Consider the following 57,115-nt stretch of genomic DNA (forward strand, 5'->3'; position numbering starts at 1 on the left):
ATTTTTTCAGATCTTACGGTCATTTTTTTGCTGATCTTAATCCGTTATCACCCAATGTGAATAAGGAAGTAGATTATCAGAAATATTCGAATCTCTCTCCAACGCATGACGCTGAAATCTACAGAGATATTTACTGCAAGAATATCGGTTTTGAATTTATGCATATCTCCTCTTATGAGGAGAGAATATGGCTGCAGGAAAAGATCGAAAATCAAACCTATACGCTGAGTTCACAAGATAAAAAGGAAATCCTGAGGCACTTGATCGAATCTGAGATGTTCGAGCAATTTCTCCATATGAAATTTCCTGGATATAAACGTTTTTCTATCGAAGGTGGGGAATCAGCTATCGTTGCAATTGAGAAAATCATTAGTGATTCTGCAGCTTTTAGTATTGAAGAAATAGTCCTTGGCATGGCTCATCGTGGACGACTCAATGTTCTAACCAAAGTTATGGGCAAAGAATATGCAGCAATGCTATCTGAATTTCAAGGCAATCTCGCACACCCAAGTGGTCTTGAGGTGTCTGGCGATGTTAAATATCACCTTGGTTATTCTTCTGATCGAGCACTTTCAGGTGGTAAAAAAATACATTTAAGTTTATGCCCTAATCCATCTCACCTTGAAGCGGTTAATCCGGTTTTGGCTGGAAGAATAAGAGCAAAACAGAATATAAGATCTGTGCTTGGCATATCAATTCATGGTGATGCGGCTTTTATCGGCCAAGGAGTGGTTGCTGAAACTCTAACCTTAAGCAATATTGAAGGCTATAAGGTAGATGGTACCGTGCATATTGTCATTAATAACCAAGTTGGTTTTACTGCGAGCCCAAGCTGCGCACGATCCTCTTTTTATTGCACTGACATAGCAAAATCAATAGAAGCTCCGGTTTTCCATGTGAATGGAGATAACCCGGAAGCTGTGAGTTTTGCTGCAAGTCTGGCAATGAAATATAGACAGAAATTTAAAAAGGACGTAGTGATTGATATAATATGCTACCGCAAATACGGCCATAATGAAGGCGATGAACCGAATTTCACTCAGCCACTTATGTATAAGGCGATATCAAAGCATAAAACTCCAGGAACGCTGTATGAAGAAAAATTGACTGCAGAGAAAGTATTAGATGGCGATGAAGTAAATAAATTGCGCAGTGAGTTCAGGGCAAAATTAGATAAAAGTCTTGCTGAATCAGTGACTTACACTCCAAAAAAAGCTGACTGGTTCGGTGGAGTGTGGTCAAAATTAAGAAGAGCAAAGCTGAACGATTTGAGCGAATACTACACGGATTCTGGTGTTCCGCCAGATGAGTTGAAAAAATTGGGTGTGCATATAAATAGCAATATTCCAAGTAGCTTTAACATTAACAATAAGGTTAGAAAAATACTCGATGGAAGAATAGACAGCATAAATTCTGGTAGCAATATAGACTGGGCAACTGCCGAAAGTCTTGCATTTGCGTCACTGCTTACAGAAGGAATAGGAGTGCGTTTATCAGGACAAGATTCTGGTCGTGGGACTTTCTCGCACCGTCATTCAAGGCTTATTGATCAGGCAACAGAAGAAGCGTTTATTCCGCTAAACAATATAAATGAAAAGCAAGCTCACTTTGAGGTCATAGATAGCGCTTTATCAGAGTATGCTGTAATGGGATTTGAATATGGATATAGCCTTGATTCCCCGTATTCACTGGTGCTCTGGGAAGGACAATTTGGTGATTTCGCAAACGGTGCACAAATTATGATCGACCAGTTTATCGCATCTGCAGAAACAAAGTGGTTGCGATCAAGCGGTCTAGTTCTATTGTTGCCCCACGGTTATGAAGGGCAAGGACCTGAGCATAGCTCCGCACGTATAGAGAGATTTTTGCAACTCTGCGCAGAGGATAATATGCAGGTAGTTAATTGTTCCACTCCGGCGAATTACTTCCATGTCTTACGCAGACAAATGCATAGAGACTTTCGTAAGCCTTTAGTAGTGTTTACACCTAAATCACTATTGCGTCATAAAAGAGCAGTTTCTAACCTATCTGACTTTGAAGGAAAATTCCTCACGGTAATTCCAGAATGTAGAACAGGTTTAGTTTCAAATAATGAAATACGTAAAGTTGTAATATGCAGTGGTAAAGTTTATTACGATATAATTGAAATGCTTGAAGTACAAAAAATAAACGATATAGCAGTAATACGTTTAGAACAATTCTATCCATTTCCTGCCGATAAACTAAGTAATGAACTTGAAAAGTATAAGAACGCTGAAATTATATGGTGTCAAGAAGAACCAAAAAATATGGGAGGATGGTTTTTTGTCAACCCATTGATAGACGAGGTGTTATCTGACCTCAATATTCAAGCAAAAAGACCTAAGTGTATCGCAAGACCTGCTGCTGCATCTCCTGCATGTGGTTATGCTCGTGTTCACACTCAGCAACAGGAGGAAATTTTAAAGCAGCTTAATTAAACTTCACCTCTACTAGTGGAATGTTATTCCAGCTATTGCTTCCATAGTCATCAATAGAAGCGTTTAAGTAATCTGTATCAAAGCGCACGGGTACATCAAATTCGAAGCTCGCAGTGATTATTACATCTTTCATTGGCAGTTTTGTAAATGCTATTTCTCCCGTTGAATAATTTACTGAATATTCACTCTCTTCTTTACCATTTAAATAAATCTTTACTGTCCCATGTACTGGCTTTTTGATCATGCGTATATGCTTATCTTCCCCACTTACATAAGTTTTGATTAGCTGAAAAGTCGTTTTTTTGTTATCTCCTATACCAATCTTTTGATTAATGGCTATAAAATCTGACCAATCCTTAAAACGAAACCCTATTGCTTTACCTTTTCGTGCATGAAAAAATGTTATGAGTTCTGTTAGCTGCTCGTTTGATCTGACCCCGTAAGCTATGTTGTATCTAGTACGTGCATGAGACCAATTGATGTTGCGCTGTTCACAACCATTATGAGTTGTTACAACGTCAGTGGAAAATTCCGGTCCTCCAGTGGAACCATAAGATATATTTTCTGGAAATCTAATTTCTGTGAATGACATATGTCCTCCTGAAAAATGAAGTTGAAGTAGTTTGGATAAAGAAAGTGTACGAACGTTGTAATTTAAGAGAGCCCTCCAGTGCCCAGACACATAATTGTACGAACATTGTGATTTGAGTCACCAGGAAGGTGTCATCCCAGTGCCCTGACACTGGGATCCAGGTTTCCATGCAACCTCATTAAGAACATTTATTTAGCATAAGATCAGCTACTTTCTATGCTCATCAAATCAGTTTGCTTACTTGTAAGTAAAATTTCCTGGATGCCAGTGTCAAGCACTGGCATGACACCATGTTGTGTGTGGACTACTTAACAAAAACAAATGTTCATACAATCATGTGCCAGCTACTTGCATGACACCTCTGTGCTTGAAGTAAAAGCTGCTAATTATTGAGTGTAATAAACCATACCTATGGTTACTATACTTAGGTCCACTTGTACTGTCAAGCAAAAAAATAAAATTTTATGGCAATTAGCCTTTTAATTCATCCACCTTTTTGCGTAGCACATTCAAATCAGTTGCTCCTACAAACAGACTATCTCCAATTATCAAAAAAGGTGTACCACCTACTCCCAAATCTCTTACTAGGAGCTTACTGCTATTTATCATTTGCTCAATTTTGTCCGCGTTATTTTTCATGGAATTATTAAAGTCGTCTTCATTAATCCCTATGCTTTTCACTATATCCAATATGCTTTTGTCTGAAAATCCTCCTTTGTGACTTAAAGCAGAATAGTGAAAGTCGAAATATTTTTCTTTATCAATAAAGTAAACAGCTAAAGCGCTTTTTGCTGCCCTTAAAGAGTCATTACCAAGTATTGGAGCATCCCTAAAGATATACTTAATTTTACCGTCGTTAATTAACTGCTTTATATCATTCTTCATAGCTTTGCAATATCCACAAGAATAGTCAAAGAAGCCTGCAGCTACAACGCTACTATTTTCATTTCCGGAGTAAGGATAAGTAAGGTCAAATATTTGATCCTTGTATTGTGAAATTTTACTTTTGGTCACATTATCTCGAGCAGCGTAACTACTTTTAATTGACTCCTCTTTGAGAGTTTTTATGATCTTATCAAAATTTCTACTTATATAATTATCTAATTTCTCACCTATATAATCATCGCTTAGCGTTTGGCTGCGATTTGAAAGCCAATTGTTTATTACTGGTAAACTTGCTACTGCCAGTATAAGGATCAATAAAAACGATATTCTAGACATACAATTTATTTAAAAACCTACAACATAAAACTTTAGTACACATTTATCTGTATATTAAAAGAAGCATCTAGTATTAATATATGAAAACATTTATATCAAGTGTATTTTATAACCAGTTTTGCCTCAAATGCAAACTTTACACAATAAAACTCAAGCACATTACCACAAAGTTCATCAGAAGACTTGGTAGCAGAGGCGCGCGGAGCATAGATTTAAGTTGTTTGTTTTATTCCGCTGTGTATAATTTTTCGCGGAATAAACATATGAGTGAACCGATAATTGGTAGAGAAAAAGAAATAGCTATTCTACAAGACAAACTTCTTTCTCAATCAGCCGAATTTATTGCTGTTTATGGTCGGCGTTGTGTAAATGTTGTATTATCTGCATTTTATCAGCATAATATAGAAGTAATGTAATGCAGATATTATGCCGATGCCAAATTATACGATTACCTCCAAAATCGCTAATTGCCTTATGAGAATTGAAGCAGCAAAAGAAAAAGTGTTACATTTGCCGCTCACTGTATCAATGCTCTCGTCCCTTCGTGAAACTGCACGGCTTTATACCACACACTATTCTACTATGATTGAAGGAAATCGACTTGAGCCTAAACAGATTGAAGAGGTTTTAAGTGGTAAAAGCCACTTTCCAAAATATAGGAGAGATGAAAATGAGGTTAAAGGATATTATGCAGCTTTAACCCAAGTTGAACAATGGGCAGCAAGGAGAATACCCATTACTGAGAAAGCTGTTCAAACACTACATGCCCTAGTAATGGCGAGTGGAAAATCTAAAGTGAAGCCAACCTCTTATCGTGATGGTCAAAACGTTATTCGTGATAGCCGTACACGTGCAATAATTTATATGCCACCTGAAGCAAAGGATGTACCAAAGCTCATGAGCAGTATGATTGATTGGATTCGTGACAGTGAACAAGTGCCTTACCCAATTATTGCAGGTATTGCTCATTATCAATTTGTAACAATTCATCCGTACTATGACGGTAATGGTCGTACTGCAAGATTGCTAACTACATTAATTTTACACCTTGGTGGATATGACCTAAAAGGGCTTTACTCATTGGAAGAATATTATGCTAAAAATCTAGGGGCTTATTATGAAGCAATAAGTGTAGGTCCATCGCACAACTATTACATGGGACGAGCTGAAGCAGATATCACTAAGTGGGTGGAGTATTTCGTAGAAGGTATGGCAAATTCATTTGAGAACGTTTTACAACGTATAAATGAAGAAGAATACCACACTAATCAGACTGATCTTATACGCAAGCTTGATCCTAAACAACGCAAAGCTCTTGAGCTCTTCCAGGAGTTTTCCGCTATTACAGCTAGTCAGGTTGGCGAACTATTTAATTTTAAGCCTCGTACTAGTGCGCAACTTTGTAAAAAGTGGGTAGAAATGGGGTTTATTGAGATTGTAGACTTTTCCAACAGAGGAAGAAAATACAAGCTTAGCAAGCAATATGAGGATTTGATCTCAAATTAACTGAAAGCTCGCTAGACAGGAAAGCAGTGCATAGGTCAAATTTCAATAAAGTGCTTGAAAACTAAATGTAGACTTAAAGTTTTAAAAACTGGAATATGTACAACGACTTACGCGACTTCATCAAAGCCTTAGAGGGAAAAAAGGATCTGATTAGGATTAAGGAGGAAGTTTCAACAGTTCTTGAAATGACAGAAATTCATCGCAGGGTTTTGTCAAATAAAGGACCAGCTATCATCTTTGAAAATGTTGTCACGGAAAACGGTAAAAATTCGATTCCAGTTTTGGTGAATTTATTCGGTACTATTGAAAGAATTGCGTTGGGACTGAACATAAACCCTGATGAACTGAGAGATTTGGGTAAACTTCTCGCATTTTTGCGATCACCTGAGCCGCCAAAAAACTTTAAGGATGCTATAAAAATGTTTCCTTTGTTGAAAGTCGTGTTATCGATGCGAAGTAAAGTCGTGAACAAAGCTCCATGTCAAGAGGTAGTGCTAACCGGAGATGAAGTGGACCTAAGTCTACTGCCCATTCAAACATGCTGGCCAAATGAACCTGCACCACTTATCACCTGGCCGATTGTGGTAACAAAAGGACCCACGAGAGACAAACAAGATAATTTCAATCTTGGAATATATCGTATGCAAGTTGTGGATAAAAAAACTACTCTAATGCGCTGGCTTGCACATCGTGGTGGTGCAGGTCACCACAAACGATGGAAAGAGAAGGAACAAAATATGAAATTTCCTGCTGCTGCTGTGATCGGTAGTGATCCTGCAACAATTATTGCTGCGGTAACTCCAGTGCCAGAAACATTGTCAGAATACCAATTTGCTGGGTTGCTGCGCAAAAAACCGCTTGAGCTTGTAAATTGTAAGACTATTCCGCTTCAAGTGCCCGCTCATGCAGAGATTGTTCTGGAAGGCTATGTAAGTTTGGATAGATATCAAGATGAAGGGCCATACGGAGATCACACCGGCTACTATAATTCTGTTGAGCAATTTCCAGAATTTAATATTACTGCAATTACTATGCGCAAAAATCCAATTTATCTCAGCACTTTCACTGGCAAGCCACCTGATGAACCATCAATTCTTGGTGAAGCGCTCAACGAAATCTTTGTGCCCATTCTTATCAATCAATTTCCAGAGATAGTGGATTTTTATCTGCCGCCAGAGGGTTGTTCATATAGAATAGCAGTAGTGTCGATAAAAAAATCTTACCCCGGACATGCAAAAAGAATTGTTATGGGCATACTTTCTTTTCTCAAGCAGTTTTTATACACGAAATTTATTATAGTTGTTGATGATGATATAAATATACGTGATTGGAAGGAAGTGATGTGGGCAATATCAACGAGAATGGACCCTGTACGTGACACAATCACAATAGAGAACGCACCTATTGATTATTTAGATTTTGCTTCCCCTGAAAGTGGCCTGGGAGGTAAAATGGGATTTGATGCAACAAATAAAATCCCGCCTGAAACCAAACGAGAATGGGGAGAGAAAATTGAAATGAGCGAAGAAATAGTAAGAAAAATCACGGAGAAGTGGGAAGAATATGGATTGACAGGTGATTAAATTATGATGTAGCCTATCGCCGTATATCCGGGGGTGGGTTGTTGTGAGGCTTTTTCACTTTTTATTCTTGTTAATGTGTTTTTCTCTGTATTACTATGCGGGTTTTATATTTTCGCCCTGCCCAAAAGCTACGGTTTGCTTTTCACCTGGAGAAGATTGTGCTGTACCGATAATCAGCGTAATAGATCAGTCTAAAAAATCTATCTTAGTTCAAGAATATACATTTACTCTTGGAACAGTTGCAAAATCTTTGATTAATGCTAAAGAACGCGGTGTTGATATTAAAGTCATCTTAGATAAATCGCAACTCTACTCAAAATATAGTGTTATAAATGAATTATTTTCAGGTGGAGTACCAATTTGGATCGATGATAAGCCAAAGATTGCTCATAATAAGATAATGATTGTTGACAATCAAAAAGTCATCACAGGGTCATTTAACCTTAGTAAGACAGCTAAAAAAGGAAATGCTGAAAATTTATTAATTATTACAGATTATCCTGAATTGATTCAGCAGTATGTGAAAAACTGGGAGGCACGAATGTCACAATCTTATAAATACGCTCCCAACTAATTGAGAGCGCTTGCTCAAAATCGGTTTTAAAAACAGCAAGGGAGAGCTTTTTTGATTGATTGGCATAATGATTATGATATAATGAACTAAAAGTTTAAGGAATAAAATAATGGATTATATAAATGATGCTGCCGGTAGCTACACTGCCATTCATGATTTTTTTCAAAACAACGGTGTTGGAGGTTACAAAGTTCAATGCAGTTATGGTGGTGTACCGTATGCTACTGATGAGTACGTGCATTCTGGCGATAAATTTTGGAGTAATAATTTCATAGACTCACATTTTGGCAGGGAAATAAAAATGTATCCTCAAAGTGAACTTTTAGCTAAAGAATATGCTGGAAATACGTTGCCAGTTTCAATATCACTAGATAAGGATTTAATAAAAATGAAGGAATGTCAGAAAAAAACGAAATTTGTGGAACTAGAAAGGGAGTCAGGTGATTTAGTGTATGATAAGCAAAAGCATGTAAAGTGTTACACAACAAAGCTATCATATGATGATGTACATATTTACAATAACGATAAAGTTTCAACATTTAGCATAAAATACGACGTGCCAAATGATACGAAATACAGTTTAAATATAACATTTACAAAGGTTAATGATAATAAACCAGGATTTTGGCAAAAATTTAAAAACATGTTTTAACGTGACCATTCACTAGACTTCTTTCAAAATTGTTAGAGGGAGTGTAAGATCAAGTATTTGAAAGCATGAAATATAAGGAAATAGAAAAGTTAGAAGGAGAAAAGTTTTGACGTTTAACAGGGGTAAAAAAAGCAACATTTGAGCGAATGGTAGAAAACATGATTTTCGGATGTTTAGAAAATCAAAGGTAGCAGTATTGCCATAAACTAAAATCTTAGCTGATGCCGGCTACAGGGAAATGCAGAAGATACATAAAAATGTTGTATTACCGCACAGGAAAACGAAAAAGAATCCGTTAAGCAAAGAACAAAAAAAAGAGAACAGAACACTTATGATCCAAAGGGCAATAGTTGAAAACGTAATTGAAAAGGTTTAAAATCATTTCTGATAGACATAGAAACCGACGAAAACGTTTTGGTTTAAGATTTAATTTGATTGCTGCTATCCACAATTTTGAGCTCCTTATATGAATTTTGAAAGAAGTCTATTAATGCCTATTTTGCCTAAACTGAAGCGTCTTTTCCAATTTTTTCTAGCATCAACTCAGCAGCTTTTTGTTCAGCAATCTTTTTACTAGAAGCGCATGCAGAAACTTTACCATAATCTTCTATGCAAACTGATATAGTAAATTCAGGATTGTGCGCTGGTCCAGTTTGTTTTACAAGCTCATACTCTGGTAAAGGCAATTTGTTTTTCTGAGTCCACTCTTGCAGTGAGGTTTTAGGATCTTGAGGGGGGTCAAGCATGCCTTTAGCTAGCTTTTCCCAATATTGGGTAATAAATTTTTCAACATTTTCAAGTCCGCCATCAATATAAATTGCACCTATTAGTGCTTCAAGTGAGTTTTCTAAATTTTTTAGATTACATCTCCCTCCATTGCAGCGTTCACTATTATTCATGATGATAAAGCTGCCTAATTTTATTTCTTTAGCAACATTAGCAATGGTGTTGCCACAAACTAAATCCGTCTTTCTTTTTGCCAATGCTCCTTCTTTTTCTTCAGGAAATAGTTTAAACAGTATGGCAGATACAACCATATTCAAAACACTATCGCCCAAAAACTCTAGTCTTTCGTAGCTTACAATCTGGTTTTTGCTATTCCTTTTATTTACGCTTGGGTGAGTTAGTGCCTCTTCTAATATTGCATAATTTGTAAATTTATAATCAATGATCTTAGATATTGCATCATTCAAACTCTTCATACCCATTATTTAAAAGAAAAGCACTTTCTACCACCTTTATACCAGAGAATTAGTTTTATTTTATTAAAATAATACCACCAACTTCCAAAATTAATGTATACAACCCACCACCTCACTAATGTTACTAAATCCATCTCTCCTTATTAGTTCTGCAAGTTCTAGATTAATTTTGTTTACAACTTGAGGTCCGTGGTATATGAGAGCAGTGTACAACTGCACCAAAGAGGCTCCTGCCTTTATTTTTTTATATGCATCAGCACCACTTGAGATTCCTCCGCACCCTATCAATAATATTTTGCCCTTAGTAAATTTGTACATATCGCCCAATAACTCGGTTGAAAGTTTGAACAGTGGTTTGCCACTCAATCCGCCACTTTCGTTGTGGTGGGAATGCAGATTATCTCTACTTACCGTAGTGTTGCTTACTGTTAATCCGTCAATCTTATATTCCAACGCAAGCTCAGCGATATTTTCTTTCGTTTGCTGATCTATATCTGGTGAGATTTTTAATATTATTGCGGAATTATCAATTGATTTCCGGGTTAGAGTTATGGATTTCAACAATTTCGATAATTCTTGCTTATTGTGCAGATTGCGTAAATTAGGCGTGTTTGGAGACGAGATGTTCAGCACTATATAATTGCTTTTTCCATATACCATCTTTATTAAATCAACATAATCACTAATTTGGTCTTTCGATGCACTATTTTTTCCTATATTTATGCCAAAAATGCAGTCATCAAGCTTGGTTTCATCTATTTGTTTAAGAAAATAGTCTATTCCTTTATTGTTAAATCCCAATCTGTTAATTACCCCTTGATCTTTAATTAACCGAAAAATTCTTGGTTTTTTGTTTCCATATTGTGGATTACGAGTTACAGTACCAGTTTCAATAAACCCAAAACCAAATGAAAGCATAGGTCTTATAATTTCTGCATTTTTGTCAAAACCTGCAGCCAGGCCCACGGGGCTTCTGAGCTTATTACCAAAAAAATTCACACTCAAAGATTCTGGCAGCTCTATAGGATTCTTATAAGGTATTTTCTTTAATGCCATGATTGCCAAAGAGTGAGCAACTTCAGGCGACAGTAAAAACAATAAATTACGTAATATCATTTTGTAAAACACTTTGCTTATTTTTAGTTTATTTTTTACCATGCAACACTATAAGAGTATAACCATAAATTGAAAAGAAATTGATTTTACTTATGAATAATGGATAAGCTTTCTCTATAGGTTACACACTTAAAGCTACTGTTAACTTTTACAAGATATAGAAAATGAAAGAGGCCGGGACCGGAATTGAACCGGTATAAAAGGATTTGCAGTCCTCCGCATAAGCCATTCTGCCACCCAGCCGTTTTTTATGTGTAGATATTCATTATATCTTTTAGCATAGATAAAGCTTCCTCCCTTTTGCGTTGAAAAGCGTTACGTCCAATGATTGAACCATTACCACCACCCTGCTTAATTTCTTTCGCTTCATTGCATATGTCATCTACTTCCTTCGATTCGCCACCAGAAAAAACTACTATTCTTTTCCCTGCAAAACAAGATCTTTTAACATATTCAATTCTTTTAGATAATGATTCAATATTTTCTGTTTCTATTTTCTCCCTTTCCAAATATTTAGTTGGAAGTTTTACTTTGATTATATTAGCGCCAAGTAAAGCTGCTATGTGCGCAGCATAGGCAATAACATCAACTGCTGTTTCACCTTCTTTGGAAATTCCTTCACCACGTGGATAAGACCATAGCACTACTGCAAGCCCATAAGATTTGGCTTCAGCTATGATTCCATGGGCTTCTTCCATCATATCAAAACACTTGGCAGAACCAGGATATATAGTAAATCCAACAGCCAAGCAGCCCAAACGCAGCGCATCTTTCACAGAAGAGGTTATTGCTTGATCGGAAGTCAGATTCTTCGAATGTAAGGAGTTGGAACTATTAAGTTTCAAAATAAGTGGAAGCATTCCAGCATAAGTTGAGGCACCAGCTTCAATCATACCAAGTGGAGCAGCATATGCACTTACTCCCGAATCAACTGCAAGCTGAAAATGATAATGTGGGTCATAAGCATCAGGGTTAACTTCAAAGCTTTTTATTGGCCCGTGCTCAAATCCTTGATCTACGGGCAGAATCACTAATTTGCCGGTACCACCAAGTTTTCCATGCATGAGAATACGAGTGAGGTTTGCTTTTACCCCGGGGTTTTCACTTTCGTAGTAGCTTAGGACTTGTTTTACTTTATCACTTATCACTATAATTCAAATTAAATTTAAGTTATAAATTGTAACAAAGATGAAGTTCAATACAAGGATTTTAAACTATATCAAAAGCAATTTTATTTTCTACCTTATTCATATAGATTCTTAATTTCTTTCCTTTTATTAATTTACGATTCAGTATTTCTTCCGCTAAGTAACTTTTTATCTCTTTTTCAATAAGTCTCTCTATCGGACGTGCTCCCATTTCCTTACTATAACCCATTTGTACAAGATAAGATTTCACTTCATCCTCTACCAAGCAGTTTATGCCTTTTTGCGTCAGTTGCTTTTTCAGTTCTAGGACAAATTTATCCACAATATGCAAAATCACATCCGTACTTAAGTCAGAAAAAGAAATAATCGCATCAAGACGATTACGAAATTCAGGGCTAAAAACCTGTTCTATTGCTTTTTCGCTATCACCAATGTTAAAATTTCTATGCCCAAAGCCAACAAAACTTTTGCTGCGTTCAACTGCTCCTGCATTAGTTGTCATAATTAAAATTATATTGGAAAAGTTAACTTTACGTCCGTAAGTGTCTGTAACACAACCATAATCCATAATTTGTAGCAATATATTATAGATATCGCTATGGGCCTTTTCAATTTCATCAAGCAGCACAACACTATATTGATTGTTAGATACAGACTCTGTGAGTAATCCACCCTGATCATAACCTACATATCCAGGAGGAGAACCAATCATCCTTGATATCGTATGAGATTCAATATATTCGGACATATCAAAGCGCATAAGATTCATGCCCATGCTTTCTGCTAATTGTTTTGCTAGCTCGGTTTTACCAACACCGGTTGGCCCTGCAAAAAGATAATTTGCTAAAGGCTTATTGTAATTTCTCAACCCAGATTTAGCAATTTTAATAGAATTAACAAGAGATTCTATTGCCTGCTCTTGGCCAAAAATCACCTTTTCTAGATTAGCTTTTAAAGACTTTACTTTCTGCAAATCATCAGATTCAGATCCGCAAGGCACATTTGTAATTCTAGTAATGGTATTCTTAATATCTCTACTATTTACAATTTTACCCCTGTTTCTTAGCAATTTACAATATGCCCCTGCCTCATCAATAACATCAACCGCTTTATCAGGTAATATTCGCCCAGTAATATACTTATGCGAAAGTTCAGCCGCAGACCTAATGGCATTCTTTGTATAATATACTCCATGATACCCTTCATAGTAGTGCTTTATGCCATCTAGTATCTTTATCGTTTCATTAACAGAAGATTCTTTAACATTAATTTTTTGAAACCTTCTCGCTAGTGCTTTATCTTTTTCAAAACTAGTGCTGTATTCTCTATATGTAGTTGCACCTATGCAGCGCAATGTGCCTCTCGCAAGTGCGGGCTTGAGCAGATTACCAGCATCAAGAAAGCTACCACTTGTAGAACCTGCTCCAATGATAGTGTGTATTTCGTCAATAAAAAGAATAGCACCTGGTTTTGCCTCAATTGCTTTTATTATAGATTTTATTCTCTCTTCAAAATCACCTCTGTAGCGTGTCCCTGCAAGGAGTGATCCTAAATCCAAAGCATAAATTATACTGGACCTGAGCGCATTGGGAACACTGCCTTCAATGATCTTCAATACCAAACCCTCAACTATTGTTGTTTTGCCAACACCTGGGTCTCCAACATATAAAGGGTTGTTTTTTCTACGCCTCAATAATATTTCTATAGTGCGATTTAATTCATAATCACGACCAATAACATAATCTATTTTTTTGCTTCTTGCATAGTCATTTAAATTTTTACAATAACTTTGTAGAATTTCCTCATCTTTTAGTAGCTCACCTTTATTTACTGTAGTAGGAGCGTCATTATTTTTATCAAGTTTTACTTTATGATTGGTGGTGTATTCATCTATATCGTTAGAGTATTTCATATTAGATATATGGTAAATCAAATTGGAATCTTTCGCACTTTGTTTCTGCAATAGATCTTCAACGTATAAATCTTGCCCAGACAAAATTTCTACTAGAACACTTGCTCCATTTATTTCTTTTTTCCCCAAGCTATGAGACCGTATTATTGCTCTGTGTATTATGCATTGAAACATTGAGCTAGGTTTAACTCCACTGATAATCAATTCAGAACTGCTTTGTAAAAACCCTTTTATATTATTATTATAATCATTAGCCTTAATATTGCATCTTGATAGAATGTTATCCATATTGATGATTTCATCGGCTCTGATATTACATCTTGATAAAACGTAATTTACATCCACGTCTTTAGTTAACACCAGCAATAAATGTTCTACTTTCGCATATTTTAGATTAAAATTAGAAGCAATGAGTAGCGCTCTATTCAAACTTGCCTCTAAGTTTTTGGAAATCATCTCCTATTCTCTTTAAAAGTGGGAACTCATATATAATGAATAGCACACAATTATTAAAAAAATTGAAATCCAGCAGTTCGCTGTAGCCAATTTGAATCCCCACTCTGGATCTACGTGATAGCACCGCGATATCTCAACATAGATTCCGCTAATGAGTAGCGGAATGACGAGTTTTACGCTTATCAAGTTGTAGGTAAATCCTATTTAATACGCTTTTTCTAGTACTCTGCTTTTCTTCTTAAATGCATTGATCTTTTTTCTACCGCATTTAGTCTTTAACTGTATTAAATAGGACTTGATCTGACACTTAAAATAAGTAAGTTATAAAATAATAAAAGAAAGGAGTGTTAGAAATGAGTACAATACAAACAAAAATACTAAAACCAAAGCTAGGGTTATTAGAGCTAGCAAAACAACTAGGAAATGTATCTCAAGCATGCAAAGTGATGGGATACTCAAGAGATACATTTTATCGGTTTAAGGAGTTATATGAAAATGGAGGAGAGGAAGCATTACATGAAATAAGTAAGAAAAAACCGCTATTAGCGAACAGAGTTTCCGACGATATAGAAAGAGCAGTGATTGGTATAGCAACAGAATTTCCAGCATATGGGCAAGAAAGAGCTGCAAATGAACTGAGAAAAAGAGGTATAATAATTTCTCAGGGAGGAGTAAGGTCTGTATGGCTAAGAAATGACCTTGAAACTCTCAAAAAGAGACTTAAAGCGCTAGAGACAAAAGTAGCTTAAGAAGGAATCATTTTAACTGAAGAACAACTTACAGCTTTAGAAAAAGTTAAAGAACAAAGGGAAGCTCATGGTGAAATTGAGACACAACATCCAGGTTATTTGGGTTCTCAAGATACCTATTATGTGGGCAATATCAAAGGTATAGGGCTAATTTATCAGCAGACTTTTGTTGATACTTATTCGAGAGTTGCAATGGTTAAACTTTACACGGACAGAACAGCTATTACAGCTGCAGACCTCCTCAACGATAGAGTTATTCCATTTTTTGATGAGCAGAAAATTCCATTATTACGCATTCTAACTGATAGGGGTACAGAGTATTGTGGCAAGCCAGAAAATCACGCTTATCAGTTATATTTGGGAATCGAAAATATCGATCATTCTAGAACCAAAGCCAACTCTCCACAAACCAATGGCATATGTGAAAGATTTCATAGAACCATGCAAGATGAGTGTTACAATATTATCTTTAGAAAGAAAATCTACAATTCTTTGGAAGATCTACAGATTGATGTTGATTATTGGTTGCGTTCTTATAATGAGACAAGGCCTCACTCGGGTAAGTATTGCTATGGCAAAACACCTATGCAAACGTTTTTTGATAGTAAATATATTGCTTTTCAGAAAAACATTAGTAGCATTAAACAAGAGCCTGATATTAGTTTTGACTACCTCAATTCTTCTGTCAGTTAATTCTTGTCTGTCACATTAAATCTTGTCTTTTACAACTTAAGTGTTCTCTTTTCTTGATCTTTAGATATCGTTGCAGTAGCCAATACTATCTTACTCACAGGGCCATAGCTTAAATAGATCCTACGAGGTACATAATCTTCATATGAAACTTGCCATGTTTGTTTCATCAGTGACTTTTCCATGTGCCACTCAGCATAATCAGTTGCCATAAAAATTAGATCTGAAATCAACTTATCATCTTGGTCGTTCTCAATACGTAAAAAAGATTTAATCTCTTCTAGAGTAACCGGAAGAGATTTAGGTTTGGATTTACGTTGCACATGTATTCTTGGTGAATTTGACATATAGCCCTCCTTATAAATATATTTTTGTTATTCTAACGCCAAGTTTGTTTATAGTAAGTGATGTTATGTAAACTGGAAAAAATTATGCTTTTCAGTTGGATCTAAGGCACTGGAATGACGAGAAATTGAATGACACCACGATTATGCGATAAATTCTTTATCTCATGAATATATTGAGAAGAGAACGTATTAAAGCTGTTTCTCCTTTTTTATTGATAAAATTTGAACTTATAGCATATTCAACTAGGCTAGATTTTAGTAGATTGACATTTTGAGAATGAATATCGTTGAAGATGGAATTTAACTCTTTAGCAAGCAGACTGCGAAATTTTTGCACACTGTCATATGCGATATTTTCAAGTTCATGTGCAAATTTATCTTGAGCTATAGTTGTTATATCTTCAATTTCCTTATTAAACTCCTCTAGCTTTTTTTCGTTATTTTTAAAATTTTTCGTAAAAGTTTTCATATCAATTAAACTCAACTACTATTATGATTATAATGATAATGAAAAACTACCGAAGTAAAAAATTCACACTACTTGCAAATACTTTTACGCGCTAGGGCTATAGGTGTCATCCAAGTACCCCCTTCCCGTCATCTGAGTAGCCTCCTTTTCCTGTCATCCCGCGCGGAACAATTAACCGTCATACCGTCACGGTATCTCTAGATCCCGCTAACAAGTAGCGGGATGACGATTGCCAGGGTGTCATACAAGTAGCTGACACATAACTGTACGAACATTACCTCCTGGGACAATGTTCGTACAACTGTGGGTGCTAAGTTTTACAAACACCGTTGTGCTGAATCTTGAATATCCACTTCTTTCAATTCAGTGTCAGGAGCGATGGGTTTTGATATTGTGTATGTAATGCCACCGGCTATCAGTGCAGATACCACAGAAGCTGCAACTATTAATAGAGCAGACAATCCGGAAGCAATACTAAGAGCAGCACCTACTACTAACATAGCTGCAAGGCTCGCGTAGGCAACTTTTGGGGAAAATTGTCTTTTTCCTACTTTTTCTAGTGACACTTCATTTGTTTTAGTTTTTGTTTTGCCTAACTCACCCTTAAGTGGTGTGTTTTCATTTTTCAGATTTTTTATTTCTTGTCTTAGTGATTCATTCTCTTTATTGAATTCTTTCAACTTAGCCTCATGTCCAGCTATGCAACTTTTTGATTCTTCTAGTTTCTTTTGCGTTTTTTCTAACAACGCTTCTGCTTTAGAATACTGACTTTCTGTTTTGTCTAATTTATCTTTAAGCGTTGCGTTTTCATTTCCTAGATCTTGCATTTTTTGTTTTAGTGATTGATTCTCTTCCTTTAGTTGAGCACGTAATTCTTTTGACTTAACTTTGCGTTTTTTAACCTTTTCTACTTCTCCTTGAGCTTCCGTTGCATTGTGTGTTTTGGAATGGGAAGAGGCACTAGATACAACCTCAGATAGCTTGTTTAGTCTATCTATTAGGTCTTCATCCTTTATCAATGAGCGATCTGCTCCATGCTTTATCAAAACATTAACATTTGCTTCACTTTCTACTAGATATTCTATAATTTCTACATAACCACGTGTAGTAGCATAATGTAAAGGGGTATGTCCATTTTTATCCTGTACATCAACTTTTGCTCCACATTCTACCAAAAGTTTCACTGATTCTTCATTATTGTTTGCAACAGCATGGTGTAAAGGAGTCAATCCATTTTCATCTTGTGCATCAATGTCTTCTCCATTTTCTAATATAGATTGGCCTAAAGCTTCAGATTCATCTGCATCAAAACATATTCCACTGCCGTCACTACTACTTTTATTTAAAAAGATCTGTTCACCATTATATGTAGCACCGTATTGTTCCGAATGTTGATTATGACCGGTTTGTTCTATGCGCTTCTTATTGGCAAGTGGTGGTTCTGCCTCTTGCAATTTTTGCGCTTCAGCATCTTTTTCTCTTGTAGCCTGTTCTATTTCTAATGTATCATCTAATGTGTTTGTATTGTTTTCATTAGTGATTGAGTTTGAAAAAGTCTGTTTATTCTCATCTTGTACATAGATTTTTCTGTTGTTTGGTGTAATTCTACTATTCTCTTCCTGATGTTTTGCACCCCATGCTTGCACTGCAGCAGTTACGTTATTTCCGTTCACAGCTAAATTTCCTGGAGTTTTATTATTAGGCTGCAGTAAAGTGCCTTGTCTATAAGTTTGTCTTCTCGTAGCTATTGCCTCAGCATCACGTTGTTCTCCTTCCTCTAACATTTTTATTATAGCCTTTTTACCTTCTACATCGCCGACAATATCCTTTGGAGTTCGGCCTTGACTATCTTTTAGTAAAGGATTTGCGTTATTGTTCAATAAAAGCTGAACTATCTCTTGATGACCATGCAAAGCAGCAATGTGCAAAGCAGTTAGCTTAGACTTAGCTCCATCAAGTTCATATATTGGTTCATTAACTTTTACTTCCTTTGCTAGTAGGAGTTTTACTATTGGTACACTGTTACATTCCACAGCAATATGTATCAACATATAATTTACAATTTTGCCTGACTCTGATACACTGAACATCTTATCTATCTTCAAATTGTTATAAGTGTTATATACTCCTAAGTCTGCATCTTTTAGCTTACTCCCTATTCTTTCAAGCAAATTATCCTTATTCAAATCTTTACTCTCACTCACATTGCGTATTATTTCAAAAAACTTTTTCTTTTCTGTTACCATAACCTTTTCTTTCAATTTATTTATTATTGCTGAACAGTCTCACAAAAAAGTTAAGTTTGTCGAAATTCCATGTTTGATCTGAAAATTAGTCATAAACATTTTCTTGTCTGTCATCCAAGTAGCTGATACTGGTTTGCTCTATAATGGTATCATTCCAGTACCTTCTCCTGTCATCCCAGTGTCTGGGCACTGGAATGACACCATTTCCATGAATATTGCTCTTAATTTGTAACTAACCTAAGCCATGAATATTAAGAAATTTACCAAGCGAAAAAAAAGGCAAAAGAAGCCCTAGTCATTGTCTATTTTCAGTATTGGCGTTTTTTAAGTCTTAAACGCTGCAATTTAGCTGCTTTTAAATGCAACTAACCTTAGCTTAAATGTTTAAGAAATTTACTAAGCAGAAAAAAAGGCAAAAGAAATCCCGTGTTAGCTAGTTGTCACTCTCTAATCCTGCAAATTGGCGTACTATACTGTCTTAAACGACTTATAAGCGCGTTTCAGCTTGTGTAGGTAAAAACCTAGAAATATTGTGAAGACATAAGGTGCACATAGTGCAAAAAATTAAAAATAAGACGCCAACTACGTTGTTTTCTTGCTGTTTAATCTGCACAGATGAAGATAACTGAATACCTTCAGTTTCATGATAAGGGGGCTGGCGGAGTTTGTCAAGTAAGTTTTTTCGTTTCTGCGGGCTACTTCTCGACACCAGTGGTGTTAAGTATTCGTACAGTTATTGGTATTATTAAGATACTCCCTAATCTTCTTTAAATCCTCCCAGGCTAAACGTTTTTGCATTGGCTGACGCAGTAGGTAAGCTGGGTGAAATATAGCAGCTGTAGTGATTGAGTGAGATAAATATTGGTTAGTGTACGTATGAAATCTACCACGCAAATTCGATATAGTTTTTGTGCTGTCAAGAAGGCTATAACACGCAATTCCCCCGACCAAAATTAGAATTTGCGGTGAAACCAGTGCAACATGCTTCTCAACAAATGGTCTGCACATATCAAGCTCTAGGTCGGTTGGCTTTCTATTGCCAGGTGGGCGCCAAAATAAGGTATTGCTTATGTATACCTTAGTGCGATCAAGATTGATTGCATTTAACATTTTATCGAGCAACATTCCACTTGCACCACAAAATGGTATGCCTTGAAGGTCTTCATTTGCTCCTGGAGCTTCACCAACGAGCATAATTTTTGCGTTTGGATTACCATCGGAAAAAACAGTATTAGTTGCAGTTTTTTTTATCTCACAACCTTCAAATGATTCAACTGCACTTCTTAGTTCATCCACACTACTACATTTACTTGCAAGTTTCCTTGCTTCAATTATCCAATCACTTGGAAACATGTCTTTTCCATCTTTAGTGTCACCCCAGCACGTATCTGCATCTTTCTTCTGGGTCCCAGTTTGGATAACAGAGGGTTGCACACCCTCTTTGCTCTCCAACTTTTTTTCCTCTTTACCCTCTGTTAGTGTGCAATCAACGCCCACTTCATGGTAAAATTTTAATAATTCTAGGTCTTCATTGCTCATAATGCTTTTTAACCTTTTGTGCTTTTTTCATGGCCATATCATACTTCAATTTAGATAAATGTCTAATATATAATATGCCATTTAAGTGATCTAGCTCATGCTGAATACACCTTGCGAGCCAGCCGCAAGCTTTTAGCGTCTGTTCCTCATTATTTAAATCCTTATATTTCACAGTCAAATATTTTGGACGCTTAATTTCATAGCTTTGCTCTGGAATTGAAAGGCACCCTTCTTTGAGAATTACTTGTTCATCGGATAATTCCGTAATTTCAGGGTTAATCATGTAAAATTTGCCAGTCGATTCATACCCTACTGGCTCGTCTTCAGCTCGAGAGAGCTGAATGTCCATAACAAAAACTCTCCTCAGCACTCCAACTTGCACTGCAGCAAGGCCAAGACCTTCTGCATCGTACACAGTTTCGAACATGTCGTTTACTAATTCTTTAACTTTATCGTTTATATCTGTTACTTCACTGGCACGTGTGATTAGTCTTTCATCAGGGGCAATTACAATTGGTAATATGGACATAAAATGGACATAAAAATTATAATTCTATGTTTTGCTTTTCCTTTTGTCCAGAATTTAGTGTATATTAAAATGTTGCTATATCTATAATAGAAATATAAATTATTAAAGAAAGCTACAATTTAAATGAAATTGCGTAATAAGGTTAACTAATGTACTCTGCAGTAATAGCAAAACCAAAGAGAAACGTTTTTGCTGTTTTAGACATAGGTACAACAAAGATTATTTGTCTAATCGTTAAGATAAATAGCAATTTCAGCTGTAAAATAATAGGAACAGGTTATAAGATCGCAGAAGGTGTAAAAGGTGGGTCGATAACTAATGTAAAACATGCAAATTACTCCATCTCATCAACTATAGGTTTAGCTGAGCAAGTGTCAGAGGAAACTATAGACCAGATATATGTGAACATTGCTGGATGTGGCATCTCATCTTTTAATGTACATAATGAAATTATTGCAGCTAATCATGAAATTTCTGACCGGGATATAAAACGTGTAGTTTTTCAGACGTTTGAGAAATATATTGAAGAAAATGTTATCATTCACAATATACCACTGAAATATCACTTAGATGACATGACTGACATAAAAGAAGTTGGTGGATTGTACGGAAAAAGACTATCTGCTGATGTTAATGTTGTCACTGCTTCGCGTCCAGCGCTTACCAATATTGAAAACTGTATTACCAATAATGGTGGATTAAATATGGCAGGTTGTATTGCTTCTGCATATTCTGCAGGTCTTGCCTGTCTAAGTGGAGATGAAAAAGAGCTCGGGACTGCTATTGTTGATATAGGCGGTGGGTGCACTGCAATTGGAATTTTCAAAAGAGGGAAACTTGTGTATGCAAGCAGCGTTCCAATTGGTGGCGTTCATATCACTCGAGATATTGCTTACGGGCTATGCACAAGCATAGAACGTGCAGAGTATATAAAAATACTGTATGGTAGCACTATCGTAACTTCAATAGATGAGAACGAATATATTACAGTGCAAAATAGTGAAAATGATGAACCTACTCAAGTATTAAAATCTGAGCTTATTAACATCATAAGACCAAGAGTTGAAGAAATACTTGAAATGGTAAGAGAGCAATTTCAAGAGCAGAAAGATCCAATTAATAAAGTAGTGATCACAGGTGGAACTAGTCAACTCACAAGCATGAAGGAAATTGCAGGCTATATATTCAATAAGCAAGTTCGAATTGGGTGCCCTGAGTCTTGTAGCGGTCTTGATGGCGAATATGATAAAAATCCTGTATTTTCTGCTGCTATAGGTTCTATAAAGCTAATAGTTGACACTTTTTATAAAAATAACTCTGGAATGCTCGGTCAAGATGGTAAAATAAGTAAGTTGTACCATTGGGTTAAATCAAAAGTTACAGTTTAATTTTACTGAATGAAATTCTTATATCTATCAAAGGAAACATTATGAATAAAAAACATTGTTTCAAAATTAATAAACTTGTTCGTGATCATACAACTGAAATTATACGTTCCCATGGAATTATTGTTTATGAGAGGGTGATGGAAAAAGATGAATACATTGAATGTCTCAAAGATAAACTTTTAGAAGAAGCAAAGGAGGTTATTGCCTCTAAAACTTCAGATGAAACCCTTGAAGAGTTAGCTGATTTATTTGAGGTCATACATGCATTAGGCAAAGAAAGTGGACTATCTATAGAACAAATTGAAGAAAAGCGTATCTCTAAAAAACAAGAGAGAGGTGGTTTTGAGAATCGTATCTACCTTGACCACCTTTCATACAAATGACTTGACACTAGGATCCATGGGACTTATTTTTGCTAGAGAAAAATTTTTAAAGAGATGGAAGAGAAAATGAAACTGATTGAACGAGTAATAGAAAAATGGAAGGGTTTGTATGATGAAATTTCACAATAAAACCTATGTCAAGCATACAATTGTACAAACGTTGTTGGTTGCCGTGCAGTTCTTGCCTCCAATCCAAGTAGCCCTCCTCTTGTCATCCCAGTGCGTGACACTGGGATCTAGGTATCAAAATATTTTCAAATCATTCAATGAACAACAGATTCTAGGAGCATACAATATCCATGATGAAAGATAAAATAGGCTGGATCCCAGTGTCAAGCACTGGGATGACAGGGAAAAAAGGCACTCGGATGACACCATTTTTTGTACTTTTGCATTCAAAGCTTCAATGTTCGTACAATTATATGTCAAGCAGTGGAGTCTACTACGCAAGACGTGAATTATAATAAGAAAGGGAAAATATGAACATAACTATACACTCACAAGAAGACTTTGAGTTTATGCGCAAGGCTGGCAGGCTTGCTGCTGAAACTCTTGATTTCATTGCACCATATGTAAAGGTAGGAGTGACAACTAATGAGTTAAATGATCTATGTCATGACTTTATAATCAAGGCAGGTGCAATTCCAGCACCACTAAACTATAGGGGGTATCCAAAGTCAATTTGCACCTCAAAAAACGCCGTTGTATGCCATGGCATTCCTGACGATAAACCGCTTAAAGATGGAGATATTTTGAATATTGACGTTACGGTGATTTTAAATGGCTGGCATGGTGATACAAGTCGCATGTTTTGGGTTGGCAAGCCATCAATAAAAGCAAAACGTTTATGCGATGCTACTTATGGTGCATTGATGGAAGCAATTAAACAAGTTAAACCCGGCAATAAGTTAAATGAAATAGGGCTTGCTATAGAAAAATATATTAGAAGTTTTGGATATTCTATTGTACGTAGCTATTGCGGACATGGTATAGGAAAAGTCTTTCATGCTCCACCAAATGTAGTGCATTTCTACGATCAAGATGAAAATCTTGTCTTGAAGGAAGGTATGTTTTTTACAATAGAGCCAATGATTAATGCTGGAAAACATGAGACTCTGCTCAGTAAACTCGATGACTGGACAGTAACAACACGTGATCTTTCACTTTCTGCTCAATTTGAGCATACACTTGGAGTAACAAAAGATGGTGCTGAAATATTTACATTATCGCCTAAGAATTGGCATTTCCCACCATATAATTAGATTTTTTTAAACTCTGCAACTATACTTGGATCTTGAAGAAAGCTAACCCTTAACTTGTGATATAGCAACTAGCCCAATTAATGCACAGAAAATCATGTAAAAACTAGCTGAAGTCTCTTGTCCTGTAACTTTGATAATTGTTGTGCATATAAATGGTGCAAGGCCACCAAAAAATCCAGCAGCTATATTTCTTGACAAGCCAAATCCGCTGTACCGAACCTTTGTTGGAAATAATTCACACATAAATGCACTGACAGGACCAAGCGATGCAGCTATTGGAATTATAAAAAGAATGTGTGCGATTATGGTTAGCAAATTATCACCACTTGGTATCATTGAAAAAACTGGATAACTCACTATCACAAAAGTTATAAATGCAAACTTCATAACTTTTTCTCTTCCTACCTTATCAGAAAATATTGCAAACAATATTGTCAATCCTCCGAGCGCAATTTGACTCAGTATTTCTACCATATGGTTAAAATGAGTATTTATTGTTGATGTAAGCACATTGAAAAATACCAGATATATGTAAAGAGATGAGTTTTCAACTATATCAACCCCAACTGATATCAGAAAAGGTTTTTTATAGCTATTCAATAACTCTTTTAATGGCAGTTTAGATAGATTTTTCTGTCTTTTATACTCTGGGCTTTCATCAAGTATATACCTCGTATATATGCTGATTAGTCCCATTGCTAAACTGAAAATGAAAGGTAACCTCCATCCCCAAGATTCAAAATCAGATACTTTCCTGCATATGAGTACCGCTATCAGGCTTAATATTGAACCAAGAATTGCACTTAATACTTCAATGCTGCCAAAAAATCCTTTTTTGTTTTTAGGAGCGTGTTCTATTAAAAATGGTGCATTTCCTGCTTCTCCTCCAAGGGATATACCCTGTAATAACCTTAAACAAACTACCAGTATTGACGCTAGTATTCCAATACTTTGATACCCTGGAACAAAAGCAATTAATACAGTTGATAAAGTCATTAATATAATCGAGAGCAATAAGGCAACTCTTCTGCCATGCTTATCACCAATGTGACCAAATATAGCAGCGCCGATTGGTCTCATTAAGAAACCCACTGCAAACACTCCAAAAGCCTTCAATACGCTGGTTAGTTGATCATCCGACGGAAAAAATACATTACCAATTATGTTTATTAAGTGGCCAAAAAGCATGTGGTCATACCATAATAAAGTGCCACAAATTAAGCTTGATAGTATTACTTTTGTTATCTGCTGCACAAAATCCTCTATAATTTGTTTGATATTAAGTAATATTACTTACTTTTTCAAACGTGAATTATGTAAATGTTATATTAATAATACTATCTTATTAAATTTTAATATTTTTATATCGTTGATTATATTTAAATATCCTTATACTATACCTATATGTTTCCATATATTTTTTGGCGAGAAAGTTATTTTAATTTAAGTGCACAAAGTCTCTTGCTATGACACATACTCCAGTTTTATTAAAAGAGATGCTATCGCAACTTTCACCGCAGGATGGTGGTATATATGTAGACGCCACATTTGGAGCTGGAGGATATAGTAAAGCAATATTGGAGTCAGCTGATTGCAAAGTATATGCAGTTGATAGAGATGAAACGGTAACTAAGTTTTATGATGATTTAAGCGTTAAGTATCCCGATAGAATAAAACTATTCATTGAGAAGTTTAGTAATATTAAAAGTATACTAAGCAGCGTTGAGCCATCTCCTGTCATCCCAGTACTTGATACTGGAAAAAATAACTGGTCACGCGCTGGAATGAAATCAAACGGAGTGGATGGGGTGGTTTTTGACATCGGAGTTTCATCTATGCAGCTTGATAACGGAGATAGAGGGTTCTCATTTCTGCATGATGGTCCACTTGATATGAGCATGGATAACTCTTCTTACATAAACGCTTCAACGTTTGTTAACGCTTTACGCGAAGAAGAAATTGCAAATACTATATATAACTACGGAGGAGAGCATCATTCTCGCAAAATTGCAAGAGCAATAGTAAATGTACGAAAGAAAAAAACTATCAAAACTACATTTGAGCTTGCGAACATTGTACGTTCTGTGGTGTTCCGTGGAAAAAGCAAAATTGATCCTGCAACCAGAACATTTCAGGCAATCAGAATATGGGTAAACGATGAGCTGGGAGAACTTGAGAGGGGCATTAAAGCTGCATCTGAAATTTTAAATGAGAATGGCAAATTAATTGTTGTCACCTTTCATTCCTTAGAAGATCGCATAGTCAAAACTTTTTTTAAAGATTTATGTGAACCAAAATCTGCTGATTGTAAGATATTCTCTCTTCTAAATAAAAAAGTGATCAAAGCAAGTATAGAAGAAGTAAATGCAAATCCACGTTCACGCTCAGCAAAACTAAGAGCTATACAGAAGTTGTCATGAGAACTTTCTGCATCATCTCAATAGTTATGTTTTTTCTTAGCATTGTAGAACTATTTAAGATAAAACTACATGTTCAGTCATTAAATAGAGAGCTAATAAAAATAAAAAGTGAAATTAGTTTAGTACAAAGTGATATAAAAGTTTTACAAGCAGAGTGGAGCTATTTGAATAATCCAAAAAGACTTGCAAGCCTTGTAAAGAAATACCTAAAAAATAACTCTTTAATACTGGCTAGCCAGGTTAAAAATCTTGACTCTTTAAATGGCCGCAGTGTGTTAGCACAACTTAAAACCCAGAGTTAAATTGGTTATACTAAGCTTTATCTTTTACAGATAAGCACACCACAATAAACCTTACTTTGGTATGAAATTGCTTGCGTAAGATTTTGGCAGCCTCTTAACATTTTTTGGCATTTCAATTACGTATTTAACGTTGCGTTTTTTTGCGTAGAATACTGCTTTTTCAAGAGAATTAAACTTTAATACAATCTGTTTTTTTGGATCTTTTGAGCCAACCCACCCCATTAAAGGTTCAATGTAGTAAGAACCAGATTCAATTTTTAGGTGCCAGAGATTTGTATTACCTAAACCAGATTGTGTTGCAGTTTTTGTTGGTCTATAAATCTTAAAAACTACTTTATCATCAATGCCCATAATTCTTGTTAAATAAGCTTAAATATATATCTAAATAAATCCTTTCACAAACAATTAGTATGAAAGAATGAAGTTTGAAATAAATATTTTTATGTTATATTATTATTAAATTATATTAAAAGGATTAGCTGAATAGGAGTAATCGATGACGCAACAAGAAATAGTAACAATTAATGCAGAGTTACGTGATATAACAAAAACAAAAGCGATGCATTCTCTAAGGAAGAAAGGAAACATCCCTGGAATCATATATGGAAAGGGTCATGATAATGTAAATTTAACATTGTCTGCAAAGGAATTCACGAAGCAATATAAATCAGGCTCTCTTTCTGCACATTTGATAGAGCTGAATATTTCGGGCAAAAAGGAATATGCTCTTGTTCGCGATATCCAATTGCATGTAGTAAAGGATACTGTGCAACATGTTGATTTTCAATTTGTTGATAAAGGCAGCGAAATTAAAATAGACATACCTCTATCATTTGTGAATGAAAGTAAAGCTCCAGGGATCAAGTTAGGTGGAGTGCTTAATGTTTTGTGTCGTTCTATTACTGTTAAATGCTCTCCTGATAAAATACCTCAGGTTATAGAAGTTGATTTATCTGGTAAAATGATTGGCCAATCTATACATATCAACGATGTAAAATTACCAGAAGGTGTTAAGTTTGTAGCTCATGAAGAAGAAAATTTTACTATTGTTACAATTTCTGCTGCCGATAGTGACGTTGAAGAACCTCAAGCAGAAACAGAGTAATAGTGCATCTGATAGTTGGACTTGGTAACCCTGGTGGTCAATATGAGTTAACTCATCATAATATCGGCTTCATCGTAGTTGATAAAATTTACAAATATTGGAATTTCCAGTCGTTTTCTAAAAAAGCCGATTATCTAATAACCTCTGGCATAATTAATGATAATAAAATCATGTTAATAAAGCCTTATTCATTTATGAATAATTCAGGCATCCCTGTTGCAAAAATACGAAACTTTTACAAATTATCGCTAGATAATATCGTTGTCATACACGATGACGCTGATTTGGAAATTGGAAGAATAAAAATAAAGAAAGGTGGTAGCTCTGCCGGACATAATGGACTTAAATCCATAGATAGTTTTATTGGTAATGATTATTGGCGCTTGAGATTTGGAGTGGGTAGACCTGAAGATGAAAAAAGCTTAGCAGATTATGTATTATCAAAATTTTCAAATTTTGATAACGTTACTCCCTTAGTGGAAAAAATAACAAAAAATATACACTTAATGCTGCAAGGAGATAATACAGCTTTTATCAATTTGATTGTATAATATTACGAAACACAAAACTAAATTTCACACAATTAAAATAACAGATTTCTTGCACTACCTCCGGCTTTGTTGCATAGCTATTGTAGTTCAGAGTAGTTATAAAGGAGAAAAGCCTTTAAATGTATGGTCACTAACGCATTTTATTGTAAAATAGGCATTTTTCAAACAAGTATAACTTATGCCACAAAAAATGAGAGTCAGTAACCAAAGAGAATATAACGAACTTCTCAAAAAAAGAGGAAATTATCTCGCTCAAGTGAGAAAGTTACATATTACCTTAAATATGATGAACAAAGAAGTAATGGCGATGAGATATACAAATGCTACCTCACGTGATAGTATGTAGTATGCTTGAGGGAATGGGTAACAAGTGCAATATTTTGTCTCTTCGTGCGGATGCATTTTATGATGCAACTAGTGTGTACAAGATATGTAAAAAGCTGAATATCAAACCTATAATACGACCTATAAAGAATGCAAGAGTCTATGAAAAAGTAGATTGTTTATCGGAAAGAAACAATAATGTTAAGGGTATACAATCTTGTAAAAATTATGAGAATGGCATAAAAAGTGGAAAAAGAAGATGAAATATGGTTTAAGGTCACATGTTGAAACTTTCTTCTTTAGGTTTAAGAGGATATTTGGGTTTAGTTTCAAAAATAAATCTGAAATAAATCGTGAAAAAGAGTTGCTAATTAAGTGTTACTTAATGAATAAATTTACTGCAATTGGCATGCCTAAGTTCGAAATGGCTGTGTGAATTTTTTAGGGAGTGTTAAATAAACTGTGTCAAACCGCATTTTTAGTTCAACTCAATTTTCAATCTGCCAGGAAAGAAAACATCAAGTTGAGAGATAGTTAATGCCCAATCATGTACAGGCATCGTCCACTTTTCCTCTGCCTTCTTTATAGCACAATATACCTGCTTATACAAGGCATTTATGCTGGTAAATGAGCCTTTGGTCTTAGTGAATTTCCTAATTTGCCTATGTAGCCCCTCTATGGGATTGGTGGTGTAGATTATCCTCCTAACTGGACCAGAATACTTAAAATAACCAGACAAGTTTTCCCAATTATTCTGCCAAGATTTTATAACCATAGGGTACTTTGTGCCCCATTTTTCATCCAATTCCAACAGATAATTCTCGGTAATTTCCTTGCTTGAAGCTTGATATACCTTCTTTAAATCGCTCAAAAAACTCTTCGCATCTTTACTGGCCACATACTTCAGTGAGTTGCGTATCTGATGCACTATACACATCTGCACTTCCGCATTAGGAAAGACACTGTTTATAGCTGCAGGAAAGCTTTTCAGCCCATCAACGCAGGCAATAAGGATATCTTCTACTCCTCTTTCTTTGAGGTCATTTAGCACTCCCAACCAGAAGTTAGCTCCTTCACTTTCAGCCAAATAAAAACCTAATACTTCTTTTTTGCCATTTTGATCTATGCCTAATATGTTATACATGCATTTACTTACGCAATGCCCGTCCTCTTTGACTTTAAAAAACATGCCATCCATGAAAACTATCGGATATACAGACTGCAGCGGGCGACTACGCCATTCGTTGATTACTGGTAGCAATTTGTCAGTAATACTTGATATCTCTGCCGCCGATATTTTGTGATCATAAATTTCCTCAACATGTGACACTATATCTCTATAGCCCATACCACTGGCAAATGTGCTCAAAATCTTCGTTTCAAGCTCTGGATGTAAGTTTGTTTGCCTTTTTTTGACTATTTGTGGTTCGAAACTTCCTTCCCTATCTCTTGGCGTCAAAAGCTCAAATGACCCTGCGCTTGTACGTAAAGTCTTTGCATTCCTCCCATTTCTTCGATTATTCTCTTCGCTTTCAGCCGACAAGTGGTTTTCTATTTCACCTTCCAGGCTTACCTCCAGCAACTTTTTTATAAACGGTGTTAATGCTCCATCTCTTCCTGTCAACGGTCTTCCTTCTCGTATAGACGACAGGATATTTGTTTCTAATTCTTTATAATCTACCAAACCGGTAGTTCTGTTTACTACTTTCTGACTCATTGTCAAACCTCCATTTTTTTATATCAATTTATTACTTTTTTTTCGGTTTGACACAGTTTATTTAACACTCCCTTTTTTATATAGAATGTTAACGTAAGTAGCTATGCAACAAAGCCGGCACTGGGATGACATCCTTTCTAGTGTAATTTATTCGGGAGATTTGCTAAGCGGTAAGATTTTTCCTGATACGCTGCAATCGTTAGAAGCTAACTCCACAAATTTGTCTGTTAGTTTATCAGGTGACACCAATTCAGATCCAGGAAATGCCTGCTCACTACCCACAGGTCCTTTCGTGTATACAGCATTTACACATAATTTTGTATGTTTTGTCTCAGATGCATATATCTGCACCATTATTTCTAGTGCAACTTTACTTGCAGCATACGGCATCCAATATGGATAAGAGGAAGGAGAAAGTGTCACCTCTGAGGTCATGAATATCACTCTTCCAGCATTAGACTTCTTTAGCATTGGATCTAAGTTTTTTAGTAAGTACCAATTGGCAGTAAAATTTGTATTCATTACGTTCTGTAGCTCTTCAATCTCACAGTCGTGAATAGGGTTCAATTTGCCTAAAATTCCAGTACATGCAACTAATATATCAAGTGCTCCAGATTCTGATAATTTCAGGCTTTCTATCATGTTTGTCAGTATCTTTACATTCTCAAAGTCTAAAAGATCAAGCTGAATTAGTTTCACAGAGCCTTCTTTAAATTCTTCAAGCTCTTCAATTTCATTATATAGTGGCTTGAGATTATCAAGAGATCTTGAAATCAGAATCACACATGCACCTTCTCTTACAAACCTTTTTGCAACAGCAGAGCCTATTTCACCTGAAGCTCCGGTGATTAAAGCTACTTTACCTTCTAACTTACTCATTTCTTTCTCCTTAGCGAGATTCATTGAAATATTTTAGCTGAAAATTAAATTTTGCTCCATATATAAAAATCAAACTTAGCATATAAAAAAATAGTAATGACACTACCATACCACCTAAACTTCCATATATCAAATTCAGTTGATCAAAGGAAGCTTTTAAGTATTGCTTGAAAGCTGAAGCAGAAATTGTCCAAAGAATAACAGCCACACAAGATCCAGGAAAGACGTCTGATAAATTTTGTTTTATGTTTGGCAACATAAAATATAGCCAAGAGACTACTGTGAAAAGTACAAATTCAATGAGGAGATATTTAGTATAACTAATCCCCTGATAGGAAAAATCAATTAGCATTGGCACTAATGTAGAGAACACTATAATTAGAGTTATAATAAGCGTGATCACTAAAAATTGTAGTATACTTAACAACCTTCTTAATATATAAGGTGGCGAAACCGGAACTTTATAAGCTTTGTTCAATATTGTTCTAAGCCCTTCAATCGTTGATGAAGCAGTCCAAATAGCACCTACAATTGCTAAAGTTAGTAAGCTTTGTGGCGGGCCTGATAGTATCTCTCTGATACGCGGCATCAAAGATGCCAAAATATCCTGTGGCATATTATCAATGATAAATACCCAGCCAATGTTATACTGGTCTAAGAAATTTGCGAATGTTGACACCACAGCCATTAAAACGATGAGAAAAGGAAATATTGATAACAGAATTAAAAATGATAAATACCCTGCATGCTCCACTCCATCATTATGAATTGTGTCAATCAAAGCACGATAAAGGCAATAAACGATGCTGTAAAATTTCTGTAGCACTATAATATAAATAAACCAAGAAAAGTATTCTAAATGAAATAAAGGATACTTTTAAGCAAAAAAATCCTTACCGTTTACTTAAATTTAATCAAAGTGAAGGATAATCCAGCATTAAATAGAAATTATCGGAGGCATAATGAAAAATTTTCTTCTACTTGTAGCTTTAATTCTCTCCTTTGCGTTTGATGCACGTGCTGATCTAGATGCAACATCAGCAGTAATATGCAAAATAATTGGTTATACTCACGGCATAGGTGGGCCGATGATTACAATAGTGATAATAGGTGCAGCTTTGCTTGCAATATTCGGTAGAATGCCGTGGCCAGCGCTTTTTGCACTCGGTGCATTTACTGCTGTGTTTTTTGGTGCTCCTGCTGTCGTCTCAAAAATAGCACCAGGTACAGCAAGTAAGTGCGAGACGTGTCCTGCTGGGCAAACATTGCAAGAGGAATCTGCAGGATCAGGGAAGTATAAGTGTAAACAGTCTTAAAAAGTTTAAGTCAATGATACTTCCTGTATCATTGACTTAAACTTAATCAAAGTGAAGGATAATCTAGTGAAATAGAAACTATAGGAGGCATAATGAAAAATTTTCTTCTACTTGTGGCGTTAATTCTCTCCTTTGCGTTTGACGCAAATGCTGCTAATGATGAAACGTCAACAGTAATATGCAAAATAATAGGGTATACTCAAAGCTTAGGTGGGCCGATGATCACAATAGTGATAATAGGTGCAGCTTTACTTGCAATATTTGGCAGAATGCCATGGCCTGCACTTTTTGCATTAGGTGTGTTTACTGCTGTATTTTTTGGTGCTCCTAAGATTGTAACGGCAATAGCACCAAGTACAGTGCAAGCATGCTCGCAGGAGCTTTCTATGTGACAGCCGTTACAAATAAATGTAAATAGGTATTACAAGCCTCAAAAAAATCTTATGTACGTGGTGCTTCTTTAAGAAGCACCACTATCACATTATATCATAAACCTTTGTTGAGGTTTTCTTTACTTGAAAGTGGTAAGTTTTACCACTTTCAGTGTCTATAACTACCTAATAAATTCTCTTTCTGTAATCATATCAGTTAAAGTCTGAATTCCAGTGTCAAGCACTGGAATGACAAGCAGTCTCAACAACTACATGGTGTCATGCAAGTAGCTGACTACTTGGATCCAGGAAAAAGAATGGTGTCATGCAAGTAGCCTCCTTCTCCTGTCATCCCAGTGCGTGACACCCTACTAGCGGAAGTTACTCTCAAATGTTTGTTCATGTTAGCCATAAATATTTAAGAAATTTACCAAACGAAAAAAAAGGCAAAAGAAGCCCTGGTCATTGTCTATTTTCAGTATTGGCGTTTTTTTATGTTTTAAACGTTTAATAACCGCGACTCAGCTGCTTTTTAATGCAACTAACCTTTAGTCATAAATGTTTAAGAAATTTACTAAGCAGAAAAAAAGGCAAAAGAAACCCCGTGTTAGCTAGTTGTCACTCTCTAATCCTGCAAATTGGCGTACTATACTGTCTTAAACGACTTATAAGCGCGTTTCAGCTTATATAGGTAAAAACCCAGAAATGTTGTGAAGACATAAGGTGCACATAGTGCAAAAAATTAAAAATAAGACGCCAACTACGTTGTTTTCTTGCTGTTTAATCTGCACAGATGAAGATAACTGAATACCTTCAGTTTCATGATAAGGGGGCTGGTGGAGTTTGTCAAGTGATTTTTGTCTCTCCATGCTACTTGGGTGACACCAACAGTTGTATTTTATATTATCTTTTTGCTCTACTAGCACTCAAGTTTCCTATTTAAAATTTTTAATATTAAATTCAATTCATTTGGATTATTATACCGTATCATAACTTTACCCTTAGAATTACTGTCATTAATTTTGATCTTTAAACCAAGTTGAGAAGATATAGCACCTTCTAGTGCTGCCATATCTTGATTTTTAGTACACTTATGCTCTTTTTGATCATTATTTTGTTGTAAGTCTTTTATCAATTTTTCAGTTTGTCTAACGCTCAGGCCTTGAGAAACTATTTTTTCTGCAATATTTTCTGCATTTTCAACATTAATCAACGCTCTTGCATGACCCATAGACAACTTTTTCTCGTTGATCATTGTTTTTACCCCATCAGGGAGTGATAACATCCGAGTCATATTGGTTATGTGGCTGCGGCTTTTGCCTATAGCTGAAGCTAATTCTTCATGTGTATAGAAGAACTCATCTATCAGTTTTCTGTAAGCTTCACCTTCTTCTATTGGATTAATATCTTGCCTTTGTATGTTTTCAATGATGGATACTTCTAAACATTCCTTGTCGCTCAGATCTTTTATGATAACCGGTGCACTATCAAGATTTGCAATCTTGCTTGCTCGCCAACGACGTTCCCCAGCTATTATTTCATAGCCATCTTTATTTGAGTCTTTACGTACCACGATAGGCTGTATAATGCCATTTTTCTCTATCGAATTTGCAAGTTCTTTTAATGACTCTTCGTCAAAATATTTTCTTGGCTGAAATTTGCTTGGGTGCAGTAATGAAATAGGCAAATACTCTTGTCGATCTTCTTTATTATCATGATTATCGCCTATGAGGCCGGCAAGACCTCTGCCGAGGCGTCTATCATCCTTCATACCACGCCCTCACTCACTAGCTTCTTCTCCTTACAACTGCTCGCATGCTTTTTTAAAATTTCCCTTGCCAAACTTATATATGCTTGTGCACCAGAACACTTAAGATCATACACAATAGCTGGTTTTCCATGAGAAGGCGCTTCTGATAACCGTACGTTACGTGGAATAATAGTCTCATATAATGGAATAATGGTTTTGTATACTTTATCATTTAAATACTGGCAAATATCATTTTTAATCTGTTCACTAAGTTTGTTGCGCCTGTCATACATTGTTAACACGATCCCTTCTATTGCCAAAAAAGGGTTTAGGTTATTCCTTTTTATCAGTTCTACAGTTTTAACTAAATGGCTTAATCCTTCCAGAGCAAAAAACTCACACTGAAGAGGAACAATAATAGAATTAGCAGCAGTCAAAGCATTTATGGTTAGAAGCCCAAGTGATGGAGGGCAATCGATGATTATATACTCATAATTATCGCGTATCTTCTCTAATGCGCTTTTTAGCACAAATTTTCCTCGCTCAAGTTGCGATAATTCAATTTCTGCAGCTGACAGATCAACTACTGACGAAATTAGTGATAAATTTGGAATTTCCTTTATATTGAAAATTGCCGATTCTATCAATTTATTTTCGCTGCTCAGTAGTATTTTGTATATATTTTTTTCTTCCCTACTACGATAAGAAATCCCGAGTCCGGTGCTAGCATTTCCTTGAGGATCAAGATCTACCAATAAAGTGCTTTTTCCCACAGCAGCAAAGGCTGTCGATAAATTTATACTAGTTGTGGTTTTGCCAACTCCACCCTTTTGATTTACTATTGCAATAATCTTGCTCACGCCTTTTATCTTATGTATAAAATAATTCTATTGTATATATGCAAGAAACTTTTGCATTAGAAAATTTTTTTGTTGCTAATCACACTAAAATTAGACTGTCTTTTTTGCTTTGTGTAACACACTTTGAACCTTGTTTCCTAATTCATTCAGAGTGAATGGTTTTGGCAAAAAGTGAAAATCTTCTATATTGATGTCATCACTCTTTAAAAAAGCATCTTCTGCATACCCAGAAATAAAAATAACGTTGATATTTGGCCTATGGATCAATGCTTCTTTAACTATTTCTGGACCACTCACCTCTGGCATGATTACATCAGTGATTATTAGATCTATGTGTTGATTTTTTTTACTGATTATTTCTAGCGCCTCGCTGCCTATGCTCGCTTCTATTACATCAAATCCTTTTCTTTTTAGTGCTTTAGAGATGAATTCCCTTACTGAATTTTCATCTTCAATCAATAAAATTATACCATTACCTTTAATTTCACTTACTACCGGTCTTTCTATTTCTTCACTATCTTCCTCTCTCAGATTTTCATCTGATATGTAAACCATGGGCAAAAATATGCTAAATTTAGTTCCATGATTTACTTTGCTAGCAACATAGATGTATCCTTCAGTTTGTTTAATAATGCCATATACAGTAGAGAGGCCAAGACCTGTACCAGAGGTAATATCTTTGGTAGAAAAAAATGGGTCAAATGCCTTTTCAATTGTATCACTTGTCATTCCACATCCAGTATCAATTACTTCAATCACAACATAATTTCCATGTTCGATCGTTTCCTTGTCTGGAGAAAACATGTCCTGAGGTGTAGAATTCAGTGAGTTAATCTTTTGATTAAAGGTTCGTATAGTTAATGCTCCGCCCTTTTCCATAGCAGCACTAGCATTGACTGCTAAGTTAAGTATAACTTGCTCTAATTGCCCTTGATCAGCCCTAACAGCACCCAAGTCTCTACCATAATAAATATTAAATTTTATATTTTCACCTATTAATCTTTTTATCATTTCATAAAGATTAGCTATAGTACTATTTACATCAATAATTTTTGGCTGTAAGGTCTGTCTTCTTGAAAAAGCAAGCAATTGCCTTACTAAATTTGATCCACGCTTTGCATTTTGCTGTATCTGTATTATATCTCCAAAAGATGGATCACCAGCTGAATGTTGGAGTAAAAGCAAATCGCAAAATCCTATTATCCCAGTCAATATATTGTTGAAATCATGCGCAATACCACCTGCTAACTGCCCTATAGCTTGCATCTTTTGATAATGTTCAAGCTTTATCTCTAGGTTTTTGTGTTCAGTATTGTCAATAAAATAACAAAGTATGAAGATCATTTTATTATGAAGAAACTTATTGAAATATATTTTTATGTTATTATCGCCGTTGAGCTGTACATCAAAGGACGCATTATTTATTCTATTACTCGAAAAATATTCACGTATTTTCACATGATAACTATCTAATATCAATGTAAAGATTGAATTATTATCTGACCCTGCAAGCTTTATTAGTGCCGTATTTTTCTTTACAAAGTTGCCGTTTATGTCACATTGTGCAATAGCAATTGATGAATTTGCAAAACAAGGGTGTAATTGATAATCAACAATATTTGATTCGGTTGGTGTTATAAAGCCATATATATAGCTATGGTTGTATTTATCACAAAATATAGCAGTGCTCATATAAGCCTTGAATGGAATACCACTTATAGTAAAAAACAAAATTTCATTATCGGTTGTTGTATTGTTATATTTAGATTGAGATATAAAATCACTGATCGAGCTACCTTTTTCCAGTTTTTTCAGTTCAAATATATCTAAAAATCTTTTATTTACAGATAAAATCACCCCTTTGGCATTTGCAATGTAAGTTCCTATACTGTGTTTTTCTATTAACTCTTCATATATCTGCTCCTTGTTTATCTGTGTTGCTTTTAACACAAAATACCCATCTGGCCTTGCTATTGGCACTAATGATAAATTTAAAATCTTATTACTATTTATAGCAATTTGGGAATTATCTGGTATCGGCTCAAAGAGCAAAAGAAAGTTAGATACTCTATTCTTCTTGTTTAAGGAAATGCATACTTGTACAGAAGAGTTATTTTTTAGTGCATGATAGAGTACTTTTTTGTCTTCTTCTGAAACATCTCCTATTTCAAAAATCTTGCCTAACGTAATGTCATCATCTATATGATCTTTAAACCTTTCGTAGAACCTTGCATCAGCATAAATAATACCCTCATCTCTATGTAAAATAAGGCAAAATTCTGTATTATGATTTAGTGCATTTGCAAATATTGCATTTTGAAATTCTATAGTATTAAGTAGGTGTCTGTAGCGTTTTACATTATATATCATAAAGAGAGTTGTTAGAATGCTAACTAATAAATTAATCTCTATATTAATATGCTGACTATATATATCAAAAAAGTAGAGTATCGATATTGCTACTGGAGGTAAGAGCATAATAACTGCCATCACAACAATTGACATTCCATAATTTCTTAGTATGAAGTCAACCCTGTTCTCTTTTTTGTTATCTATGTATCTTTTACTCATTATTGTTACTTGGCATCGTTGTACATACGAAAATGTTTTATTATATTGATTTAATTATTATAGATTTATTAACGTCTTTGATAGATAATTATCATCCAAATCTAATTAAGTTCCTTAAATATCAGATATAACAATGTTAATAAGCTAGCGAGAGGATATTATGGAAAAACAAAGAACACAAGCATTTAAGTGGTTCTGTGCACTAAGAGATAAGATCATAGAATCTTTCTTATTAATTGAAAAACAATCATCCGCAGAGCCAAAGATCGAAAAAAGAAAGTGGGATCGCCCAGGTGGTGGAGGTGGTGAATCTACAATTATTTTTGGCAATGTTTTTGAAAAAGTTGGAGTAAACGTTTCAAAAGTACACGGAAAATTTGCAGATTCAGCCATTAATGAAGTTTCTGGTGCAAGTGAAAGTAACGGAGAGTTTTGGGCAAGCGGTATATCTTTAGTGTCTCATATGCAATCGCCCCTTATCCCTGCAGCACATATGAACACAAGGCTGATATATACTTCAAAACAATGGTTTGGTGGAGGGATGGATTTTACGCCAATATATAAAAATGAAGAAGATTGCAAGTATATTCATGAATCAATCAAAATAACATGTGATAGATTTGACACCGGATATTATCCAAAATTTAAAGAGCAATGTGACAACTATTTTTTCTTACCACATAGAAAAGAGCCGCGTGGCATTGGTGGTATTTTCTATGATAATCTGAGTTCTGGCAATTGGAGAAATGATTTTGAGTTCACAAAAGCAGTAGGTGAAGCCTTTTTGGAAATTTATTTGCACATCATACGTAAACATATACAAAAATCTTGGACAAAAGAACAACGAGAAAATCAATTAATAAAACGTGGCAGATATGTAGAATTCAATCTGTTATACGATCGTGGCACAAGGTTTGGTTTAATGACTGACGGCAATCCAGATGCAATTATGATGTCAATGCCACCACTTGTTAAGTGGGTGTAAATCACTCTTATCATAAGTTGGGATTTCATAAAAACTGCTTGTGTCGTAAAACAATTGGATTGACTTTATGTGCATAATCAATATAACTTGAGTTAATTCGCATTGACTCTTTCGTCTAGTGGTTAGGACACCACCCTTTCACGGTGGTAACACGGGTTCAAATCCCGTAAGAGTCACTCAAGTAGAATATAATTAAAGTTTTGAATGGGAAAAATTAGGCTTTATTTTGAAGAAGCTTTATCACAAGGCATGAGTTTAGCACTTAATCCACAACAAAGTCACTATATTTGCAATGTAATGCGGCTTAAGAAGTATGATAATCTCTCTCTTTTTAATGGAAAGGATGGAGAATGGTTAGGAGAAGTAGTTAATATATCGCGTAAATTAACAAAAGTTACACTCAAAGAATGCACTAAACAACAGCAATATGAGGAAAATTTATACTTATATTGTGCCATGGTAAAAAGTGGTGCTTTAGGCAACATAGTAAGACAGGCAACTGAAATGGGAGTAACCTGCATTCAATTTATTTCAACGGAACGTACAGTAGTAAAAAACATTAACCTAAGTAGAGCAAAATTACAGGCAATCGAAGCTGCGGAACAATCCGGTAGGATGAGTATACCAGAGATTTTGCCTCCTATTAACTTTTGTGAGTTACCTGATTCCCAGAGTAAAAATTTTGTTTTATGTGATGAAACAGGTAAAGCTGATAAAGTGCTGAAAGGTAAGAAAAATGTTGCTATTATTGTTGGCCCTGAAGGTGGTTTTTCATCTTATGAACTTGATCTTGCCGGTAAGTTTTGTCAAAAATTGAGTCTAGGAAAAAGAATTTTAAGGGTCGATACTGCTGTGGTTGCTGCACTAACTTTCACCAATTGGTGTAGCTAGATTTTTAAATATGGCTAAGGTTTGGGCCATAGAGAAATCTGATTCAGTGTTGCACGCGCTAACTGTACAAACTCTATAGGCCGCCTGCGAAGCAGTTTGCTACTAAAGAGGAGCTAATAAAAAACATATTCTAAAATAATATTAAATCTTATATTATATTTTTTCTAAAATAAACAAATGAATCTTGCATTTTGCCTGAGTTATTGATACTCTGAGTAAAGAAGTCGGGGCGTAGCGCAGCCTGGTAGCGCATTTGGTTTGGGACCAAAGGGTCGGGAGTTCAAATCTCTCCGCCCCGATACTAGCAGAAGTTTTAACGCTTTTAATAGTTAGAGCTTTTAAAGGCATTTCGTTCATATTGCAGTTTAACGCTCAAGTTTATAAAATAATTGACAATGTTAATTTTCTAATTTATAAATAAATTTTAAAATGATTACCGAAGGAGGTATAGAGTTTGATTGAAGTATCAGTCCATTATGGTGATGTAGACAGAGCTCTTCCAATATTGAAAAAAACAATTCAAAAGGAAGGAAGAGGGTTGAAAATGAAAAAACAATATCATGAAAAAAAATCAGAAAAAACAGCTAAAAAGAAAGCTGAAGCGAGAAAAAAGAGGCACCAGCAAGAATGCAGAAGGCAGCGTTACGGTTGGTAATTTTTTAATAGTTTATCATTGGTTGTTTTATGAATATTCACGAATATCAAGCAAAAGAGATTTTGCATAAATTTAATGTCCCGGTGCCAAAAGGTTTTGTCACTATATCTGCAGAAGGAGTAAAGACTCAAGTAAGTCAATTAAAATCTGACGTGTTTGTGGTTAAAGCTCAAATTCATGCAGGTGGTAGGGGTAAAGCCGGTGGCGTAAAGCTAGCAAAGTCAGCTGAAGAAGCTCAACAGTTTGTAAAAGACATGATTGGTATGACTTTAGTTACTCATCAAACAGGGCCAAGCGGGCAGCAAGTAAGAAGAGTATATATTGAAGAAGGCTCAAGCATTAAGAAAGAGTATTACTTAAGCCTGGTAATTGACCCGAAGCTCAGTAGGCCAATATTCATATTTTCCTCAGAAGGTGGAATGGACATCGAAGAAGTGGCGAAAAATTCTCCCGCAAAAATTGTGAAATTTGATATTGATCTTGCTACAAGTTTTGATAGCAGCAAGTTAAGCAGCAGTTTTAATTTGAGTTCAGAACAAATAGAAAAAATAACAAATGTTGCAAAAAATATATATGATGCGTTTATTGCAACTGATGCGAGCCAAATTGAAATTAATCCACTGGTTGAAACAAGTTCTGGAGATTTTATTGCGCTCGATGCGAAAATTAATTTCGATGACAATGCTTTATATCGTCACCCAGAAATTATGGAACTTCGTGATTATGATGAAGAAGTGAAAGAAGAGATAGAGGCTTCAAAGTATGGGCTCAGTTACATCAAAATGGATGGCAGTATTGGTTGCATGGTAAATGGTGCAGGTCTTGCTATGGCAACAATGGATATAATAAAATACTACGGAGCAGAGCCTGCTAACTTTTTGGATGTTGGTGGTGGAGCGAGTAAAGAAACTGTAACTGAAGCATTTAAAATCATATTGTCTGATAGCAACGTAAGAGGAATTTTGGTTAACATATTTGGTGGTATAATGCGTTGCGATATTATCGCAAGTGGAATTGTTGCGGCTGTAAAAGAAATGAGCATTAAAGTTCCTCTAGTGGTTAGATTATCAGGTACTAATTTTGAAGAAGGAAAAAAAATTTTAGAAGAGTCGGGATTAAATATTATTGCTGCAGATGAGCTAGATGAAGCTGCGCAAAAGATAGTAAAAGAGGTAAAATAAAGCATGTCCGTTTTAGTAAATAAAGATACAAGATTAATATGCCAGGGTTTTACTGGTGCACAAGGTACGTTTCATTCAGAGCAAGCTATTGACTACGGGACGAAAATGGTTGGCGGTGTAACTCCTGGAAAGGGTGATAGCACTCACCTTAATTTACCGGTTTTTAATACTGTAGCAGAAGCTAGAGAAAAAACTGATGCGAATGCTACGGTAATATATGTACCTGCTAAATTTGCTGCTGCTGCAATACTTGAAGCAATAGATGCAAAAATAGAATTGATAGTTTGTATTACAGAAGGCATTCCTATACTTGATATGGTGAAAGTTAAGCGCGCGCTTGTTGATTCAAAAAGTCGATTGGTTGGTCCCAACTGCCCGGGAATTATTACGCCTGAAGAGTGCAAAATAGGAATTATGCCTGGCCATATCCATAAGCGTGGACACATAGGAATTATGTCTCGCTCCGGAACTTTAACTTACGAGGCAGTAGCACAAACAACCGCTGTTGGTCTTGGTCAATCCACGTGTATCGGAATTGGGGGGGATCCAGTTCATGGTATGACATTTGTCGACTGTATGGAGCTCTTTTTAAAAGATGACGATACTCATGGTATTGTAGTTATTGGTGAAATAGGTGGAAACGAAGAAGAAGATGTATCACATTTTGTGAAAACAGAAAAAACTAAAAAGCCAATCGTTGGTTTTGTAGCAGGTCAAACAGCACCTCCAGGAAGACGTATGGGACACGCTGGAGCAATCATCTCTTCCAGTGGTGGAAGTGCTGGTGCAAAACTAGAAGTTATGCGGAGCGCCGGGATTGCAATTGCTGAAACCCCTGCAGTGATTGGTAAGAAGGTATTGGAAGTAATGCATTAGTGCCTAATCTAAAACGCAGCTGTACGAACGTTGTGATTTGAGGAGCAGTTTCTGCTAGAAAGGGTGTCACTCAAGTAGCTGACACTGGTTCACTCTATAATGGTGTCATCCAAGTAGCTGACACTGATTCCTTTATGACGGCCCAGTGCCCTCTTCTTGTCATCCCAGTGCCCTGACTACTTGGATCCAGGAAACTTAATTGCAAGTAATGCATTGGGTTTGGTGAATATGGGTTTTGCGTTATAGAATGAAGCACTTTTGGTGAATTTGTAAAGAAAACTGGATCCAAGTAGTCGAAGCACTGGGATGACACCGTCATAGAGTGAACCAGCATCATGTGCTGACCATTTTCGGTCTCTTAAATTACTTTAGCCATAAATATTTAAGAAATTTACCAAATAAAAAAAGGCAAAAGAAGCCCTGGTCATTGTTTATTTTCAGTATTTGGCGTTTTTTTAAGTCTTAAACACTGCGATTTAGCTGCTTTTAAGTGCAACTAACCTTAGCTAAAATGTTTAAGAAATTTACTAGGCAGAAAAAAAGGCAAAAGAAATCCCGTGTTAGCTAGTTGTCACTCTCTAATCCTGCAAATTGGCGTACTATACTGTCTTAAACGACTTATAAGCGCGTTTCAGCTTATATAGGTAAAAACCCAGAAATGTTGTGAAGACATAAGGTGCACATAGTGCAAAAAATTAAAAATAAGACGCCAACTACGTTGTTTTCTTGCTGTTTAATCTGCACAGATGAAGATAACTGAATACCTTCAGTATCATGATAAGGGAGCTGGCGGAGTTTGTCAAGGAAGTTTTTGTAGCTCTCATGGTTTTTGGATTCTAACTAACGTCACGCGCTGGAATAACACCCTTGGTGGTAACAACTAAAGAAAAATATCAACTAGGTTTATAGTCTATTACTACTGTTTTTGCAATTTTATCATAAAAAGTCTGCTTGCGTTGATCAAATATTGCAAACATTAAAACTAAAGTTAGTATAATAAAAAGGCATCCAGAAACATAGCCAGGCAGAAGATAAGACAGAAAATTATAAATAACCCAAATGCCTTCCCTAAAAATGTATCTTATTGTTGCTTGCATTAGGGTTACGTTTGTAAATGTATTTGCATCTTTTATATATATGCCACACAGTAATTTTCCTGGAGTGCCACCAAATCTTGTTGTCATTAGTATATTAAACATTACATATACTGGTAGTACTGCCGTAGAAATTATCATGCGGGTAACTGTTTTGTAATTATCATCTACATCATATAATGATGTAGATGAATGATGTAGAAAATATAGAAAAAAGGTTATAACAAATGCTATTGTTATCCATAAAACAGTATCAACTACATATGCTAAAGCTCGCCTCAGAATCCCTGCATAACTTACTTTAGTATCCATACTTTGCCCATGTTCTACTGTGACATAACTAGTATAAAAATATGTTATTAAATAATCGTAAATATACTAATTTGTGCAATACTAGCTACTTGTGCCACTCTATTATTTGAATTAACATTAAATCATTTATAACTAGGAAAGTTATGTCAACACCAATCACAGTTGCGTATGGCGACGGTATCGGACCAGAGATTATGGAAGCGGTGCTGTCGATATTGCTCGAAGCGAAAGCGAAGATCTCAATGGATATTATTGAAATAGGTGAGCGTGTTTATAGTAAGGAATGGTCTCACGGCATTTCTCCAAGTGGTTGGGAATCAATTGAAAGGACAAAAATATTATTAAAATCTCCAACAACAACTCCTCAAGGTAAAGGCCACAAAAGCTTAAATGTAGCGCTCAGAAAGAACCTAGGGTTATATGCAAATATCAGACCGTGTATTTCGTATCATCCTGTTATAGAAAATAAATTTGATAAGTTTGATATCGTAGTAATACGTGAAAATGAAGAGGACGTTTACACCGGAATAGAGCATAGGCTCACTGGTGATTCTTACCAATGCACTAAAATTATTACTAGATCTGGTTCAGAGAAAATATGCAGATACGCTTTTGAATATGCGCAAAAACATAATAGAAAGAAAATAACTTGCCTGACTAAAGACAACATAATGAAAATGACTGATGGAACTTTCCATGCAGCGTTTGATCGCATTGCAAAGGAATACCAGGACATAAAGGCAGAACATTATATAGTTGATATTGGAATGGCACGTGTTGCCACAGAACCGGAGAATTTCGATGTTATAGTAACTGAAAATCTATATGGCGACATATTATCAGATATAGTCGCACAAACCTCTGGATCTGTGGGACTCGCTGGAAGTAGCAATATAGGTAATGAATATGCGATGTTTGAAGCGGTTCATGGTTCTGCTCCTGATATTGCAGGAAAAAACATAGCTAATCCTTCTGGTCTTTTAAATGCTGCAGTGCATATGCTAATTTACATAGGTCAAGTGGGTACTGCAAAGCTGGTTTACGATGCATGGCTCAAGACTTTGGAGGATGGAATACACACTGCCGATTTGTATAAGGAGAAAAGAAGTAAACAGAAAGTTGGTACAAAAGAATTTGCAGAAGCTGTTATAGATAATCTAGAAAAGAAACCTGCTGAGCTTATAATTAGCAGTGGTTCAGATAGTAAAATAAATAAAGTACAAGACAATTACGAACAAGATTACAAAGTTAAAAAGCTAGTGGGTAGTGATATAACGCTTGCTTGGGACAAATCCAGCAATTTTGATCAAATAGTAGGATTATTTGAATCAAGTAATCTGCAAATGGTAGCAATATACTCAAAAGGACTGGCAATTTGGCCAGGAAGTTCAAAATCTTTAAGTGACCAAATAACCTGTAGGTTTATTGCAAATAATGAAAAGCAAGCTATTACAAATAGTGATGTAAATAACTTGCTAATCAAACTCGAAGAAAATAGCTTTGACGTGGTGAGAATGGATAAGTTGTATTTGTATGATGGGAAAGAGGGGTTCTTTTCTTAATTCTTTAAAAGAGGTGTGATAAATGAAATGGATTCAAAAAAAATAGAACTAATATTTAAAAAGTTTCAACAATCAAATCCTGTGCCAAAAATAGAGCTAAATTATACCAATCATTTTACGTTATTGGTTGCAATAGTTTTATCAGCACGGACGACCGATGTGAGTGTCAATAAAATTACGAAAGAACTATTTAAAATTGCTGATACTCCAGAAAAAATGCTGAGCCTTGGGCAGAGTGAGCTGAGAAAACGTATAAGCAGTATTGGTTTATATAATTCCAAAGCAAAAAACATAATCGGGCTCAGCAAAATATTGATTGAGCGGTACAATAGCGAAGTGCCTACTGATTTCGATGATTTGGTATCTTTACCAGGGGTTGGGAGAAAGAGCGCTAATGTGTTCTTAAATTCAGGACTTGGTATTCCAACATTGGCAGTTGATACTCATGTTTTTAGAGTAAGCAATAGACTTGGACTTGTGAGAGAAAAAGATGTGTTTAAAACAGAGCAATCTCTTTTAAATGTAGTTCCAAAAGAATACCTGCTTTATGCTCATCACTGGCTAGTTTTGCATGGTAGATATGTTTGCAAAGCGCAAAAGCCTTCGTGTGAAACGTGTATAATTCATGATTTGTGTGAGTTTGAATGCAAAAGATATAAAGTCTAGCACACTATCTTGTCACTCCGATATTTCTTCCTTTTATCATCGAGTAGCTGACGCTGGGATCCAGGTTGCTCATAAGCAAACTATAGTATTTTCAAAAGTGAATGATAAAGGTATAACATTTTATAAAGACATGAGGTGCACATAGTGCAAAAAATTAAGCATGCCAAATACATTAAGTTTTTTTATCATTAATCCACTGCAGAGATTGCGAAGATAAATAAATAGCTTCAGTTTCATGATAAGGGGGCTGGCGGAGTTTGTCAAGGAAGTTTTTTCGTTTCTGCGGGCTACCTGGGTTAATATTATATAGGAGGTCTGCTGCCAATAAAGCCTAAACTTACCAAATACATTTCTGTAGATTCAGATCTACTTGACTTTGGTTTAAAATATTTTACTGTTTTAAACATTTTTTTTAGCTCGTTACAAAAATCTTTATCAGATTCTCCTTGGAAAATTTTTACTACAAACGTGCCACCATGGCTCAAGAAACGCTTTGCAAAATTGAGCGCTGCCTCACATAAAAGCATAATTCTGATATGATCCAACGATTTTAAACCACAAGATTCGGGCGCCATGTCAGATAAAATTACATCAAATTTTTGATCCTTGAATTTTTCTCTTAAAATTTCAAGCCCGTTGATAATATCACATTGTATAAACTCTACTCCATTAATTGCGTTCATTGGTTTCATGTCAAGAGCAACTACATTTGCACCTTTCTGAGACGTGACTTGTGACCATCCACCAGGAGAAGCACCAAGATCAATAATTTTTTGCCCTTCTTGGAATAATTTAAATTTATTATCCATTTCTACCAACTTATATGCTGAGCGTGACCTATAACCATCCTTGCTAGTTTTTCGCACATACTGATCATTCAAATGACGATGTAGCCACCTTGTTGAAGATAGTTTTCTGCCTCTAGCCGTCTTTACTCTAGTTTTTATTGCTAATACCCTACTTATTATTGATTATATCTTTGAGCTCTTTTTCAACTACTTCTTTTACCAGTGCATGTAGATATTTATTCAGCCATTCTGAGAGCTGAGGTTTTAAAAGAGATGTAACTAATTCTTCAACAGTAAGATTCGCTCTTTTTTGTTGTTTATGCTGCAATTCGTTTTGCATTTTTCCAAGCAGCGCTTTGATCTCTTCCATATTCTCTTTTAAAATTAGATGATCGTTATTTTGCGCTTGTAAGCCGCTATTACTCGCTTTGTTATTACTCATTTGGATATTATCGTACAAATAAATATCTTTTTTTTCTTCTGAATTGTAGCTATGGCCATTAAATTGGTTATTGTTGCAAGCCATTTCCTTACTTTGGTCATCATTATCAATGTTCTCTTCTTTACCATTTTCTTTTTTGCCATCTTCTTCCATGTCTTCTGGATACTCTTCCTCAAGGTATAGCACATCATCATTTTCATCCTTTATTTCTGCTTTATCGTTACTTGCGTTTTTACCCGATATAGCTTTTTTTATATCTTCTAGAATATCTTTTACAGATTGATTGCCTTGTTCATCATGCATAGTGCTAATACCATTAAATTTAGAGATTTATACTATTTATTATAAAAAGCAAATTATAAACACTAATCACATAATTGCTTTTTGCTTCAACTAAGTCTGAACGTGCTTTAAATAATGCATCTTCAGTGTCCAAAAGGTCAGATGTACTCTTTAAACTTAAGTTTACCTCTTGCTCAACTCCTTCCAATGCTAAAGCTGCTGCTTTTTCCGCTTCTTGACTTGCTTTAATAATGGCTTTTGCTGTTAGCACATTATTCCAAGCATTTACAACTGCTTGTTCTATATTTTTTGCCGTTTCATAATAATCGTAGGTAGATTTTTTTGCATCCATTTTAGCTCTACTGACACCAAAAGCATTCGCTCCTTTTTTAAAGATTGGAACATCAAGAGTAAAAACTATATGAACATTTTCTAATAGCTTGTCTAATTTTACACCATCCTTCACAAAATTTTTGCTTGCGCTGAGATTTAAAGAAGGAAGCCACTTGGAGCTTTCAGCAATCACTTCCATTCCGGCTGCTCTTTTTTGATAAATTGCTGCTTTTAGGGATAAATTATTGGTTCTTGCTAATTGTAAACATTCATTTAGCTCTGGAACAGAAGGTAATTTATCATTAGCCTCAGAAAGGTCATCAGCATCTTCGCCAATCAAATGATAATAAGCAATATTTGCCAACTTTAATTTACCTTCAGCATCAACTCTTTCGGATATAGAAGACGAAAATTTTGCTTTTGCTAGCAAAACTTCAGCGTTAGTAACTTCTCCAAGGGAAAAGCGTTTTTTCATAGCTGACAAATGTTCCAAAGAAACGCGTTCTTTATGTTCTCTGAGCTTTAATATTTCTGTCTTTTGTAAAACACCAACATATGCTTTCACAGCATTAAGTGCAACCTCTTGTTTTAATTGCTGAAATCGCATTTTTTCTGCTTTGAGAAGATGACTTGATCGACTGAATGTGGCAAAGGTGCCACCGCCATCTATTATCCTTTGGCTTAATATCAGACGTTTTCCAGGTAAATTAGATTGATTATAAAGATTAAAATTACTATCAAAACTGTACTGCAAACTAATGTCAGGTAAAAATCCAGCTAACCCAGAAGACTTAAGCTGTTTTTCTGCGCTTTTATATTGGTAAAATTGAGACTTTATTTTTGAGCTATTTTTGATCGCTTTGCTTATAACTTCTCCCATATCGGTTGCATAGCAACTTATAGTACCAAAAATGATCGCAAATGTAATAATCAATCGAAACATTCTACTTTCTGTGCATATTGGTTGTGCAGCTCAATTACTAACATAAATTACTTTAATAATCAATAACTAATGTTGTTGACACTATTGAGAAATTAAGTATATAGTAGCTTACTATTGTTTAGTTAAATTACAATGAAAACTTTTTTCTTAAAAGAGAAACAAATCGACAAAAAATGGTTTGTCATAGATGCAGAAGGATTAGTGGTAGGAAGGCTTGCAGCATTTGTAGCGACACTATTGCGTGGAAAGCATAAACCTGAGTATACACCTCATATGGATTGTGGCGATAATGTAATTATTATCAACGCAGAAAAGGTGCATTTTACCGGGAAGAAGCTTAAAGATAAAATTTACTATAAGCATACAGGTTATTCTGGTGGTTTGAAGAAAACTACTCCAGATAATATTTTAAATGGCAAATTTCCTGAGCGTGTAATAAAAATGGCAGTGAAAAGGATGCTTGATGATGGCCCTATGGCGCGTAGACGCTTTGAAAATTTGTATGTTTATTCTGGTTCAGAGCATAAGCATCAAGGGCAGCAACCTGAAAAGATAGATTTTGCCTCTTTGAATCGTAAAAATAAAAAGTAATGGAGTAAAAATGAAGAGTTCTACAATAAATAATAATGATTGGTCAGAAAAGACAATTAAATCAGCAGTTGATTCGCTTGGTCGTTTATATGCTACAGGCCGAAGAAAAGAATCTGTAGCAAGAGTATGGATAAAGCCTGGAAGTGGAAAATTTAGCGTTAACAAAAAAGATGATCTAATTTCTTACTTTAAAAGAGAGTCAGTGTGTCAAATAGTGAAAATGCCATTTGTAGCAACTTCTACGTTAGACAAATATGATGTATTTGCAACTGTAAAAGGTGGAGGGCTATCTGGTCAAGCAGGTGCTCTAGCTCATGGAATAAGCAGAGCTTTAAGTAGTGTAAGCCAAGATTTGCATTCTATATTACGTAATGGTGAGTTCTTAACTAGAGATTCACGTGTTGTTGAGCGTAAGAAATATGGTCAACATAAAGCTCGGAAAAAGTGTCAATTTTCTAAGAGATAGTTATTTTATAGTGGTGTTTTTTTGTAAGTATTATACAAATATTTGCAAAAGTGTATAATATCCTCTATTTTTGTGATGAATTTAGTTGACTATCGGTGTCAACATAATATGCTATTTGTGTGATTTTTCAATATTAAGGTAATTTATGAGTAAAGAAGATATAATAAAACAATTAAAAGAAGATTGTTCTGGTCAGAATATAGATATAACAAAATCTGATTTGAGCAAGATTCATGATGCGTTTATTAAAATAATAAAGGATGAGCTGCATGGGAAAGGTGAAATACGTTTGCATGGAATAGGAACATTTTCTACTGCTATAAGTCAGGAGAAACAATGTCGTAACCCTCAAAATGGTGAGATCATGACTGTTCCTGAAAAGACAAGGGTAAAATTTAAAGCAAGCCAAACTCTTTTAAGTATTTTAAATGAGAAGGAAAAAGCAGCAGTTAGTTAGACATTGTCATTTTCATTGTTTTTACTACGATGTGTAAACCGTAAAATACAGCTTCGCTAATTAAATAGTGGCCTATGTTAAGAGCTGAGATGTGAGGTATTCTTGTCATCTTCTTAGCGTGTTTATAAGTTATGCCATGTCCTGCGTGGCATTCTATTCCTAATTTATTGACGTACTCTGCAGCATTAGTAATTAACTGTAACTTTTTCTCTGATGGATTATCACAGTAATCCCCTGTGTGAATTTCTATTATGTCAGGTTTTATCTCTAGCTTCTCAAGATATTTTAGTTGATTAATATTTGGATCGATAAACAGTGAGACTTTTATGCTAGAGCTATGCATTTCCTCTATTATACTAGAAAGTTTGCTGTGCATATTAATGATATCCAGGCCACCTTCGGTTGTTAATTCTTCTCTTTTTTCTGGTACTATACTAATCGAATAGGGCTTTACCTTTTTTGCTATTTCAAGCATTTCTTCCGTGGCTGCAATTTCAAGATTTAGCTCAGTGCTAATGCTTTTTTTTAGGTTAAATACGTCTTTATCTCTAATATGCCTTCTATCTTCTCGTAAGTGTACAGTAATAAAGTCTGCTCCAGCTTCAATGGCTATTTCTGCTGCTTTCAATGGATCTGGGTAGGAAGTTCCGCGTGCGTTGCGGAGGGTTGCAACGTGATCGATATTAACACCTAGTTTCACAATCTACCTCAAAAATTATTTATGGATTATACATGTTATTAGGTCTTTTGCATAGTCATTGTTTGATTAGCAATACCATAGCCGAGAGACGGGGCTGGCGAAATTTGTCAAGATGGCCTAGCATCACGCACTGGAATGACATTTGGGAGTATGTTATCCGTTTGTCACTTCTAAATGATAAGAGCCTCAATGAATTTATTAGTTTATTACATGTCCCTTTTCATGTATAAATCTATAGAAAGTTTTATACGGAAGTTGTTTTATGAGCAAAATTATAGAAATCAGAGCGCCAAAAACTCTTGGTGGTGAGTCAGTTACGGAAGGTATAGTAAAAATAAAGAAAAATATTGGCGAAGCAGTAAAAGTAGATGACTTGATCTTTGAAATTGAAACTGACAAAACAGCACTCGAGTTAACTGCAGAAGCTTCAGGACAGATAACTGAGTTTCTTGTAAAAGAAGATGATGTAATAAGTCCTGATCAATTGTTAGCGAAGCTTTCCGTGGGAGAAGTAAAAGAGGAAGCGAGAAAAGAAGATAAAAGCGAAAGTTCTGCTAAAAAAGATGCTCCATCAGCTCGGAAAATTATGGAAGAAAATGCAATTAATGCAGAAAGTGTCAAAGGAACTGGCATGGGAGGCAGAGTAACAAAGGCAGATGTGATAGGCCACATGAACAAAGCTGAACAGCCTGCAATAAAACAATATGAATTGCCAAAAAGTATAGTAAGTGGAGAGCAAAGAGAGGAACGAGTAAAAATGAGCAAAATAAGGCAAGTAATTGCCGCTCGTTTGAAGGCGTCGCAAAATACTGCCGCAATACTGACCACGTTCAATGAAATTGATATGAAAAATGTCATGGATCTAAGAGCAAAATATAAGGACACTTTTGAAAAAAAATATGGAATAAAACTTGGTTTTATGTCGTTTTTTATAAAGGCAGCGGTGCAAGCACTGAAAGAGATCCCTGAAATTAACGCTGAGATCTCAGGCGATGAAATCATATATAAACATTACTATGACATAGGTGTTGCTGTTGGTACTGACAAAGGCCTTGTTGTGCCAGTTATTCGAAATGCTGACCAGATGTCATTCGCCGAAATTGAGTTGACCTTAGTTGCACTTGGTAAAAAAGCACGCGAGGGTAAGCTGCAAGTATCAGAAATGGAAGGCGCAACATTTACTATCTCAAACGGCGGAGTATATGGTTCACTCCTTTCCACTCCGATAATAAATCCTCCACAATCTGGAATACTTGGAATGCATTCAATACAAAACAGGCCAGTTGCTGTGGGCAATTCGATAGAGATCAGACCTATGATGTACATTGCCCTCTCTTACGACCACAGAATAGTGGATGGCAAAGGAGCAGTAACTTTCCTTGTTAAAATAAAAAATTATATAGAAGATCCAAATAGATTAGTTTTGGAAGTATAGCTCAAATGAGTTATTGTTAATCTAGTATTGCTAAAAGCCTAAATATCATCTAGTTCTGCCAGTAGTTTAGCAACTTTAGAATGATCAGGGCCATAATGTTTCTTGTCAATTGCTAAAGCCCGTTCAAGCAACTCCCTTTGTTTCTCGTGGTCATCTAAAGCACCATAAGCAATACCTAATTCTACCAGTAGTTTAGCAACTTGAAAATGATTAGAGCCATAATATTTCTCAAAAATAGATAAAGCTCGTTCAAGCAACTCCCTTTTTTTCTCATGGTCACCTAAAGCACCGTAAGCGTTGCCTAGGTTTATCATTTTTATAGTAACTTCAAAATGATCGGAGTCATAATGTTTCTCTCGAATTGCTAAAAAAGCTCGTTCAAGCAACTCTTTTGCTTTCTTATAATCACCTAAAGCATAATAAGCAATACCGAGGTTCGTCAGTGCAATGGCAACTTGAAAATGATCAAGTCCATAATGTTTCTCGTCAATTGCTAAAGCTCGTTCAAGCAACTCTTTTGCTTTTTGAAGATCACCTAGAGCACCATAAATGATACCAAGGTCTTCTAGTGTGCTGGCAACTTCAAAATGATCAGGACCATAGTGTTCCTCTTTGATTCCTAAAGCCCGCTCAAGCAACTCTTTTGCTTTCTGGAGATTACCTGAATTTCCATAAGAGACGCCTAGGTTTGCCAGTGATTTAGCAACTTCAAAATGATCAGGACCATAATGTTTCTTAAGGATAGGTAAAGCTCATTCAAGCAACTCCTTTTGTTTCTGAGAATCACCTGAATTCCCATAAGCATTACCTAGGTTTGTCAGTTGTTTAGCAACTTGAACGTGATCAAGACCGTAATGTTTCTCAAAAATAGGTAAAGCCCGTTCAAGCAACTCTTTTGCTTTCTTATAGTTACCTAAAGTGTAAAAGACAAGATTTAATGTGACAGACAAGAATTAACTGACAGAAGAATTGAGGTAGTCAAAACTAATATCAGGCTCTTGTTTAATGCTACTAATGTTTTTCTGAAAAGCAATATATTTACTATCAAAAAACGTTTGCATAGGTGTTTTGCCATAGCAATACTTACCCGAGTGAGGCCTTGTCTCATTATAAGAACGCAACCAATAATCAACATCAATCTGTAGATCTTCCAAAGAATTGTAGATTTTCTTTCTAAAGATAATATTGTAACACTCATCTTGCATGGTTCTATGAAATCTTTCACATATGCCATTGGTTTGTGGAGAGTTGGCTTTGGTTCTAGAATGATCGATATTTTCGATTCCCAAATATAACTGATAAGCGTGATTTTCTGGCTTGCCACAATACTCTGTACCCCTATCAGTTAGAATGCGTAATAATGGAATTTTCTGCTCATCAAAAAATGGAATAACTCTATCGTTGAGGAGGTCTGCAGCTGTAATAGCTGTTCTGTCCGTGTAAAGTTTAACCATTGCAACTCTCGAATAAGTATCAACAAAAGTCTGCTGATAAATTAGCCCTATACCTTTGATATTGCCCACATAATAGGTATCTTGAGAACCCAAATAACCTGGATGTTGTGTCTCAATTTCACCATGAGCTTCCCTTTGTTCTTTAACTTTTTCTAAAGCTGTAAGTTGTTCTTCAGTTAAAATGATTCCTTCTTAAGCTACTTTTGTCTCTAGCGCTTTAAGTCTCTTTTTGAGAGTTTCAAGGTCATTTCTTAGCCATACAGACCTTACTCCTCCCTGAGAAATTATTATACCTCTTTTTCTCAGTTCATTTGCAGCTCTTTCTTGCCCATATGCTGGAAATTCTGTTGCTATACCAATCACTGCTCTTTCTATATCGTCGGAAACTCTGTTCGCTAATAGCGGTTTTTTCTTACTTATTTCATGTAATGCTTCCTCTCCTCCATTTTCATATAACTCCTTAAACCGATAAAATGTATCTCTTGAGTATCCCATCACTTTGCATGCTTGAGATACATTTCCTAGTTGTTTTGCTAGCTCTAATAACCCTAGCTTTGGTTTTAGTATTTTTGTTTGTATTGTACTCATTTCTAACACTCCTTTCTTTTATTATTTTATAACTTACTTATTTTAAGTGTCAGATCAAGTCCTATTTAATACAGCTTATTAAAAGTATGAAAAAACAAGCTAACACGAAAAAAGAAAGCGCTATGATAGGCAGTTTGGTGCCTGGCATGATAATTGGTGGTTTTCTTAGTGTTGCTGGTGTGTGTGTTGCAGTAAGTCTTTCTGGTGGTATTATACCAGGTGTAATGATAGCACTTGTTCTTATTGCTAGTATAGCTGTTGGACTGGCCGTATATTTTTTGAGTCAAGACTATGAACAGGCTAAAGCGATAGAAAAAACTATTAGCACTGTTAGCTCTGAAATATCTGTTGATGGTGCAACTGCCGCAAATGATAAAGAAGGGCCACAACCTACATATAGCTGACCCAAGTAACACGTCATACCACGATTCATTCTACAACTGTACGAACATTCTCTAGCAGGAGGGTGTCATCCCAGCGCTCCTATGATGTCATCCCAGTGCTTGACACTGGGATCCAGAAAAGTTTGCTTGTGAACAAGCAAACTAGCATGGAAAGTAGCTGATCTTACACTAAATGAATGTTTTTGATGAGGTTGCATAGAAGCTGGATTCCAGTGTCAGCTACTTGAATGACACCATTTGCTGTACAATTTACCTTCAAAAATGAATGTTCGTACAGCTATGGATTCATTCGCGGTATAGATTCCGCTAACGAGTAGCGGAATGACAAATTTTTGTTTTTCAAATTGTCGTAAGTCACTTTTGCTATAATACATACAAGGAGGGTGTCATCCAAGTGTCCTGACTACTTGGATCCAGGAAATTTAATTGTTTTAAATTTTCCTCTCTATACACCTATTTAAATTTTATGTATGTGCAATATAATCTATAATAACGTTGAATTTATTATCAATACAGTATATTAAAAAATATTATGAGCTTCGTAAGAGAAAAAAACACCCCTGTGATGGAACAATATTTGAACCTGAAAGCTCAATACAAGGATCATCTGCTATTTTATAGGCTAGGAGATTTTTATGAGTTGTTTTTCGATGATGCTATTAAAGCTGCGAAATTACTGAATATAGTGCTAACCAAGAGGGGCAATTCAAATGGGCAAGAAATACCAATGTGTGGAGTGCCAGCACACAGTAGCGAATCTTACCTACACAAGCTAATAGATTTAGGATTCAAAGTAGCAATCTGTGACCAATTAGAAACTGCTGATGAAGCAAAAAAGAGGGGCTATAAATCCATAGTAAAACGTGATGTAGTACGAGTTGTAACTCCAGGTACAATTATAGAAGATTCGCTACTGGAGGATAAAAGCAATAATTATCTCGCATCCATAGTTGAACAAAATGACGAATATGCTATTAGTTGGCTTGAATTATCAACGGGAAAATTTTTTCACACTTTAACGAATTTGAAAGCTCTAGATAGTGATTTATTGCGTATATCACCAAGAGAATTATTAATTTCTGAAAAATTCACTGAGGACGAAAAAATTAGATCGATTTTAAAAAATTATAAAATATCAATTACACAACACGCACAGAGTTTTTTTGAGTATAGTAAATCTCACAGAACGTTATGCGAGTTTTATAAAATCAGGGAACTTGGGAGTATAGGAAATTTCAGCAAAGTAGAAATCATGGCGTGCGGTGCGCTGCTTGAATATGTCAGAGTAACACAAAGGGACTCCATTCCAAGGCTTGAATTCCCAAAAACCTATAAGCAACAAAATTTCATGCTTATTGATGCTTCAGCAAGGAGAAATCTTGAGTTATTCTCAACTCAATTTGGTGAAAAGAAAGGTTCACTAATTTCAGTTATTGATCACACAGTTACAGCCTCTGGTGGACGCCTGCTCAAACAAATGCTCGCTTCACCACTTGCTTGCTCCAAGGCAATCAATTTGAGGCTCAGCACCGCTCAATTTTTTGTAAATAATCATGAGCCACGCAGAAAAATACGAGAGATATTATCTAACATTCCGGATATTGAGAGGTCTTTATCGCGCTTAATACTAGGACGTGGTTCACCAAAGGATATGAACCTATTAAAAATAGGCCTAGGAAAAACTTTAGAGTTATCTGAGTTTCTGTCTACCTTGCATAATTATTGTTTAAGTGAAAAACCAGCAATTAACTCTCAGATGTCATTCCAGTGCTTGACCAGACAAAAGGAACCAGTGTTTACTACTCAGGTGATAAGTAGTGA

The 57,115-nt window shown here is 35.5% G+C and carries 61 protein-coding genes, 3 tRNA genes and 3 pseudogenes (2 of these 67 only partly in view); 37 read left to right on the top strand and 30 right to left on the bottom strand.

Translation table 11 applies throughout. From position 1 onward, the window contains the following. Window positions 1-2,459, top strand: the 3' portion of a protein-coding gene (locus ACE38O_RS03165) for a 2-oxoglutarate dehydrogenase E1 component (protein WP_374698202.1). The gene continues 187 nt to the left of window position 1, outside the view; the window shows 2,459 of its 2,646 coding nt (coding positions 188-2,646); its start codon lies off the left edge, out of view; it ends in the stop codon at window positions 2,457-2,459. On the opposite strand, the gene ACE38O_RS03170 is transcribed toward ACE38O_RS03165, so the two are convergent. Both ACE38O_RS03170 and ACE38O_RS03180 read right to left on the bottom strand, forming a co-directional pair. Then, on the bottom strand, window positions 2,452-3,051 hold the full coding sequence (locus tag ACE38O_RS03170) for a TIGR02217 family protein (RefSeq protein ID WP_374698203.1): 600 nt from the start codon (window positions 3,049-3,051) through the stop codon (window positions 2,452-2,454). The two genes, ACE38O_RS03165 and ACE38O_RS03170, sit on opposite strands and share 8 nt — an antisense overlap. Before the next feature lie 471 nt (window positions 3,052-3,522). Next, window positions 3,523-4,272 (bottom strand): DsbA family protein, encoded by a 750-nt coding sequence (locus tag ACE38O_RS03180; RefSeq protein WP_374698205.1) that lies wholly within the window; start codon window positions 4,270-4,272, stop codon window positions 3,523-3,525. Window positions 4,273-4,535: 263 nt separating this feature from the next. On the opposite strand from ACE38O_RS03180, the gene ACE38O_RS03185 reads away from it, so the two are divergent. The 6 genes and pseudogenes from ACE38O_RS03185 to ACE38O_RS03210 all read left to right on the top strand — a co-directional run. After that, window positions 4,536-4,688, top strand: a complete 153-nt coding sequence (locus ACE38O_RS03185) for a hypothetical protein (RefSeq protein WP_196770130.1) — start codon at window positions 4,536-4,538, stop codon at window positions 4,686-4,688. A 58-nt stretch (window positions 4,689-4,746) separates the two neighbouring features. Then, window positions 4,747-5,778, top strand: a complete 1,032-nt coding sequence (locus ACE38O_RS03190) for a Fic family protein (RefSeq protein WP_374698206.1) — start codon at window positions 4,747-4,749, stop codon at window positions 5,776-5,778. A gap of 95 nt (window positions 5,779-5,873) precedes the next feature. Beyond that, complete coding sequence (locus tag ACE38O_RS03195; protein WP_374698207.1) at window positions 5,874-7,361, top strand: UbiD family decarboxylase; 1,488 nt, start codon at window positions 5,874-5,876, stop codon at window positions 7,359-7,361. 43 nt (window positions 7,362-7,404) lie between these two features. After that, entirely contained in the window at window positions 7,405-7,935 is a 531-nt protein-coding gene (locus ACE38O_RS03200; protein WP_374698208.1) for a phospholipase D family protein, read from the top strand. 109 nt (window positions 7,936-8,044) lie between these two features. After that, window positions 8,045-8,587, top strand: a complete 543-nt coding sequence (locus ACE38O_RS03205) for a hypothetical protein (protein WP_374698209.1) — start codon at window positions 8,045-8,047, stop codon at window positions 8,585-8,587. 142 nt (window positions 8,588-8,729) lie between these two features. After that, window positions 8,730-9,057 (top strand): annotated as a pseudogene (locus tag ACE38O_RS03210) (transposase family protein); the annotation flags it as partial. Between the two features lie 33 nt (window positions 9,058-9,090). Here the strand turns inward: ACE38O_RS03210 and rnc are convergent. The 5 genes from rnc to ACE38O_RS03235 all read right to left on the bottom strand — a co-directional run bounded on the left by rnc (window position 9,091) and on the right by ACE38O_RS03235 (window position 14,421). Continuing rightward, the gene (gene rnc, locus ACE38O_RS03215) at window positions 9,091-9,789 is read right to left on the bottom strand and encodes a ribonuclease III (protein ID WP_374699072.1); all 699 of its coding nucleotides are present in this window, start codon (window positions 9,787-9,789) and stop codon (window positions 9,091-9,093) included. A gap of 90 nt (window positions 9,790-9,879) precedes the next feature. Beyond that, the gene (locus ACE38O_RS03220) at window positions 9,880-10,947 is read right to left on the bottom strand and encodes a quinone-dependent dihydroorotate dehydrogenase (protein WP_264328913.1); all 1,068 of its coding nucleotides are present in this window, start codon (window positions 10,945-10,947) and stop codon (window positions 9,880-9,882) included. 129 nt (window positions 10,948-11,076) lie between these two features. Next, window positions 11,077-11,148: transfer RNA gene (locus ACE38O_RS03225), tRNA-Cys, on the bottom strand. Window positions 11,149-11,153: 5 nt separating this feature from the next. Further along, on the bottom strand, window positions 11,154-12,050 hold the full coding sequence (locus ACE38O_RS03230) for a class I fructose-bisphosphate aldolase (RefSeq protein ID WP_374699073.1): 897 nt from the start codon (window positions 12,048-12,050) through the stop codon (window positions 11,154-11,156). A 64-nt stretch (window positions 12,051-12,114) separates the two neighbouring features. Next, window positions 12,115-14,421 (bottom strand): AAA family ATPase, encoded by a 2,307-nt coding sequence (locus ACE38O_RS03235; RefSeq protein ID WP_374698210.1) that lies wholly within the window; start codon window positions 14,419-14,421, stop codon window positions 12,115-12,117. Window positions 14,422-14,774: 353 nt separating this feature from the next. Here ACE38O_RS03235 and ACE38O_RS03240 point away from each other — a divergent pair. Then, window positions 14,775-15,863 (top strand): annotated as a pseudogene (locus ACE38O_RS03240) (IS481 family transposase). Between the two features lie 29 nt (window positions 15,864-15,892). Here ACE38O_RS03240 and ACE38O_RS03245 read toward each other — a convergent pair. The 3 genes from ACE38O_RS03245 to ACE38O_RS03255 all read right to left on the bottom strand — a co-directional run bounded on the left by ACE38O_RS03245 (window position 15,893) and on the right by ACE38O_RS03255 (window position 18,922). Then, entirely contained in the window at window positions 15,893-16,207 is a 315-nt protein-coding gene (locus tag ACE38O_RS03245) for a head-tail connector protein (protein WP_374698211.1), read from the bottom strand. A gap of 157 nt (window positions 16,208-16,364) precedes the next feature. After that, complete coding sequence (locus ACE38O_RS03250; protein WP_374699074.1) at window positions 16,365-16,676, bottom strand: hypothetical protein; 312 nt, start codon at window positions 16,674-16,676, stop codon at window positions 16,365-16,367. Between the two features lie 317 nt (window positions 16,677-16,993). Beyond that, window positions 16,994-18,922 carry an ankyrin repeat domain-containing protein gene (locus ACE38O_RS03255; RefSeq protein WP_374698212.1) on the bottom strand — a complete coding sequence of 643 codons (1,929 nt, stop codon included), beginning with the start codon at window positions 18,920-18,922 and terminating at the stop codon, window positions 16,994-16,996. A 103-nt stretch (window positions 18,923-19,025) separates the two neighbouring features. Between ACE38O_RS03255 and ACE38O_RS03260 the strand changes: the two genes are divergently transcribed. Next, window positions 19,026-19,154: a hypothetical protein gene (locus tag ACE38O_RS03260; protein ID WP_374698213.1), complete on the top strand. Its 129-nt coding sequence runs from the start codon at window positions 19,026-19,028 to the stop codon at window positions 19,152-19,154. Window positions 19,155-19,639: 485 nt separating this feature from the next. Here ACE38O_RS03260 and ACE38O_RS03265 read toward each other — a convergent pair whose 3' ends face one another. Beyond that, window positions 19,640-20,461 (bottom strand): uracil-DNA glycosylase family protein, encoded by an 822-nt coding sequence (locus ACE38O_RS03265; RefSeq protein WP_374698214.1) that lies wholly within the window; start codon window positions 20,459-20,461, stop codon window positions 19,640-19,642. Beyond that, window positions 20,451-20,990, bottom strand: a complete 540-nt coding sequence (gene def, locus ACE38O_RS03270) for a peptide deformylase (protein ID WP_374698215.1) — start codon at window positions 20,988-20,990, stop codon at window positions 20,451-20,453. Before def ends, ACE38O_RS03265 begins: the two co-directional genes overlap by 11 nt. Before the next feature lie 149 nt (window positions 20,991-21,139). On the opposite strand from def, the gene ftsA reads away from it, so the two are divergent. From ftsA to map, 5 genes are all read left to right on the top strand, one after another. After that, window positions 21,140-22,378, top strand: coding sequence for a cell division protein FtsA (gene ftsA / locus ACE38O_RS03275; RefSeq protein ID WP_374698216.1), 1,239 nt, complete (start codon window positions 21,140-21,142; stop codon window positions 22,376-22,378). 41 nt (window positions 22,379-22,419) lie between these two features. Continuing rightward, entirely contained in the window at window positions 22,420-22,761 is a 342-nt protein-coding gene (locus ACE38O_RS03280) for a MazG-like family protein (protein WP_374698217.1), read from the top strand. Between the two features lie 109 nt (window positions 22,762-22,870). After that, complete coding sequence (locus tag ACE38O_RS03285) at window positions 22,871-23,074, top strand: hypothetical protein (protein ID WP_374698218.1); 204 nt, start codon at window positions 22,871-22,873, stop codon at window positions 23,072-23,074. Then, window positions 23,061-23,225, top strand: a complete 165-nt coding sequence (locus ACE38O_RS03290) for a hypothetical protein (RefSeq protein WP_374698219.1) — start codon at window positions 23,061-23,063, stop codon at window positions 23,223-23,225. The genes ACE38O_RS03285 and ACE38O_RS03290 overlap by 14 nt, the downstream gene beginning before the upstream one ends. A gap of 15 nt (window positions 23,226-23,240) precedes the next feature. Beyond that, window positions 23,241-24,023 (top strand): type I methionyl aminopeptidase, encoded by a 783-nt coding sequence (gene map, locus ACE38O_RS03295; protein ID WP_374698220.1) that lies wholly within the window; start codon window positions 23,241-23,243, stop codon window positions 24,021-24,023. A 42-nt stretch (window positions 24,024-24,065) separates the two neighbouring features. On the opposite strand, the gene ACE38O_RS03300 is transcribed toward map, so the two are convergent. Continuing rightward, entirely contained in the window at window positions 24,066-25,277 is a 1,212-nt protein-coding gene (locus ACE38O_RS03300) for an MFS transporter (protein WP_374698221.1), read from the bottom strand. A 212-nt stretch (window positions 25,278-25,489) separates the two neighbouring features. On the opposite strand from ACE38O_RS03300, the gene rsmH reads away from it, so the two are divergent. Continuing rightward, on the top strand, window positions 25,490-26,443 hold the full coding sequence (gene rsmH / locus ACE38O_RS03305; RefSeq protein WP_374698222.1) for a 16S rRNA (cytosine(1402)-N(4))-methyltransferase RsmH: 954 nt from the start codon (window positions 25,490-25,492) through the stop codon (window positions 26,441-26,443). Between the two features lie 353 nt (window positions 26,444-26,796). Here the strand turns inward: rsmH and ACE38O_RS03310 are convergent, their stop codons facing one another. Then, window positions 26,797-27,096 (bottom strand): NADH dehydrogenase ubiquinone Fe-S protein 4, encoded by a 300-nt coding sequence (locus tag ACE38O_RS03310; RefSeq protein WP_374698223.1) that lies wholly within the window; start codon window positions 27,094-27,096, stop codon window positions 26,797-26,799. Between the two features lie 145 nt (window positions 27,097-27,241). On the opposite strand from ACE38O_RS03310, the gene ACE38O_RS03315 reads away from it, so the two are divergent. From ACE38O_RS03315 to ACE38O_RS03335, 5 genes are all read left to right on the top strand, one after another. Beyond that, complete coding sequence (locus ACE38O_RS03315) at window positions 27,242-27,850, top strand: 50S ribosomal protein L25/general stress protein Ctc (protein WP_064125514.1); 609 nt, start codon at window positions 27,242-27,244, stop codon at window positions 27,848-27,850. A gap of 2 nt (window positions 27,851-27,852) precedes the next feature. Continuing rightward, window positions 27,853-28,401 (top strand): aminoacyl-tRNA hydrolase, encoded by a 549-nt coding sequence (pth, locus tag ACE38O_RS03320; RefSeq protein WP_374698224.1) that lies wholly within the window; start codon window positions 27,853-27,855, stop codon window positions 28,399-28,401. 190 nt (window positions 28,402-28,591) lie between these two features. Beyond that, complete coding sequence (locus ACE38O_RS03325) at window positions 28,592-28,747, top strand: hypothetical protein (protein WP_374698225.1); 156 nt, start codon at window positions 28,592-28,594, stop codon at window positions 28,745-28,747. Window positions 28,748-28,760: 13 nt separating this feature from the next. Then, window positions 28,761-28,988 (top strand): hypothetical protein, encoded by a 228-nt coding sequence (locus ACE38O_RS03330; protein ID WP_374698226.1) that lies wholly within the window; start codon window positions 28,761-28,763, stop codon window positions 28,986-28,988. Further along, window positions 28,985-29,161, top strand: coding sequence for a hypothetical protein (locus tag ACE38O_RS03335; protein ID WP_374698227.1), 177 nt, complete (start codon window positions 28,985-28,987; stop codon window positions 29,159-29,161). The genes ACE38O_RS03330 and ACE38O_RS03335 overlap by 4 nt, the downstream gene beginning before the upstream one ends. 42 nt (window positions 29,162-29,203) lie before the next feature. Here ACE38O_RS03335 and ACE38O_RS03340 read toward each other — a convergent pair whose 3' ends face one another. The 3 genes from ACE38O_RS03340 to ACE38O_RS03350 all read right to left on the bottom strand — a co-directional run bounded on the left by ACE38O_RS03340 (window position 29,204) and on the right by ACE38O_RS03350 (window position 32,147). After that, window positions 29,204-30,442 (bottom strand): IS256-like element ISWpi15 family transposase, encoded by a 1,239-nt coding sequence (locus tag ACE38O_RS03340; protein WP_374698228.1) that lies wholly within the window; start codon window positions 30,440-30,442, stop codon window positions 29,204-29,206. Window positions 30,443-30,589: 147 nt separating this feature from the next. Next, window positions 30,590-31,345 (bottom strand): SDR family oxidoreductase, encoded by a 756-nt coding sequence (locus ACE38O_RS03345; protein ID WP_374698229.1) that lies wholly within the window; start codon window positions 31,343-31,345, stop codon window positions 30,590-30,592. Next, entirely contained in the window at window positions 31,332-32,147 is an 816-nt protein-coding gene (locus tag ACE38O_RS03350; protein ID WP_374698230.1) for a YihY/virulence factor BrkB family protein, read from the bottom strand. Before ACE38O_RS03350 ends, ACE38O_RS03345 begins: the two co-directional genes overlap by 14 nt. A 136-nt stretch (window positions 32,148-32,283) precedes the next feature. Between ACE38O_RS03350 and ACE38O_RS03355 the strand changes: the two genes are divergently transcribed. Both ACE38O_RS03355 and ACE38O_RS03360 read left to right on the top strand, forming a co-directional pair. Further along, on the top strand, window positions 32,284-32,637 hold the full coding sequence (locus tag ACE38O_RS03355; RefSeq protein ID WP_374698231.1) for a TrbC/VirB2 family protein: 354 nt from the start codon (window positions 32,284-32,286) through the stop codon (window positions 32,635-32,637). Between the two features lie 92 nt (window positions 32,638-32,729). Beyond that, window positions 32,730-33,029, top strand: a complete 300-nt coding sequence (locus ACE38O_RS03360) for a TrbC/VirB2 family protein (protein WP_374698232.1) — start codon at window positions 32,730-32,732, stop codon at window positions 33,027-33,029. Between the two features lie 898 nt (window positions 33,030-33,927). Here the strand turns inward: ACE38O_RS03360 and ACE38O_RS03365 are convergent. From ACE38O_RS03365 to ACE38O_RS03375, 3 genes are all read right to left on the bottom strand, one after another. Continuing rightward, window positions 33,928-34,779, bottom strand: coding sequence for a ParB/RepB/Spo0J family partition protein (locus ACE38O_RS03365; protein WP_374698233.1), 852 nt, complete (start codon window positions 34,777-34,779; stop codon window positions 33,928-33,930). Then, window positions 34,776-35,618, bottom strand: a complete 843-nt coding sequence (locus tag ACE38O_RS03370; RefSeq protein WP_374698234.1) for a ParA family protein — start codon at window positions 35,616-35,618, stop codon at window positions 34,776-34,778. The genes ACE38O_RS03365 and ACE38O_RS03370 overlap by 4 nt, the downstream gene beginning before the upstream one ends. Window positions 35,619-35,708: 90 nt before the next feature. After that, window positions 35,709-38,189, bottom strand: coding sequence for a response regulator (locus ACE38O_RS03375; RefSeq protein WP_374698235.1), 2,481 nt, complete (start codon window positions 38,187-38,189; stop codon window positions 35,709-35,711). Window positions 38,190-38,349: 160 nt separating this feature from the next. Between ACE38O_RS03375 and hemF the strand changes: the two genes are divergently transcribed. The 7 genes from hemF to sucD all read left to right on the top strand — a co-directional run bounded on the left by hemF (window position 38,350) and on the right by sucD (window position 42,777). Then, window positions 38,350-39,174, top strand: coding sequence for an oxygen-dependent coproporphyrinogen oxidase (hemF, locus tag ACE38O_RS03380; protein ID WP_374698236.1), 825 nt, complete (start codon window positions 38,350-38,352; stop codon window positions 39,172-39,174). A gap of 104 nt (window positions 39,175-39,278) precedes the next feature. Beyond that, window positions 39,279-39,350, top strand: a tRNA-Glu gene (locus ACE38O_RS03385). A gap of 28 nt (window positions 39,351-39,378) precedes the next feature. Continuing rightward, on the top strand, window positions 39,379-40,065 hold the full coding sequence (locus ACE38O_RS03390; protein WP_374698237.1) for a 16S rRNA (uracil(1498)-N(3))-methyltransferase: 687 nt from the start codon (window positions 39,379-39,381) through the stop codon (window positions 40,063-40,065). A gap of 225 nt (window positions 40,066-40,290) precedes the next feature. Further along, window positions 40,291-40,364, top strand: a tRNA-Pro gene (locus tag ACE38O_RS03395). Between the two features lie 155 nt (window positions 40,365-40,519). Continuing rightward, window positions 40,520-40,720: a 30S ribosomal protein S21 gene (rpsU, locus tag ACE38O_RS03400; RefSeq protein ID WP_374698238.1), complete on the top strand. Its 201-nt coding sequence runs from the start codon at window positions 40,520-40,522 to the stop codon at window positions 40,718-40,720. 29 nt (window positions 40,721-40,749) lie between these two features. Beyond that, on the top strand, window positions 40,750-41,901 hold the full coding sequence (gene sucC, locus ACE38O_RS03405) for an ADP-forming succinate--CoA ligase subunit beta (protein ID WP_374698239.1): 1,152 nt from the start codon (window positions 40,750-40,752) through the stop codon (window positions 41,899-41,901). Between the two features lie 3 nt (window positions 41,902-41,904). Next, window positions 41,905-42,777, top strand: coding sequence for a succinate--CoA ligase subunit alpha (sucD, locus tag ACE38O_RS03410; RefSeq protein WP_265033078.1), 873 nt, complete (start codon window positions 41,905-41,907; stop codon window positions 42,775-42,777). A gap of 94 nt (window positions 42,778-42,871) precedes the next feature. Here sucD and ACE38O_RS03415 read toward each other — a convergent pair whose 3' ends face one another. Together ACE38O_RS03415 and ACE38O_RS03420 are read right to left on the bottom strand one after the other, a co-directional pair. Further along, window positions 42,872-43,114, bottom strand: coding sequence for a hypothetical protein (locus ACE38O_RS03415; protein WP_374698240.1), 243 nt, complete (start codon window positions 43,112-43,114; stop codon window positions 42,872-42,874). A 556-nt stretch (window positions 43,115-43,670) separates the two neighbouring features. Beyond that, window positions 43,671-44,183, bottom strand: coding sequence for an RDD family protein (locus ACE38O_RS03420; protein WP_374698241.1), 513 nt, complete (start codon window positions 44,181-44,183; stop codon window positions 43,671-43,673). Window positions 44,184-44,326: 143 nt separating this feature from the next. Here ACE38O_RS03420 and icd point away from each other — a divergent pair, with 143 nt between their 5' ends. Further along, a complete protein-coding gene (gene icd / locus ACE38O_RS03425) occupies window positions 44,327-45,745 on the top strand; it encodes an isocitrate dehydrogenase (RefSeq protein ID WP_374698242.1) in 1,419 nt (472 codons plus the stop codon). A gap of 27 nt (window positions 45,746-45,772) precedes the next feature. Continuing rightward, window positions 45,773-46,411: an endonuclease III gene (gene nth, locus ACE38O_RS03430; RefSeq protein ID WP_374698243.1), complete on the top strand. Its 639-nt coding sequence runs from the start codon at window positions 45,773-45,775 to the stop codon at window positions 46,409-46,411. 302 nt (window positions 46,412-46,713) lie between these two features. Here nth and ACE38O_RS03435 read toward each other — a convergent pair whose 3' ends face one another. From ACE38O_RS03435 to ACE38O_RS03445, 3 genes are all read right to left on the bottom strand, one after another. Then, complete coding sequence (locus ACE38O_RS03435; protein WP_374698244.1) at window positions 46,714-47,292, bottom strand: RlmE family RNA methyltransferase; 579 nt, start codon at window positions 47,290-47,292, stop codon at window positions 46,714-46,716. Between the two features lie 76 nt (window positions 47,293-47,368). After that, window positions 47,369-47,944, bottom strand: coding sequence for a PopZ family protein (locus tag ACE38O_RS03440; protein WP_374698245.1), 576 nt, complete (start codon window positions 47,942-47,944; stop codon window positions 47,369-47,371). Window positions 47,945-47,963: 19 nt separating this feature from the next. Beyond that, window positions 47,964-49,199, bottom strand: coding sequence for a TolC family protein (locus ACE38O_RS03445; RefSeq protein WP_374698246.1), 1,236 nt, complete (start codon window positions 49,197-49,199; stop codon window positions 47,964-47,966). A gap of 132 nt (window positions 49,200-49,331) precedes the next feature. Between ACE38O_RS03445 and rplM the strand changes: the two genes are divergently transcribed. From rplM to ACE38O_RS03460, 3 genes are all read left to right on the top strand, one after another. Beyond that, the gene (gene rplM / locus ACE38O_RS03450; RefSeq protein ID WP_253309391.1) at window positions 49,332-49,790 is read left to right on the top strand and encodes a 50S ribosomal protein L13; all 459 of its coding nucleotides are present in this window, start codon (window positions 49,332-49,334) and stop codon (window positions 49,788-49,790) included. Between the two features lie 10 nt (window positions 49,791-49,800). Beyond that, window positions 49,801-50,256 (top strand): 30S ribosomal protein S9, encoded by a 456-nt coding sequence (rpsI, locus tag ACE38O_RS03455; RefSeq protein WP_374698247.1) that lies wholly within the window; start codon window positions 49,801-49,803, stop codon window positions 50,254-50,256. A 145-nt stretch (window positions 50,257-50,401) separates the two neighbouring features. Then, on the top strand, window positions 50,402-50,713 hold the full coding sequence (locus ACE38O_RS03460) for an HU family DNA-binding protein (RefSeq protein WP_264688310.1): 312 nt from the start codon (window positions 50,402-50,404) through the stop codon (window positions 50,711-50,713). On the opposite strand, the gene ACE38O_RS03465 is transcribed toward ACE38O_RS03460, so the two are convergent. Further along, complete coding sequence (locus ACE38O_RS03465; protein WP_374698248.1) at window positions 50,706-51,413, bottom strand: pyridoxine 5'-phosphate synthase; 708 nt, start codon at window positions 51,411-51,413, stop codon at window positions 50,706-50,708. The two genes, ACE38O_RS03460 and ACE38O_RS03465, sit on opposite strands and share 8 nt — an antisense overlap. 262 nt (window positions 51,414-51,675) lie before the next feature. Here ACE38O_RS03465 and odhB point away from each other — a divergent pair, with 262 nt between their 5' ends. Continuing rightward, window positions 51,676-52,848, top strand: a complete 1,173-nt coding sequence (gene odhB, locus ACE38O_RS03470; RefSeq protein WP_374698249.1) for a 2-oxoglutarate dehydrogenase complex dihydrolipoyllysine-residue succinyltransferase — start codon at window positions 51,676-51,678, stop codon at window positions 52,846-52,848. A gap of 38 nt (window positions 52,849-52,886) precedes the next feature. On the opposite strand, the gene ACE38O_RS03475 is transcribed toward odhB, so the two are convergent. From ACE38O_RS03475 to ACE38O_RS03485, 3 genes and pseudogenes are all read right to left on the bottom strand, one after another. Continuing rightward, entirely contained in the window at window positions 52,887-53,591 is a 705-nt protein-coding gene (locus ACE38O_RS03475) for a tetratricopeptide repeat protein (protein WP_374699075.1), read from the bottom strand. 9 nt (window positions 53,592-53,600) lie between these two features. Next, window positions 53,601-53,798: a tetratricopeptide repeat protein gene (locus ACE38O_RS03480; RefSeq protein WP_374698250.1), complete on the bottom strand. Its 198-nt coding sequence runs from the start codon at window positions 53,796-53,798 to the stop codon at window positions 53,601-53,603. A gap of 3 nt (window positions 53,799-53,801) precedes the next feature. Then, window positions 53,802-54,890: pseudogene (locus ACE38O_RS03485) on the bottom strand (IS481 family transposase). A gap of 86 nt (window positions 54,891-54,976) precedes the next feature. Here ACE38O_RS03485 and ACE38O_RS03490 point away from each other — a divergent pair. Next, window positions 54,977-55,294: a hypothetical protein gene (locus tag ACE38O_RS03490; RefSeq protein ID WP_374698251.1), complete on the top strand. Its 318-nt coding sequence runs from the start codon at window positions 54,977-54,979 to the stop codon at window positions 55,292-55,294. Between the two features lie 65 nt (window positions 55,295-55,359). Here ACE38O_RS03490 and ACE38O_RS03495 read toward each other — a convergent pair whose 3' ends face one another. Beyond that, window positions 55,360-55,491 (bottom strand): hypothetical protein, encoded by a 132-nt coding sequence (locus ACE38O_RS03495; protein WP_374698252.1) that lies wholly within the window; start codon window positions 55,489-55,491, stop codon window positions 55,360-55,362. A 335-nt stretch (window positions 55,492-55,826) separates the two neighbouring features. Here ACE38O_RS03495 and mutS point away from each other — a divergent pair, with 335 nt between their 5' ends. Further along, window positions 55,827-57,115, top strand: the 5' portion of a protein-coding gene (gene mutS, locus ACE38O_RS03500) for a DNA mismatch repair protein MutS (protein WP_374698253.1). It continues 1,222 nt past the right edge of the window; 1,289 of the gene's 2,511 nt are visible here — the first part of the coding sequence; it begins with the start codon at window positions 55,827-55,829; the stop codon falls past the right edge of the window.

It is taken from the genome of Wolbachia endosymbiont (group B) of Limnophora tigrina, from assembly GCF_964263235.1.
Lineage (GTDB): Bacteria > Pseudomonadota > Alphaproteobacteria > Rickettsiales > Anaplasmataceae > Wolbachia.

Excerpts from the sequence above, each read along its gene's own strand:
- ACE38O_RS03365 (WP_374698233.1), bottom strand. The coding sequence starts at position 34,779 with ATGAAGGATGATAGACGCCTCGGCAGAGGTCTTGCCGGCCTCATAGGC.
- ACE38O_RS03245 (WP_374698211.1), bottom strand. The coding sequence starts at position 16,207 with ATGTCAAATTCACCAAGAATACATGTGCAACGTAAATCCAAACCTAAA.
- map (WP_374698220.1), top strand. The coding sequence starts at position 23,241 with ATGAACATAACTATACACTCACAAGAAGACTTTGAGTTTATGCGCAAG.
- ACE38O_RS03205 (WP_374698209.1), top strand. The coding sequence starts at position 8,045 with ATGGATTATATAAATGATGCTGCCGGTAGCTACACTGCCATTCATGAT.
- ACE38O_RS03250 (WP_374699074.1), bottom strand. The coding sequence starts at position 16,676 with ATGAAAACTTTTACGAAAAATTTTAAAAATAACGAAAAAAAGCTAGAG.
- ACE38O_RS03345 (WP_374698229.1), bottom strand. The coding sequence starts at position 31,345 with ATGAATCTCGCTAAGGAGAAAGAAATGAGTAAGTTAGAAGGTAAAGTA.
- ACE38O_RS03185 (WP_196770130.1), top strand. The coding sequence starts at position 4,536 with ATGAGTGAACCGATAATTGGTAGAGAAAAAGAAATAGCTATTCTACAA.
- ACE38O_RS03415 (WP_374698240.1), bottom strand. The coding sequence starts at position 43,114 with ATGATGCTGGTTCACTCTATGACGGTGTCATCCCAGTGCTTCGACTAC.
- ACE38O_RS03170 (WP_374698203.1), bottom strand. The coding sequence starts at position 3,051 with ATGTCATTCACAGAAATTAGATTTCCAGAAAATATATCTTATGGTTCC.
- rnc (WP_374699072.1), bottom strand. The coding sequence starts at position 9,789 with ATGAAGAGTTTGAATGATGCAATATCTAAGATCATTGATTATAAATTT.
- ACE38O_RS03235 (WP_374698210.1), bottom strand. The coding sequence starts at position 14,421 with ATGATTTCCAAAAACTTAGAGGCAAGTTTGAATAGAGCGCTACTCATT.
- ACE38O_RS03255 (WP_374698212.1), bottom strand. The coding sequence starts at position 18,922 with ATGGTAACAGAAAAGAAAAAGTTTTTTGAAATAATACGCAATGTGAGT.
- odhB (WP_374698249.1), top strand. The coding sequence starts at position 51,676 with ATGAGCAAAATTATAGAAATCAGAGCGCCAAAAACTCTTGGTGGTGAG.
- ACE38O_RS03360 (WP_374698232.1), top strand. The coding sequence starts at position 32,730 with ATGAAAAATTTTCTTCTACTTGTGGCGTTAATTCTCTCCTTTGCGTTT.
- ACE38O_RS03315 (WP_064125514.1), top strand. The coding sequence starts at position 27,242 with ATGACGCAACAAGAAATAGTAACAATTAATGCAGAGTTACGTGATATA.
- ACE38O_RS03335 (WP_374698227.1), top strand. The coding sequence starts at position 28,985 with ATGAAATATGGTTTAAGGTCACATGTTGAAACTTTCTTCTTTAGGTTT.
- ACE38O_RS03390 (WP_374698237.1), top strand. The coding sequence starts at position 39,379 with ATGGGAAAAATTAGGCTTTATTTTGAAGAAGCTTTATCACAAGGCATG.
- ACE38O_RS03490 (WP_374698251.1), top strand. The coding sequence starts at position 54,977 with ATGAAAAAACAAGCTAACACGAAAAAAGAAAGCGCTATGATAGGCAGT.
- ACE38O_RS03355 (WP_374698231.1), top strand. The coding sequence starts at position 32,284 with ATGAAAAATTTTCTTCTACTTGTAGCTTTAATTCTCTCCTTTGCGTTT.
- ACE38O_RS03190 (WP_374698206.1), top strand. The coding sequence starts at position 4,747 with ATGAGAATTGAAGCAGCAAAAGAAAAAGTGTTACATTTGCCGCTCACT.
- ACE38O_RS03420 (WP_374698241.1), bottom strand. The coding sequence starts at position 44,183 with ATGGATACTAAAGTAAGTTATGCAGGGATTCTGAGGCGAGCTTTAGCA.
- ftsA (WP_374698216.1), top strand. The coding sequence starts at position 21,140 with ATGTACTCTGCAGTAATAGCAAAACCAAAGAGAAACGTTTTTGCTGTT.
- ACE38O_RS03195 (WP_374698207.1), top strand. The coding sequence starts at position 5,874 with ATGTACAACGACTTACGCGACTTCATCAAAGCCTTAGAGGGAAAAAAG.
- nth (WP_374698243.1), top strand. The coding sequence starts at position 45,773 with ATGGATTCAAAAAAAATAGAACTAATATTTAAAAAGTTTCAACAATCA.
- ACE38O_RS03280 (WP_374698217.1), top strand. The coding sequence starts at position 22,420 with ATGAATAAAAAACATTGTTTCAAAATTAATAAACTTGTTCGTGATCAT.
- ACE38O_RS03180 (WP_374698205.1), bottom strand. The coding sequence starts at position 4,272 with ATGTCTAGAATATCGTTTTTATTGATCCTTATACTGGCAGTAGCAAGT.
- ACE38O_RS03440 (WP_374698245.1), bottom strand. The coding sequence starts at position 47,944 with ATGCATGATGAACAAGGCAATCAATCTGTAAAAGATATTCTAGAAGAT.
- ACE38O_RS03325 (WP_374698225.1), top strand. The coding sequence starts at position 28,592 with ATGAGAGTCAGTAACCAAAGAGAATATAACGAACTTCTCAAAAAAAGA.
- ACE38O_RS03445 (WP_374698246.1), bottom strand. The coding sequence starts at position 49,199 with ATGTTTCGATTGATTATTACATTTGCGATCATTTTTGGTACTATAAGT.
- rsmH (WP_374698222.1), top strand. The coding sequence starts at position 25,490 with ATGACACATACTCCAGTTTTATTAAAAGAGATGCTATCGCAACTTTCA.
- ACE38O_RS03310 (WP_374698223.1), bottom strand. The coding sequence starts at position 27,096 with ATGGGCATTGATGATAAAGTAGTTTTTAAGATTTATAGACCAACAAAA.
- ACE38O_RS03285 (WP_374698218.1), top strand. The coding sequence starts at position 22,871 with ATGATGAAATTTCACAATAAAACCTATGTCAAGCATACAATTGTACAA.
- ACE38O_RS03330 (WP_374698226.1), top strand. The coding sequence starts at position 28,761 with ATGGGTAACAAGTGCAATATTTTGTCTCTTCGTGCGGATGCATTTTAT.
- ACE38O_RS03290 (WP_374698219.1), top strand. The coding sequence starts at position 23,061 with ATGATGAAAGATAAAATAGGCTGGATCCCAGTGTCAAGCACTGGGATG.
- ACE38O_RS03220 (WP_264328913.1), bottom strand. The coding sequence starts at position 10,947 with ATGGTAAAAAATAAACTAAAAATAAGCAAAGTGTTTTACAAAATGATA.
- rplM (WP_253309391.1), top strand. The coding sequence starts at position 49,332 with ATGAAAACTTTTTTCTTAAAAGAGAAACAAATCGACAAAAAATGGTTT.
- rpsI (WP_374698247.1), top strand. The coding sequence starts at position 49,801 with ATGAAGAGTTCTACAATAAATAATAATGATTGGTCAGAAAAGACAATT.
- ACE38O_RS03375 (WP_374698235.1), bottom strand. The coding sequence starts at position 38,189 with ATGAGTAAAAGATACATAGATAACAAAAAAGAGAACAGGGTTGACTTC.
- ACE38O_RS03495 (WP_374698252.1), bottom strand. The coding sequence starts at position 55,491 with ATGCAACCTCATCAAAAACATTCATTTAGTGTAAGATCAGCTACTTTC.
- ACE38O_RS03265 (WP_374698214.1), bottom strand. The coding sequence starts at position 20,461 with ATGAGCAATGAAGACCTAGAATTATTAAAATTTTACCATGAAGTGGGC.
- def (WP_374698215.1), bottom strand. The coding sequence starts at position 20,990 with ATGTCCATATTACCAATTGTAATTGCCCCTGATGAAAGACTAATCACA.
- sucD (WP_265033078.1), top strand. The coding sequence starts at position 41,905 with ATGTCCGTTTTAGTAAATAAAGATACAAGATTAATATGCCAGGGTTTT.
- hemF (WP_374698236.1), top strand. The coding sequence starts at position 38,350 with ATGGAAAAACAAAGAACACAAGCATTTAAGTGGTTCTGTGCACTAAGA.
- icd (WP_374698242.1), top strand. The coding sequence starts at position 44,327 with ATGTCAACACCAATCACAGTTGCGTATGGCGACGGTATCGGACCAGAG.
- sucC (WP_374698239.1), top strand. The coding sequence starts at position 40,750 with ATGAATATTCACGAATATCAAGCAAAAGAGATTTTGCATAAATTTAAT.
- ACE38O_RS03340 (WP_374698228.1), bottom strand. The coding sequence starts at position 30,442 with ATGAGTCAGAAAGTAGTAAACAGAACTACCGGTTTGGTAGATTATAAA.
- ACE38O_RS03460 (WP_264688310.1), top strand. The coding sequence starts at position 50,402 with ATGAGTAAAGAAGATATAATAAAACAATTAAAAGAAGATTGTTCTGGT.